The 56,949-nt window shown below is 72.5% G+C and carries 52 protein-coding genes (2 of these 52 only partly in view); 40 read left to right on the top strand and 12 right to left on the bottom strand.

Annotation, left to right across the window (positions count from 1 at the left end):
* Window positions 1-411: the final stretch of a thiamine-phosphate kinase gene (locus ACZ7N4_RS19920; protein WP_471359632.1), read on the top strand. The gene continues 555 nt to the left of window position 1, outside the view; the window shows 411 of its 966 coding nt (coding positions 556-966); its start codon lies beyond the left edge, outside the window; the stop codon is at window positions 409-411.
* Window positions 408-1,217, top strand: a complete 810-nt coding sequence (gene thiD, locus ACZ7N4_RS19925) for a bifunctional hydroxymethylpyrimidine kinase/phosphomethylpyrimidine kinase (protein WP_471359633.1) — start codon at window positions 408-410, stop codon at window positions 1,215-1,217. The genes ACZ7N4_RS19920 and thiD overlap by 4 nt, the downstream gene beginning before the upstream one ends.
* 164 nt (window positions 1,218-1,381) lie before the next feature.
* On the opposite strand, the gene ACZ7N4_RS19930 is transcribed toward thiD, so the two are convergent.
* Window positions 1,382-1,603, bottom strand: a complete 222-nt coding sequence (locus ACZ7N4_RS19930; RefSeq protein WP_471359634.1) for a hypothetical protein — start codon at window positions 1,601-1,603, stop codon at window positions 1,382-1,384.
* A gap of 617 nt (window positions 1,604-2,220) precedes the next feature.
* Window positions 2,221-2,406: a 50S ribosomal protein L28 gene (gene rpmB, locus ACZ7N4_RS19935; RefSeq protein WP_003993230.1), complete on the bottom strand. Its 186-nt coding sequence runs from the start codon at window positions 2,404-2,406 to the stop codon at window positions 2,221-2,223.
* Window positions 2,407-2,663: 257 nt separating this feature from the next.
* On the opposite strand from rpmB, the gene ACZ7N4_RS19940 reads away from it, so the two are divergent.
* The gene (locus tag ACZ7N4_RS19940; protein WP_471359635.1) at window positions 2,664-4,439 is read left to right on the top strand and encodes a DAK2 domain-containing protein; all 1,776 of its coding nucleotides are present in this window, start codon (window positions 2,664-2,666) and stop codon (window positions 4,437-4,439) included.
* 14 nt (window positions 4,440-4,453) lie between these two features.
* Here the strand turns inward: ACZ7N4_RS19940 and ACZ7N4_RS19945 are convergent, their stop codons facing one another.
* Window positions 4,454-7,408: a tetratricopeptide repeat protein gene (locus tag ACZ7N4_RS19945; protein ID WP_471359636.1), complete on the bottom strand. Its 2,955-nt coding sequence runs from the start codon at window positions 7,406-7,408 to the stop codon at window positions 4,454-4,456.
* Entirely contained in the window at window positions 7,405-9,246 is a 1,842-nt protein-coding gene (locus tag ACZ7N4_RS19950) for an HSP90 family protein (protein ID WP_471359637.1), read from the bottom strand. Before ACZ7N4_RS19950 ends, ACZ7N4_RS19945 begins: the two co-directional genes overlap by 4 nt.
* A gap of 198 nt (window positions 9,247-9,444) precedes the next feature.
* On the opposite strand from ACZ7N4_RS19950, the gene recG reads away from it, so the two are divergent.
* The 7 genes from recG (at window position 9,445) to rnc (ending at window position 15,818) form a co-directional block, all read left to right on the top strand.
* Window positions 9,445-11,667 carry an ATP-dependent DNA helicase RecG gene (gene recG / locus ACZ7N4_RS19955; protein WP_471359638.1) on the top strand — a complete coding sequence of 741 codons (2,223 nt, stop codon included), beginning with the start codon at window positions 9,445-9,447 and terminating at the stop codon, window positions 11,665-11,667.
* Window positions 11,668-11,753: 86 nt separating this feature from the next.
* Window positions 11,754-12,341 (top strand): 16S rRNA (guanine(966)-N(2))-methyltransferase RsmD, encoded by a 588-nt coding sequence (gene rsmD, locus ACZ7N4_RS19960; RefSeq protein WP_471359639.1) that lies wholly within the window; start codon window positions 11,754-11,756, stop codon window positions 12,339-12,341.
* Window positions 12,342-12,367: 26 nt separating this feature from the next.
* On the top strand, window positions 12,368-12,847 hold the full coding sequence (gene coaD, locus ACZ7N4_RS19965) for a pantetheine-phosphate adenylyltransferase (protein ID WP_471359738.1): 480 nt from the start codon (window positions 12,368-12,370) through the stop codon (window positions 12,845-12,847).
* A 57-nt stretch (window positions 12,848-12,904) separates the two neighbouring features.
* Window positions 12,905-14,026 carry an ATP synthase F0 subunit B gene (locus ACZ7N4_RS19970; RefSeq protein WP_471359640.1) on the top strand — a complete coding sequence of 374 codons (1,122 nt, stop codon included), beginning with the start codon at window positions 12,905-12,907 and terminating at the stop codon, window positions 14,024-14,026.
* A 130-nt stretch (window positions 14,027-14,156) separates the two neighbouring features.
* Window positions 14,157-14,801: a YceD family protein gene (locus tag ACZ7N4_RS19975; protein ID WP_471359641.1), complete on the top strand. Its 645-nt coding sequence runs from the start codon at window positions 14,157-14,159 to the stop codon at window positions 14,799-14,801.
* 2 nt (window positions 14,802-14,803) lie between these two features.
* Window positions 14,804-14,977, top strand: a complete 174-nt coding sequence (rpmF, locus tag ACZ7N4_RS19980; protein ID WP_003951102.1) for a 50S ribosomal protein L32 — start codon at window positions 14,804-14,806, stop codon at window positions 14,975-14,977.
* 19 nt (window positions 14,978-14,996) lie between these two features.
* Complete coding sequence (gene rnc, locus ACZ7N4_RS19985; RefSeq protein ID WP_471359642.1) at window positions 14,997-15,818, top strand: ribonuclease III; 822 nt, start codon at window positions 14,997-14,999, stop codon at window positions 15,816-15,818.
* An 80-nt stretch (window positions 15,819-15,898) separates the two neighbouring features.
* On the opposite strand, the gene ACZ7N4_RS19990 is transcribed toward rnc, so the two are convergent.
* Window positions 15,899-16,027, bottom strand: coding sequence for a hypothetical protein (locus tag ACZ7N4_RS19990; protein WP_471359643.1), 129 nt, complete (start codon window positions 16,025-16,027; stop codon window positions 15,899-15,901).
* Window positions 16,028-16,113: 86 nt separating this feature from the next.
* Between ACZ7N4_RS19990 and mutM the strand changes: the two genes are divergently transcribed.
* A complete protein-coding gene (gene mutM, locus ACZ7N4_RS19995) occupies window positions 16,114-16,974 on the top strand; it encodes a bifunctional DNA-formamidopyrimidine glycosylase/DNA-(apurinic or apyrimidinic site) lyase (protein WP_471359644.1) in 861 nt (286 codons plus the stop codon).
* On the opposite strand, the gene ACZ7N4_RS20000 is transcribed toward mutM, so the two are convergent.
* A complete protein-coding gene (locus ACZ7N4_RS20000) occupies window positions 16,947-17,342 on the bottom strand; it encodes a winged helix-turn-helix transcriptional regulator (RefSeq protein WP_471359645.1) in 396 nt (131 codons plus the stop codon). The two genes, mutM and ACZ7N4_RS20000, sit on opposite strands and share 28 nt — an antisense overlap.
* A 134-nt stretch (window positions 17,343-17,476) precedes the next feature.
* On the opposite strand from ACZ7N4_RS20000, the gene ACZ7N4_RS20005 reads away from it, so the two are divergent.
* Window positions 17,477-18,061, top strand: coding sequence for a flavodoxin family protein (locus ACZ7N4_RS20005; RefSeq protein WP_471359646.1), 585 nt, complete (start codon window positions 17,477-17,479; stop codon window positions 18,059-18,061).
* Window positions 18,062-18,123: 62 nt separating this feature from the next.
* On the opposite strand, the gene ACZ7N4_RS20010 is transcribed toward ACZ7N4_RS20005, so the two are convergent.
* Together ACZ7N4_RS20010 and ACZ7N4_RS20015 are read right to left on the bottom strand one after the other, a co-directional pair.
* A complete protein-coding gene (locus tag ACZ7N4_RS20010; protein WP_471359647.1) occupies window positions 18,124-18,591 on the bottom strand; it encodes a hypothetical protein in 468 nt (155 codons plus the stop codon).
* A gap of 278 nt (window positions 18,592-18,869) precedes the next feature.
* Complete coding sequence (locus tag ACZ7N4_RS20015; protein ID WP_471359648.1) at window positions 18,870-20,177, bottom strand: CAP domain-containing protein; 1,308 nt, start codon at window positions 20,175-20,177, stop codon at window positions 18,870-18,872.
* Between the two features lie 223 nt (window positions 20,178-20,400).
* Here ACZ7N4_RS20015 and ACZ7N4_RS20020 point away from each other — a divergent pair, with 223 nt between their 5' ends.
* The 4 genes from ACZ7N4_RS20020 to ACZ7N4_RS20035 all read left to right on the top strand — a co-directional run bounded on the left by ACZ7N4_RS20020 (window position 20,401) and on the right by ACZ7N4_RS20035 (window position 26,904).
* Window positions 20,401-20,682 (top strand): acylphosphatase, encoded by a 282-nt coding sequence (locus tag ACZ7N4_RS20020; protein WP_471359649.1) that lies wholly within the window; start codon window positions 20,401-20,403, stop codon window positions 20,680-20,682.
* 380 nt (window positions 20,683-21,062) lie between these two features.
* Window positions 21,063-21,266: a hypothetical protein gene (locus tag ACZ7N4_RS20025; RefSeq protein ID WP_023546484.1), complete on the top strand. Its 204-nt coding sequence runs from the start codon at window positions 21,063-21,065 to the stop codon at window positions 21,264-21,266.
* 246 nt (window positions 21,267-21,512) lie between these two features.
* Entirely contained in the window at window positions 21,513-25,286 is a 3,774-nt protein-coding gene (locus ACZ7N4_RS20030; protein ID WP_471359650.1) for an AAA family ATPase, read from the top strand.
* 199 nt (window positions 25,287-25,485) lie between these two features.
* Window positions 25,486-26,904: a sugar porter family MFS transporter gene (locus tag ACZ7N4_RS20035; RefSeq protein ID WP_471359651.1), complete on the top strand. Its 1,419-nt coding sequence runs from the start codon at window positions 25,486-25,488 to the stop codon at window positions 26,902-26,904.
* A 1,035-nt stretch (window positions 26,905-27,939) separates the two neighbouring features.
* Here the strand turns inward: ACZ7N4_RS20035 and ACZ7N4_RS20040 are convergent.
* Complete coding sequence (locus ACZ7N4_RS20040) at window positions 27,940-28,923, bottom strand: LLM class flavin-dependent oxidoreductase (protein ID WP_471359652.1); 984 nt, start codon at window positions 28,921-28,923, stop codon at window positions 27,940-27,942.
* Window positions 28,924-28,977: 54 nt separating this feature from the next.
* Entirely contained in the window at window positions 28,978-30,426 is a 1,449-nt protein-coding gene (locus ACZ7N4_RS20045) for a cytosine permease (RefSeq protein ID WP_471359739.1), read from the bottom strand.
* A 170-nt stretch (window positions 30,427-30,596) separates the two neighbouring features.
* Between ACZ7N4_RS20045 and ftsY the strand changes: the two genes are divergently transcribed.
* Complete coding sequence (ftsY, locus tag ACZ7N4_RS20050) at window positions 30,597-31,799, top strand: signal recognition particle-docking protein FtsY (protein ID WP_471359653.1); 1,203 nt, start codon at window positions 30,597-30,599, stop codon at window positions 31,797-31,799.
* Window positions 31,800-31,932: 133 nt separating this feature from the next.
* On the opposite strand, the gene ACZ7N4_RS20055 is transcribed toward ftsY, so the two are convergent.
* A complete protein-coding gene (locus ACZ7N4_RS20055; RefSeq protein ID WP_471359654.1) occupies window positions 31,933-32,589 on the bottom strand; it encodes a bifunctional DNA primase/polymerase in 657 nt (218 codons plus the stop codon).
* Window positions 32,590-33,063: 474 nt separating this feature from the next.
* Here ACZ7N4_RS20055 and nsdA point away from each other — a divergent pair, with 474 nt between their 5' ends.
* From nsdA to ftsH, 6 genes are all read left to right on the top strand, one after another.
* Complete coding sequence (nsdA, locus tag ACZ7N4_RS20060; protein ID WP_471359655.1) at window positions 33,064-34,533, top strand: transcriptional repressor NsdA; 1,470 nt, start codon at window positions 33,064-33,066, stop codon at window positions 34,531-34,533.
* A gap of 388 nt (window positions 34,534-34,921) precedes the next feature.
* On the top strand, window positions 34,922-36,259 hold the full coding sequence (locus ACZ7N4_RS20065; protein ID WP_471359656.1) for an ammonium transporter: 1,338 nt from the start codon (window positions 34,922-34,924) through the stop codon (window positions 36,257-36,259).
* Window positions 36,256-36,594, top strand: coding sequence for a P-II family nitrogen regulator (locus tag ACZ7N4_RS20070; RefSeq protein WP_171152440.1), 339 nt, complete (start codon window positions 36,256-36,258; stop codon window positions 36,592-36,594). The genes ACZ7N4_RS20065 and ACZ7N4_RS20070 overlap by 4 nt, the downstream gene beginning before the upstream one ends.
* Before the next feature lie 52 nt (window positions 36,595-36,646).
* Window positions 36,647-39,154, top strand: coding sequence for a [protein-PII] uridylyltransferase (locus tag ACZ7N4_RS20075; protein ID WP_471359657.1), 2,508 nt, complete (start codon window positions 36,647-36,649; stop codon window positions 39,152-39,154).
* An 84-nt stretch (window positions 39,155-39,238) separates the two neighbouring features.
* Window positions 39,239-40,786: a signal recognition particle protein gene (gene ffh / locus ACZ7N4_RS20080; protein ID WP_471359658.1), complete on the top strand. Its 1,548-nt coding sequence runs from the start codon at window positions 39,239-39,241 to the stop codon at window positions 40,784-40,786.
* A gap of 232 nt (window positions 40,787-41,018) precedes the next feature.
* Window positions 41,019-42,953, top strand: coding sequence for an ATP-dependent zinc metalloprotease FtsH (gene ftsH / locus ACZ7N4_RS20085; protein ID WP_471359659.1), 1,935 nt, complete (start codon window positions 41,019-41,021; stop codon window positions 42,951-42,953).
* A 3-nt stretch (window positions 42,954-42,956) separates the two neighbouring features.
* On the opposite strand, the gene ACZ7N4_RS20090 is transcribed toward ftsH, so the two are convergent.
* Entirely contained in the window at window positions 42,957-43,868 is a 912-nt protein-coding gene (locus ACZ7N4_RS20090; protein WP_471359660.1) for a class I SAM-dependent methyltransferase, read from the bottom strand.
* A 545-nt stretch (window positions 43,869-44,413) separates the two neighbouring features.
* On the opposite strand from ACZ7N4_RS20090, the gene ACZ7N4_RS20095 reads away from it, so the two are divergent.
* The 17 genes from ACZ7N4_RS20095 to ACZ7N4_RS20175 form a co-directional block, all read left to right on the top strand.
* Window positions 44,414-45,010 (top strand): hypothetical protein, encoded by a 597-nt coding sequence (locus ACZ7N4_RS20095; RefSeq protein ID WP_467930503.1) that lies wholly within the window; start codon window positions 44,414-44,416, stop codon window positions 45,008-45,010.
* A 305-nt stretch (window positions 45,011-45,315) separates the two neighbouring features.
* Complete coding sequence (gene rpsP / locus ACZ7N4_RS20100; RefSeq protein WP_189981066.1) at window positions 45,316-45,735, top strand: 30S ribosomal protein S16; 420 nt, start codon at window positions 45,316-45,318, stop codon at window positions 45,733-45,735.
* A 5-nt stretch (window positions 45,736-45,740) separates the two neighbouring features.
* Entirely contained in the window at window positions 45,741-45,980 is a 240-nt protein-coding gene (locus ACZ7N4_RS20105) for an RNA-binding protein (RefSeq protein ID WP_005479813.1), read from the top strand.
* A 103-nt stretch (window positions 45,981-46,083) separates the two neighbouring features.
* Window positions 46,084-46,626 carry a ribosome maturation factor RimM gene (gene rimM, locus ACZ7N4_RS20110; protein WP_471359661.1) on the top strand — a complete coding sequence of 181 codons (543 nt, stop codon included), beginning with the start codon at window positions 46,084-46,086 and terminating at the stop codon, window positions 46,624-46,626.
* Window positions 46,627-46,629: 3 nt separating this feature from the next.
* Entirely contained in the window at window positions 46,630-47,463 is an 834-nt protein-coding gene (trmD, locus tag ACZ7N4_RS20115) for a tRNA (guanosine(37)-N1)-methyltransferase TrmD (RefSeq protein WP_471359662.1), read from the top strand.
* Window positions 47,464-47,599: 136 nt separating this feature from the next.
* Window positions 47,600-47,950: a 50S ribosomal protein L19 gene (gene rplS / locus ACZ7N4_RS20120; RefSeq protein WP_039656468.1), complete on the top strand. Its 351-nt coding sequence runs from the start codon at window positions 47,600-47,602 to the stop codon at window positions 47,948-47,950.
* A 45-nt stretch (window positions 47,951-47,995) separates the two neighbouring features.
* Entirely contained in the window at window positions 47,996-48,697 is a 702-nt protein-coding gene (lepB, locus tag ACZ7N4_RS20125) for a signal peptidase I (RefSeq protein WP_471359663.1), read from the top strand.
* Window positions 48,690-49,781: a signal peptidase I gene (lepB, locus tag ACZ7N4_RS20130; protein ID WP_471359664.1), complete on the top strand. Its 1,092-nt coding sequence runs from the start codon at window positions 48,690-48,692 to the stop codon at window positions 49,779-49,781. The genes lepB (ACZ7N4_RS20125) and lepB (ACZ7N4_RS20130) overlap by 8 nt, the downstream gene beginning before the upstream one ends.
* Entirely contained in the window at window positions 49,669-50,646 is a 978-nt protein-coding gene (gene lepB, locus ACZ7N4_RS20135; RefSeq protein ID WP_471359665.1) for a signal peptidase I, read from the top strand. Before lepB (ACZ7N4_RS20130) ends, lepB (ACZ7N4_RS20135) begins: the two co-directional genes overlap by 113 nt.
* A gap of 65 nt (window positions 50,647-50,711) precedes the next feature.
* Window positions 50,712-51,497 carry a signal peptidase I gene (gene lepB, locus ACZ7N4_RS20140; protein ID WP_471359666.1) on the top strand — a complete coding sequence of 262 codons (786 nt, stop codon included), beginning with the start codon at window positions 50,712-50,714 and terminating at the stop codon, window positions 51,495-51,497.
* On the top strand, window positions 51,487-51,993 hold the full coding sequence (locus ACZ7N4_RS20145; RefSeq protein ID WP_471359667.1) for an NUDIX hydrolase: 507 nt from the start codon (window positions 51,487-51,489) through the stop codon (window positions 51,991-51,993). Before lepB (ACZ7N4_RS20140) ends, ACZ7N4_RS20145 begins: the two co-directional genes overlap by 11 nt.
* Window positions 51,994-52,049: 56 nt before the next feature.
* Complete coding sequence (locus ACZ7N4_RS20150; RefSeq protein WP_014675276.1) at window positions 52,050-52,358, top strand: DUF2469 domain-containing protein; 309 nt, start codon at window positions 52,050-52,052, stop codon at window positions 52,356-52,358.
* A gap of 106 nt (window positions 52,359-52,464) precedes the next feature.
* On the top strand, window positions 52,465-52,827 hold the full coding sequence (locus tag ACZ7N4_RS20155) for a YraN family protein (RefSeq protein WP_471359668.1): 363 nt from the start codon (window positions 52,465-52,467) through the stop codon (window positions 52,825-52,827).
* Entirely contained in the window at window positions 52,828-54,450 is a 1,623-nt protein-coding gene (locus tag ACZ7N4_RS20160; protein WP_471359669.1) for a YifB family Mg chelatase-like AAA ATPase, read from the top strand.
* Window positions 54,447-55,607: a DNA-processing protein DprA gene (gene dprA, locus ACZ7N4_RS20165; RefSeq protein WP_471359670.1), complete on the top strand. Its 1,161-nt coding sequence runs from the start codon at window positions 54,447-54,449 to the stop codon at window positions 55,605-55,607. Before ACZ7N4_RS20160 ends, dprA begins: the two co-directional genes overlap by 4 nt.
* A 361-nt stretch (window positions 55,608-55,968) precedes the next feature.
* Window positions 55,969-56,811 (top strand): RNA polymerase sigma factor WhiG, encoded by an 843-nt coding sequence (gene whiG / locus ACZ7N4_RS20170; protein ID WP_225823156.1) that lies wholly within the window; start codon window positions 55,969-55,971, stop codon window positions 56,809-56,811.
* Between the two features lie 64 nt (window positions 56,812-56,875).
* Window positions 56,876-56,949, top strand: partial view of a TetR/AcrR family transcriptional regulator gene (locus tag ACZ7N4_RS20175; protein ID WP_471359740.1) — the 5' end (the start) only. Its footprint extends 484 nt past the window's final position; the window shows 74 of its 558 coding nt (coding positions 1-74); it begins with the start codon at window positions 56,876-56,878; its stop codon lies beyond the right edge, outside the window.

Here is a 56,949-nt window from a genome sequence, read left to right on the forward strand (position 1 = left end):
GCCTTCGTGGAGGCCCACCGGCGCCCCGAGCCGCCGTACCACGCGGGCCCGGCCGCCGCCGCGCTCGGTGCCACCGCGATGTGCGACGTCAGCGACGGCCTGATCGCCGACCTGGGGCACATCGCCGAGGCCAGCAAGGTCCGCATCGACATCCGCTCCGGCGCGATCGACATCCCCACGCAGATGCACGACATCGGGCAGGCCGTCGGCGTCGACCCGCTCCAGTGGGTGCTGAGCGGGGGAGAGGACCACGCGATCGTGGCCACCTTCCCGCCGGACGTCAAGCTCCCGGCCCGCTGGAAGGTCATCGGCGAGGTCCTCCACCCCTCCGCGCTGCCCCAGGTGACCGTCGACGGGGCGCCCTGGACCAGCAAGGGCGGCTGGGACCACTTCGGGGACATCGAGTCATGAGCGCCTCCGCGGCGCCGCCCAGGGTGCTCACGGTGGCCGGCTCGGACTCAGGCGGCGGCGCCGGCATCCAGGCCGACCTGAAGACGATGCTCGCACTCGGCGTGCACGGCATGAGCGTGCTCACCGCGGTGACCGCGCAGAACTCCCTGGGCGTGCAGGGCGCCTGGGAGCTGCCGGTGGAGGCGGTGCGGGCGCAGTACCGCAGCGTCGTGGACGACATCGGCGTCCAGGCCGTGAAGACCGGCATGCTGGCCTCCGCCGAACTGGTCGAGGCGGTCGCCGAGTTGATCTCCGGCACGGACGCGCCGGCCGTGGTCGACCCGGTCGGCGTCTCCAAGCACGGCGACCCGCTGCTGGCCGCCTCCGCGCTGGACTCCGTACGCGCGAAACTGCTCCCGGCCGCCACCGTCGCCACCCCGAACCTGGACGAGGTCGCCCAACTCACCGGCGTCCGCGTCCAGTCGGAGGACGATCTACGACGGGCCGCCGCGGCCGTGCTGGAGTTCGGGCCGCGGTGGGTCCTGATCAAGGGCGGTCACCTGGCGGGCGACGCCGTGGACCTGCTCACCGACGGCACCGAGGAACACGTGCTCCGGGCGCCCCGCCACGACAACCGGCACACCCACGGCACCGGCTGCACCCTCGCCTCCGCGATCGCCTGTGGCCTGGCCGGGGGACGGTCGGTGCCGGAGGCGGTCACGGCGGCCAAGGAGTACGTCACCGGGGCCATCGCCGCCGGGTTCGCCCTCGGCACGGGGATCGGTCCCGTGGACCACGGCTGGGGGCTGGGGCGGGACGTTCCCTGAGGGGTGCCGGGGGCTTTCTGCGGCTTGTGGACGGGGCGGGGCTCTCGTCCGGCTCGGGAGGCCGGGCGGGTGAGGCCCTGCTCCGGCCCGGGGGCGGTTGAGGCCCTTCTGGTCGGGAGGTCGGTTGGGGCCTTTCTCCGGTCCGGGGGTCAGGCGCCCGCGTGTCAGGGGGATCCTCCCCGAGGACGATGGCGTTCGCCGTCTTCCCCCGTCAGCCGCTTGAAGAACCCGGCCGGCAGCCGCGAGCCGAGCAGCCGGTACATCCGGTCCCGGCCGCGGATGCGCCGCTCGATGGCCGGCGCGAAGAACGGCCCCGCGTTGCCGGAGATCTTGTGGCAGCCCTTGGCGAAGTCCCGGATCCGGCTCTCGTGGGCCGCCGGTGCCACCCGGTGGTCTGTGCCCGCCAGGGCCGGCTCACCGGCGAGGACACGGGCGGCGACGATCGCCGCACCCGTGCCCGTGACCGCGCCTCCCGTCGTCGCCCGTACCCGGCGTCCCCGAGCAGTGCCACCGGCCCCAGCACGGCCGCCGCCCGAGGGTGGTCGCCGGCGGTGAGCGCCGTACGGCCCTCGGTGGCCGCCGGGCGAACCGGTGGGCGTCGACCGCGTCCGGGGCGACGGCGAGCGCGTACCCGGCGGGCGGCGTCGATGCCGGGGTGCGGTGCGAGCCGCCGGCGCAGGCGGGAGATCGGGGACTGGAGCGCGCTCACGGCCCCGGCGGGCGGCTCGGCGCCGGACAGGCCGTCCGGGAGCCGTTCACGGGCACCGGGCGGCCGGCGTCGAGCAGCAGCGGTGTGAGCGGGGGCGGGGCCGGGGGCGCCGGGGTCGGGCGGGGTGCCGTCGTCGGTGTGGATCTCGACCGGGCCCGGGAGGCCGCAACGCATCCCGTGGATTCTGGCAGGTCACGGCCCGTTCACGGGTACGGCAAAAAGCCGGCCCACCCGGAGGTGGACCGGCTCAGTGCAGCGAACCAGCAGGCAGTGGCCGCGCGCTCAGCTGAAGCGTCAGCGCGAGACCTTGCCGGCCTTGATGCACGAGGTGCAAGCGTTCACGCGCTTCGGCGTCCCGCCGACCACGGTACGCACACGCTGGATGTTCGGGTTCCAGCGACGGGACGTACGGCGGTGCGAGTGCGAGATGTTGTTGCCGAAGCCCGGCCCCTTGCCGCAGACGTCGCAGTTGGCAGCCACGGGTCACTCCAAAGACTTCAGATGCACTTACGGTTGATCCCGGCATGCCGGGATCGAGATCCTAAGACCTGAGATCTTGAGTGGCGTTGCCAGGGGAATGGCCCGATCGGATCGGGCAACCGGAGCAGCATACAACGACTGCGTCCGTACAACGAAACTACCATGGCAGCTCAGGCCCCCGCCCCCGCCCTCTTCCGGAGTGCACCGGTCCGGGGTCTACGCTGCGTCCCACGTACGGCCGGCTCAGGGAGGCGCAGGTGGCGCAGGTGCCGCAGACATTCTTCGATGCTCTCGCGGTGCGCACCTGGTGCGGTCTGGCGCTCCGGGCACTGGGCCGGGCCCGTGAGGAGATCGACGCGATCAACGTCTATCCGGTGGCCGACGGGGACACCGGGACCAATCTCTATCTGACAGTGGAGTCGGCGGCGACGGCCGTGGAGGCGGTGTTCACCGGGCACGGCACCGGTGCCGGAGAGCCCGCGCTGGCCGACGCCGTAAGGGCCATGGCCCACGGGGCGCTCATCGGGGCCCGGGGCAACTCCGGGACGATCCTCGCCCAACTGCTGCGCGGCATGGCCCAGGTGCTCGCGGACGCCGGTGACTCCCCTCACACCGACGGCTCGGCGCTGCGACTGGCCCTGCGCCGGGCCGCGGACTCCGCCCGGCAGGCCGTGGCCCACCCCGTCGAGGGCACGGTGCTCACGGTCGCCTCGGCCGCCGCCGACGCCGCCGAAGGGGCCGAGGGCGACTGCGGGACGGTCGCCCGGGCCGCCTACGAGGGCGCGCGGGCGGCGCTGGCCGCGACCCCGGGCCAGCTGGCCGTGCTGGAACGGGCCGGCGTCGTCGACGCGGGCGGCCGGGGGCTGGTGGCGGTGCTGGGGGCGCTGGTGGAGGCGTTCACGGGGGAGGCGGCGCGTGAGGCTCCGCCGCGTGACCTCCACGCGCGCGTGGAGGCGCCCGCCGCGCACGCGCGCGAAGGGACGGGTGAAGGGGCGCGGCACGGGGCGGGGAGAGGAACGGTCGGAGGGACGGGTACGGGCACGGAGCCGGCCGAAGCCGCGGGCACGGACCCGGCCGTGGAGACGGCCCCGGAGTGCCCGTCCGACACCGGCGGCCCCGCCTTCGAGGTGATCTATCTCCTGGAGGCCGACGACGCGGCCGTGGCCCGGCTGCGGACGCGGCTCGACGCGCTCGGGGACTCCCTGGTCGTGGTCGGCGGCGACGGGCTGTGGAACGTCCATGTGCACGTGGACGACGCGGGCGCCGCCGTGGAGGCCGGCGTGGAGGCCGGGCGGCCGTACCGGATCCGGATCACCCACTTCGGGCTCGGCGACGTGCGCACCGGACGCGAGCGCCCGCCGCGCGAGCGGGCCCAGCGCGCGGTCGTCGCCGTCGTACCGGGCGAGGGACTGGCCGGGCTGTACACCGAGGCGGGCGCGACCACCGTCCTCGCGCGCCCGGGGGAGCCGCCCGCCAGCGGGGAGCTGGTGCAGGCGGTACGGCGTGCCCACGCGCGCGAGGTCGTCCTGCTGCCCAACGACGCCGACCTGCGCCACACGGCCGCCGCCGCGGCCGAGCAGGCCCGCACCGAGGGCATCCGCGTCGCGCTGATCCCGACCCGCTCGGCGGTCCAGGGCATCGCCGCGCTCGCGGTGCACGAGCCGGAGCGCCGGTTCGACGAGGACGTGGTCCAGATGACCTCGGCGGCGGGCGCCACCCGCTACGCCGAGGTCGTCGTCGCCGAGCACGAGTCCTGGACCACGGCCGGCATCTGCCAGGCCGGGGACGTGCTCGGCCTGATCGACGGCGACGTCGCGGTGATCGGCGCGGACGTCACCGCCACCGCCCGGACCGTCCTGGACCGCATGCTCCAGGCCGGCGGCGAACTGGTCACGCTCGTCGTCGGCGACGAGGCGCCCGCGACCGTCACCGGGCACCTGGAGGCCCACGTACGGGAGTCCTACCTGGCGGTGGACACGGTCGCCTACCGCGGGGGGAGGCAGGGAGCGCTGCTGCTCATCGGCGTCGAGTGACGCGCCCCCGCCGCTCAGCCCCGCTCGGCAGCCTCCCCTTCCCGCGCGGCCTCCAGCATCTGCGCGGCCTCCTCCCGGCGGGCCAGCACGGTCTCGTCGCCGTCGTCCGCTCCCGCGTAGGCCGCGAGCACCGCACGCGCGCGTGCCGCCGCCCCCGCCGGACGGCCCAGGTCGGCCTCCAGCCAGCCCGCGCCCAGTTCGGCGCCGGTACGGCTGTGCAGCCCCGCCGTGCCGAGCCCGGCGAACACCGCCACGGCCCGGTTCATCTGCTCCAGCGCCGCCTCGAACGCGGCCCGGATCGCCGTGTCCTCGGCCTCCTCGGACGCCGAGCGGGCCAGCAGCTCCGCGCACTGCCGGTGGGTGCCGCCGAGTTCCGCGGCCAGCTCCTCCCGGTCCGCCCCCTCGGCCGCCGCCAGCGCCGTCTCGCACTCCCGTACCGCCTCCGCCATCAGCGCCCGGGCGTCCGCCGCACCGGACTCCCGGCCCAGCGCCAGCCAGGCCCGCGCGCGCAGCGAGCGGACCAGGAACGGGGCGTTGCCGAGCGCCCGCCACAGCTCGCCCGCGCGCGCGTAGGCCCGCTCCGCCTCCGTCGCCAGCCCCGCGTTGCCCAGCGACTCGGCGGCGAGGTGGGCGAGCGTGGCGTGGTCCTGCTGCTCGGGCCAGTGCCGGGCCAGGTCGGCCGCCTTGAGCCGCTCCTCGGCGGCGGCCCGGTGCTCGCCCAGCTCGCCCAGGCAGTCCCCGAGCCACCAGTGCGCCTGCACGACCACCCCGTCCCCGTGCGCCTCGGCGCTCAGGTCGGCCAGTGCGGACTCCAGCACCTCGGCGGCCTCCGCGTACCGGCCCCGGCGCAGCAGGAAGCCGCCCAGCTGCTGCCGTGCCCAGGCGCCCAGCGTGGCGCTCTCACCGGCCTCGTCGGCCCAGTGCGCGGCCTGGAGCGCGTGCTCGGCCGCCTCGCCGGGCGCGTCCCGGCCGCCGAGCACCTCCGCGAGCTGGAGGTGCAGCTGGGCCCGCCCCACCGGTTCCACGTACGGGCCGCCGTGCTCCAGGGCCGCCCGCAGCGCGTGCTCGGCCCCGGCCAGGTCACCGGCCTGGTGGGCCAGGGCGGCGACCTGCACCTCGTACTCCACCGCGAACCAGGGCAGCCCGGCGGCCACGTACGCGTCGGCGGAGCGCCGGAACAGCTCCGCCGCCCGCTCCGCGTCCCCGGTGAGCGCGGCCAGTTCGGCGAGCATCGCCCGGGCCTCGGCGGCCCGCGCCGCCAGCCGTACGTCGTCCCCGCCGCACCCCTCGACGAGCGCGGGCACCTCCCGCACGGCCGCCTCGGCCTCGGCGACGGCCCGCACGGCGTCGGAGCCGCCGCCCGCGGCGGCCTCGTGCACCCGTCGCATCAGCACCCGCGCCCGGCTCATCACCACCGACGCCGTCTGCCGCACCCCGGTGCCCTCGTCGGCGTACAGCGCGAGCACCTGGTCGTACAGCTCCGTGACCGCGGCGAGGGCCGCGTCCACCTCGCCCGCCAGGGCGCGGATGTACGCCGCACGCGCGCGTGCGGCCAGCGCCTCGCCGGGGTCGCCGGCCTCCGCGTACAGGGCCGCCGCGCGCTCGAACAGGGGGAGGCCCTCGGGACCGCGGGCCATCGCCTCGTGGTCGGCGAGCTCCGCGCGGTCGCGCGGCTCCAGGCCGGCGCCGTCCCCGGCGGCCCGCGCGACCGCCGCCCACGCCTGCAGGGCGTGCGGCCGCAGGGTCTCCGACATCCGCCGCGCCTCCGCGAGCAGGGCGGGCAGGTCGGGTCCGCCCGGGACGTCCGCCGCCGGGGCCGCCGCCGCGGCCGGTGGTGCGGGCACCGGCGCGGGGCGCACCGTACGCACGCCCAACGGCAGCCGCTCCTCCAGCGGGCGCTGGGCCATCCGCGCCCGGATCCGGTCGCCCACGGCGGACGTGCCGTTGCGGCGGTCGAACCGCTCGGCCAGGTCCGTCGCCTCCGCGCGCGCGTGCGCGGCGAGTTCCCGCGCGGTCCAGGTCCGCCCGGCCGGCCCCGGCACCCGCTGCGCGCCGAGGCCCAGCTCGGTCAGCCGGTCCATGAGCAGCGCCACCACGGCCATGAAGTCCAGCCGGCTGCGCGGATGCCCGGTGTCCGTGAAGTACGCCGGCCGCTCGGCCAGCAGCTCCAGACCGCGCGCCTCGTTCCCGGTCAGCGCGCAGAACTCCACGTGGTCGGCGTACGCGCCCCGCATGCTCTCCATCGGCCGCACCAGCCGGAAACCGCGCAGGTGGTGGGCCCGTGCCTCCTCCAGGCGGCCGAGGCGCAGCAGCGGGGCCAGCGAGGAGGCGAGCACCGTGTGCGGTTCGTGGGCGCAGGCGAACTCGCCCTCCAGCACCGGCCGCCACAGCCGGAGCGCCTCCGCGTCCCGCCCGCACCGCACCTGCCAGACGCCCTGCCCGTGCAGCTCGCAGGCGTGGCAGTCGGCCATCGTGTCCCGGTCGGCGGCCAGCCAGGCGGCGTACGCCCGCTCCGCCCGCGCGAGGTCCCCGATGTGTGCGGCCACGGTGAACTCCGCGCTGCGCACGGCCCGTTCCGAGTGGCCGGCGAGCCGGTAGCGGTGCTCCATCTCGCCGAGCCACTTCTCGATCGAGGCGAGCGGGATGTGCGGCTGGTCCAGCATGCCCGCCGACATCCACTTGAAGACCCAGTGCAGCGAGTGCGTCTCGTACTCGTCGAAGTCCTCCGGCCGTTCGTCCCACATGCGCAGCAGCCGCGCGAACGGGACGAACATCCTGTCCTTCTCGGAGCTGTAGTTGTAGACCTTCAGCTGGTGCCCGAGCGCCTCGATCACGGCCAGCGGGACGTTCAGTTTCTCGGCCTCGGCGAGCAGCTGCTCCGCGCGCGCGTTGCGGGCCGGCCCCTCCGGTTCCTCGGCGTTCTCCGCCAGCGCCCGGCGCAGCGCGTCGAAGTCGGTGATCTCGCTCATCGTCCGTCCCCCTCCCCGTGGGTCGCCCATGTGAGCAGCCCGATGAACGCCCGGTTGAGCAGCGCCGAGTCGGCCGGGCGCAGCGGGCGCTGCGCCATCAGCAGGGCCTGCCCGTACAGCGACTCGGTCGCGGTGCCGATCAGCTCCGGATCGCGGAGCGCGCCGATCCGCCGGACCAGCGGATTGAGGTGGTTGAGCACCAGACGCGCGCGCGGGGCGCTGCCGCGCAGCGAGCCCAGGATGCCCGCCCACAGGTCGTCGGCCTGCTCCTCGGCCTCCGCCCGGGCCTGCTCGTGCCGGGCGGCCCGGTCGTCCAGGTGCAGCGCGGGCACGGACAGCGGGTGGAAGGCCCGCAGGACGACGTCGCAGCCCAGCGGGTCGAGGCGGTCCCGCGCGGCGGCCAGGAAACCGGCCAGGGCCAGCTCCTCGCCCGGGTCGACCGCGTCCAGGTGCGCGGTCACGGTGTCGGCGTCCAGTTCGGCCACGACCGTGCCCGGCCGCACGCGCGGCAGTGCCTCGACCAGCTCGCTGTCGTAGGTGTAGCCGCCGTTGACCACGCCGACGCCCTGCGCGGAGGCGATCGGCGCGACCTGCCGGTACTCCTCGACGGTGCGCGTGAAGTGCACCACGGGGTGCCGCCGCGCGAACTCCTCCAGGGACAGCTGCCCGTCGGTCGTCTCGAACGGCAGCCACGGCAGCATCGTGCGCAGCATCTCCGCGTCGTGCCGGGCCAGGGACTTCACGCCCAGGTGGTGCACGGCGAGGAAGGCCGACAGGCGCTCCGGGTCGCCGGCCGCGAGCCCGGTCAGCCAGGACCGGATCCTTGCGCCGAGGGCGTCCCGTACGGCGGCGAGGGTCTCGTCCTCGTACAGCGCCTCGCGCGAGGCGGTGGGCCGCAGGCTGTCGGTGTCCAGGACGCAGCGGACGAAGAACGCCCAGTCCGGCAGCAGCTGTTCGGCCCGCTCGGTGAGCAGCATGCCCTTCAGGTGCACCCGGTGCGTCGCCCGCTGTGCCGGGCTGACCGCCGACGGCAGCACGTACGCCACCCCGCGGACCCCGGCCAGCGGCACGTCCAGGTCGATCGAGTCCAGCGGGGCGAAACCGAACAGCTCCTGGCAGTGCCGGGCCAGCGCCACGCGCCGGCCGGCGGGACTCGGGTGGGCGCGGTCCCAGGGCGCGGGCAGGTCGGTGACCGGCTCGCCGCCGACCCGGACGTCGTACGGCAGCAGCGAGCCGAAGTCCCGGGCCAGCTCGCGGACCCGCTCGGGCGCCAGCCACTCGGCCGCACCGGCCCGCGCCGTCAGGTACACGGTCGTCCCCGGCTCGGGCCGCTCGGCGTCGGGGAGCGTGCGCACGGTGTACGAGCCGTCGTCGCGTGCCGTCCACTCCACCGGAGGGGCCTTCGGCGTACGGGCGCTGCGGCTGACCACCCGGATCCGCTCGGCGACCACGAAGCAGGCCAGCAGTCCGATGCCGAACTGGCCGAGGAAGTCCGCCCGGGCCTCCTGCAGGCCCTCGGCCCGCTTGGAGCTGCGGCCGATGGTCGCCAGCAGGCTGTGCACGTCCGGTTCGGTGAGCCCGATGCCGGTGTCCTCCACCCGCAGCGCGCCGTCCGCCGCGTGCAGCCGGATCCGCGCCGGGGCGTCCGGTTCGGCGGCCCGCCGTGCGGTGACGGCGTCCACGGCGTTCTGCAGCAGCTCGCGCAGGTAGACCCGGGGACTGGAGTAGAGGTGATGGGAGAGCAGGTCCACCAGACCGCGCAGGTCGACCTGGAAACTGTGAGGTGGGTGGGGTGACCGGGGTGCCTGGGATGCCTGAGAGGTCTGGGAGGAGTCCATCGTCACTGCGCCGGAGGGGGGAGTGCGCGGCGCGGGGTCGGGCGGTCCCGGCGGGGCGGTGACCGCGAAGGATGGCCGGAGCGGGCCATCCTAGGCCCGGAACAGCCCGTCTGACCAGGGGTTTCCCTGATGTTTACGGCGTCCGGCCCGGAACCTTCCAGGGCGGGGTCTACGGCATTGTCAGTGCCGTGGTGTGCAATGGATCTCGTGCCCGCACTGCAAGAACCGCTCAAGAAGGTGCTCGGCCCCGCCACCGCGAAGGTGATGGCCGAGCACCTCGGCCTGCACACCGTCGGCGACCTGCTGCACCACTACCCCCGCAGATACGAGGAACGCGGGCAGCTCACCCACCTCGCCGACCTCCCGATGGACGAGCACGTCACGGTGGTCGCCCAGGTCGCCGACGCCCGCCTGCACACCTTCGCCTCGGCCAAGGCCCCGCGCGGCAAGGGCCAGCGCCTCGAGGTCACCATCACCGACGGCAGCGGCCGGCTCCAGCTCGTCTTCTTCGGCGCCGGCGTCCACAAACCCCACAAGGAACTGCTGCCGGGCACCCGCGCGATGTTCGCCGGCAAGGTCTCCGTCTTCAACCGCCGCCTCCAACTCGCCCACCCGGCCTACGAACTGCTCCGGGGCGAGGGCGAGGAGGCGGTCGAGAGCTGGGCCGGTGCGCTGATCCCCCTGTACCCGGCCACCGCCAAACTAGAGTCCTGGAAGATCGGCAAGGCGGTGCAGACGGTCCTCCCGAGCGTCCAGGAAGCCCTCGACCCGCTGCCCGAGACCCTTCGCGAGGGCCGTGGCCTGCTCCCCCTCCCCGAGGCCCTGCTCAAGATCCACCGCCCGCACACCAAGGCCGACATCGCCGACGCCCGCGCCCGCCTGAAGTGGGACGAGGCCTTCGTCCTCCAGGTCGCCCTGGCCCGCCGCCGGCACGCCGACACCCAGCTCGCCGCCGTCCCGCGCGTCCCCCGGCCGGACGGCCTCCTCGCCGCCTTCGACGACCGCCTCCCCTTCACGCTCACCGAGGGCCAGCAGAAGGTCTCCCAGGAGATCTTCGCCGACCTGGCCACCGCGCACCCCATGCACCGCCTCCTCCAGGGCGAGGTCGGATCCGGCAAGACGATGGTCGCCCTGCGCGCCATGCTCGCCGTGGTCGACGCGGGCGGCCAGGCGGCCATGCTCGCGCCCACCGAGGTCCTGGCCCAGCAGCACCACCGCTCGATCACCGAGATGATGGGCGAGCTGGCCGAACACGGCATGCTGGGCGGCGCCGAGCACGCCACGAAGGTCGTCCTGCTCACCGGCTCCATGGGCGCGGCGGCCCGCCGCCGGGCCCTGCTCGACCTGGCCACCGGCGAGGCGGGCGTCGTCATCGGCACCCACGCCCTCATCGAGGACACGGTCCGGTTCCACGACCTGGGCCTGGTCGTGGTGGACGAACAGCACCGCTTCGGTGTGGAACAGCGCGACGCCCTGCGCGGCAAGGCGCACTCCCAGGGGGAGAAGCGGTCCCCGCACCTCCTCGTCATGACGGCCACCCCCATCCCGCGCACGGTCGCCATGACCGTCTTCGGCGACCTGGAGACCTCGGTCCTCGACCAGCTCCCGGCCGGCCGCTCCCCGATCGCCAGCCATGTCGTCCCGGCCGCCGACAAACCCCACTTCCTGGCCCGCGCCTGGGAACGCGTCCGCGAGGAGGTCGAGGCCGGCCACCAGGCGTACGTCGTCTGCCCCCGCATCGGGGACGAGGAGGACGACCCCAGGAAGGCGGGCAGGAAGAAGTCCGGCGAGGACGAGGGGGAGAAGCGCCCCCCGCTGGCCGTCCTCGACGTCGCCGACCAGCTCGCCCGGGGCCCCCTGAAGGGCCTCCGGGTGGAGGTGCTGCACGGCCGGATGCACCCCGACGACAAGGACGCCGTGATGCGCCGCTTCGCCGCCGGCGAGACGGACGTCCTGGTCGCCACCACCGTCATCGAGGTCGGCGTCAACGTCCCCAACGCCACGGCCATGGTCATCATGGACGCCGACCGCTTCGGCGTCTCCCAGCTCCACCAGCTGCGCGGCCGCGTCGGCCGGGGTTCCGCCCCCGGCCTGTGCCTCCTGGTCACCGAGATGCCCGAGGCCAGCCCCGCCCGTCAGCGCCTGGCCGCCGTCGCCTCCACGCTCGACGGCTTCGAGTTGTCCCGCATCGACCTCGAACAGCGGCGCGAGGGCGACGTCCTCGGCCAGGCCCAGTCCGGTGCCCGCTCCAGCCTGCGGGTCCTGGCGGTCATCGAGGACGAGGAGGTCATCGCGGAGGCGAGGGAGGAAGCGGCGGCGGTGGTGGCGGCCGACCCGGAGCTGACCGGCCTGCCGGCCCTGCGGACGGCCCTGGACGCCCTCCTGGACGAGGAGAGGGAGCAGTACCTGGACAAGGGGTGAGACGGCCCCCCTCCCGGGGGCGGCGCGAAGAAGCGCGCGACCGGCCACAATGAACCCGTACAGCCGCCCAGCGAGAAGGACCCCACATGACCCGCGTGATCGCCGGCCGGGCCGGCGGACGGCGCCTGGCAGTGCCCCCCGGCACCGGCACCCGCCCCACCTCGGACCGCGCGCGCGAGGGCCTCTTCTCCACCTGGCAGTCCCTCCTCGGGGGCCCGCTGGACGGCGAACGGGTCCTGGACCTCTACGCCGGCTCGGGCGCCGTGGGTCTGGAGGCCCTGTCCCGGGGCGCGAGCCACACCCTGCTGGTCGAGGCGGACGCCCGGGCCGCGCGGACCGTCCGCGAGAACGTGAAGAACCTGGGCCTTCCCGGCGCCGAGGTCAGAACGGGCAAAGCGGAGCAGATCATCAGGCAGCCGGCCCCCGAAGAGCCGTACGACCTGGTCTTCCTCGATCCCCCGTACGCCGTCTCGGACGACGATCTTCGGGAGATCCTGCTCACACTCCGCTCGGAACGCTGGCTCGCTGAGCAAGCGCTCGTCACCGTGGAGCGCAGCACCAGAGGCGGCGAATTCCACTGGCCGGACGGCTTCGAGGCGATCCGGTCCCGTCGCTACGGCGAGGGAACGTTTTGGTACGGTCGCGCCGCCTCTACGTGCGAAGACGCACGATGACCGGACCGGAGAGCGAGGGATCACAAGTGCGCCGCGCCGTCTGTCCCGGGTCGTTCGACCCGATCACCAACGGACATCTCGACATCATCGCCCGAGCCTCCCGTCTCTACGACGAGGTCTACGTCGCGGTGATGATCAACCAGGCCAAGAAGGGCCTGTTCGAGATCGAGGAGCGGATCGACCTGATCCGCCGGGTCACCGCCGAGTACGCCAACGTCCGCGTGGAGGCGTTCCACGGCCTCCTCGTCGACTTCTGCAAGCAGCGTGACATCCCGGCCATCGTCAAGGGCCTGCGCGCCGTCAGCGACTTCGACTACGAGCTCCAGATGGCCCAGATGAACAACGGCCTCACCGGCGTCGAAACCCTGTTCGTGCCCACCAACCCCACCTACAGCTTCCTCTCCTCCTCCCTCGTCAAGGAGGTCGCGGCCTGGGGCGGCGACGTCTCCCACCTGGTGCCGGCCGAGGTCCTGGAGGCGCTCAACGAACGCCTCGCCCAGGGCTGATGGGGCTACAGTCGTCCCGTCCGTCTCCAACCCGGCTGTAGAGAGTGGCGAGCACAGGTGGACGTGCAGAAGAAGCTCGACGAGATCGTCTCCACGGTCTCCGGTGCCCGGTCCATGCCCATGTCGGCATCGTGCGTGGTCAACCGCGCCGAGCTGCTCGCGATGCTCGAAGAGGTGCGTCAGGCGCTGCCCGGCTCCCTCGCCCAGGCGCAGGAGCTGATCGGCGACCGTGAGCAGATGGTCGAGCAGGCCCGGCTGGAGGCCGAGCGGATCATCGAGCACGCCCACGCCGAGCGCGGCTCGCTGATCTCCGACACCGAGATCGCCCGCCGCTCCCAGGCCGAGGCCGACCGGATCCTCGCCGAGGCCCGTCAGGAGGCCGAGGAGATCCGCGCCGAGGCCGACGACTACGTCGACTCCAAGCTCGCCAACTTCGAGGTCGTCCTCACCAAGACCCTCGGCTCGGTCGGCCGGGGCCGCGAGAAGCTCCTCGGCACCGGGCCCGGCCTGGACGAGCACGGCTACGAGGACGAGGACGCCCCCGAGCGCAGCCAGGACCCGGCGACCCTGCGCCACAACGCCGACGCCTACGTCGACGCCAAGCTCGGCGCCTTCGAGGCGGTCCTCGCCAAGACCCTGGAGGCCGTCGGCCGGGGCCGGCAGAAGCTGCACGGCCGGATCGCCACCGACGACCTCGGCGCCCTCGCCGACGACACCACGACCTTCCAGCACTCCAGCGACGCCGACTACCTCGCCGACCTCGCGGCCCTCGCGGACGGCGACCGCGCGGACCGGCGGCAGCCCGAGCCCCAGGAGCAGCCGCAGCCGCCGCAGCCGTCGTACGAACCGCAGCCCGCCTACTCGCCCGGCTCCGGCTACGTCCCGGCGGGAAGCGCCCCCCTCCAGCAGGAGGACCCCTACACGGGCTTCCCGCAGCAGCCCGGCTACGCGCCGCAGCAGGACCCGTACGGCTACCAGCAGGCCGACCCCTACGCCTACCAGGGCTACGACGCCCAGCAGGGCGGCTACGACCCCCGGCAGCCCCAGCACCAGCCGCAGCAGCACCAGCCCGAGTCCCAGGGGCAGCAGGGCTACGCCCTGGACGAGACCAGCCTCTTCGACACCGGCATGATCAGCGCGGAGCAGCTGAGGGCGTACGAGCAGGGCCGGGGCCTGTAGGCGCACCGGATTGGGCGCAGAGCGAAAGGTCCAGTATCCTGGCTCTTCGGTCGCGCGTATGTCCGCGATCACCGCTGCCCCGGAACACCGACGGGCGGCGTCCCTCCGAGTTCGCAGATCGAAAGCAGGAATGGCCTCCAACGCCCGCCTCGACCACCGCAACCCCCTCGTGTTCGACACGCACGAGCTGGGTCGGCGTCCAGGCGCGCTTCAGCGCCTGACCCGCACGATCGACGCTCCCGCCGATCTCGGCATCCAGGGGGTCATCGGAGTGCCGGAAGGCGCCCCGGTCGAACTCGAACTCCGGCTGGAGTCGGTCTTGGAAGGGGTGCTTGTCACAGGCACCGCCCGTGCACAGGCCGAGGGGGAGTGCGTAAGGTGTCTGGAGCCGGTCGGGCTGGAGCTCGAAGCGGACTTCCAGGAACTGTTCTCGTACCCTGACGCCGACGACCGGGGCCGCGTGATCGCGGAACCGGGCGACGACGCCGAGGACGACGAGGACAGGTTCTTCCTCGAGGACGGACTCTTCGACCTCGAACCTCTGCTGCGCGATGCGGTGGTGCTCGCACTGCCGATGCAGCCGGTGTGCCAGGAAGACTGCCCGGGCCTGTGCTCCGAGTGCGGAGCGCGGCTCGCGGACGACCCGGGCCACCACCATGACGCCGTCGACATCCGTTGGGCGGCTTTGCAGGGACTCGCCGGTTCGATGACGGACGGCGAGAAGGACGAGATGAGCGGCGCCGAAGCGGGCGTCGACGAGAAGCAGGAGAAGTAGCCGTGGCTGTTCCGAAGCGGAAGATGTCGCGCAGCAACACGCGCCACCGCCGGTCGCAGTGGAAGGCTGCGGTCCCCACCCTGGTTGCGTGCGAGCGCTGCCACGAGCCCAAGCAGCAGCACATCGCGTGCCCGTCGTGCGGCACCTACAACAAGCGCCAGGTCCTCGAAGTCTGAGTGGCTGGTGAGAGGCCCGATGACAGACGCGAAAGCAGCTGGTCCCCGCCAGCGCGGGGGTAGTCCGCAGGCCTCGTCCCACACGCTTCTGGAAGGGCGGCTCGGCTACCAGGTCGAGTCCGCCCTTCTGGTGCGTGCGCTGACCCACCGTTCCTACGCGTACGAGAACGGCGGTCTGCCGACGAACGAGCGGCTGGAGTTCCTGGGGGACTCCGTGCTCGGCCTCGTCGTCACGGACACGCTGTACCGCACCCACCCCGACCTGCCCGAAGGCCAGCTGGCCAAGCTGCGGGCCGCGGTGGTCAACTCTCGTGCGCTGGCGGAGGTCAGCCGTGGCCTGGACCTGGGCGCCTTCATCCGGCTCGGCCGTGGTGAAGAGGGCACGGGCGGCCGGGACAAGGCATCCATCCTCGCCGACACCCTGGAAGCGGTGATCGGCGCGGTCTATCTCGACCAGGGCCTCGACGCGGCCTCCGAACTGGTACACCGCCTGTTCGACCCGCTGATCGAGAAGTCCTCCAACCTCGGTGCCGGCCTGGACTGGAAGACGTCCCTCCAGGAGCTGACCGCGATCGAGGGGCTCGGCGTGCCCGAGTACCTGGTCACGGAGACCGGCCCCGACCACGAGAAGACCTTCACTGCTGCCGCCCGCGTCGGAGGCGTCTCGTACGGCACCGGCACCGGCCGCAGCAAGAAGGAGGCGGAGCAGCAGGCCGCCGAGTCCGCCTGGCGTTCCATCCGCGCGGCCGCGGACGAGCGCGCCAAGGTGGCCAAGGAGCCTGTGAGGGAGACGGCCGACGAGGCCGTCAAGGACGGCGACACGTCGTCCGCCACCGCCTGACCGGAAACAGCACCACCTGAGCGCCCGTCCCGCCCCCGGCGGAGGCGGGCGCTCGCTCCGTTCCCGGGCCGCCCACGGGGTCACGCCCTCGCGTCCGGCCCAGGGGGTACGCCGTCGTAGTCGGCCCGGTCGGCCCGGTCGGCCCGGTCGGCCCGGTCGGCCCGGTCGGCCCGGTCGGCCCGGTCGGCCCGGTCGGCCCGGTCGGCCAAGTGGGCCCCGGTCGGCCGAGTGGGCTCCGGGATACCCTGCCCTCAGCTTTCCGCAGCCGTCCTCCGCAGTCGCCCGAAGGAGTACCGTGCCCGAGTTGCCCGAGGTCGAGGTCGTCCGGCGGGGCCTGGAGCGCTGGGTCGCCCACCGGACCGTCGCCGAGACCGAGGTGCTGCACCCGCGTGCCGTGCGCCGGCACGTCGCCGGGCCCGACGACTTCGCGCACCGGCTCAAGGGCCACCACATCGGCACGCCCCGCCGGCGCGGCAAGTACCTGTGGCTGCCGCTGGAGGAGACCAACCAGTCCGTCCTCGCCCACCTCGGGATGAGCGGGCAACTGCTGGTCCAGCCGCAGGACGCGCCGGACGAGAGGCACCTGCGCATCCGCGTCCGGTTCGCCGACGGCCTCGGCACCGAACTCCGCTTCGTGGACCAGCGCACCTTCGGCGGCCTGTCGCTGCACGACAACACTCCTGGCGGCCTGCCCGACGTCATCGCGCACATCGCGCGCGACCCGCTGGACCCGCTCTTCGACGACGACGCCTTCCACCGTGCGCTGCGCCGCAAGCGCACCACCATCAAGCGGGCCCTGCTGGACCAGTCGCTGATCAGCGGGGTCGGCAACATCTACGCGGACGAGGCCTTGTGGCGCACCCGCGTCCACTACGAGCGCCCGACGGCCAACTTCACCCGCCCGGTCACGGCGGAACTCCTCGGCCACATCCGGGACGTGATGAACGACGCCCTGGCCGTCGGCGGCACCAGCTTCGACAGCCTGTACGTCAACGTCAACGGCGAGTCCGGCTACTTCGACCGCTCGCTGGACGCGTACGGCCGCGAGGGCCTGCCCTGCAAGCGCTGCGGCACCCCCATGCGCCGCCGCCCCTGGATGAACCGGTCCAGCTACTTCTGCCCGAAGTGTCAGAGGGCGCCGCGCGTCTCGTCGTAACGCGCGCGGGCGGCGAGGACGTCGTCCATCGCGCCCTCCACACAGTGGATGAGCGCCAGCAGCCGCTCGGCGACCTGCCGGCCCAGCGGCGTCAGCTCGTAGTCCACGCGGGGCGGGTTCGTCGGCTGGGCCTCGCGGAACACCAGGCCGTCTCGCTCCAGCGCGTGCAACGTCTGGGACAGCATCTTCTCGCTCACCCCGTCCACGCGGCGGCGCAGCTCGTTGAAGCGCAGCGAGCCCTCGTACAGCGCGCCGAGCGTCAGCCCGCCCCAGCGGCCCGTGACGTGCTCCAGCGTGCCGCGCGACGGGCAGGCCTTGGCGAAGACGTTGTACGCGAGGTCGTCGTGGTCCTGGGCGGTGGCGGTCATGGCGCAAGGGTACGCCCGGACAGCGCTCACTGCCAGGTTGCACTAACCAGAAGTTAGTGCTTTCCTTTGGTAACTGCTTTCGAGCTGCTCTCCAGTCGAGCTGCCGCTTCCCGCTGCCCTTTCCAGGAGTACGCATGACCACGCCCGTCGTTTCCATCGCCTACCACTCCGGCTACGGCCACACCGCCGTCCTCGCCGAGGCCGTCCGCGCCGGTGCCCTGGACGCGGGCGCCGAGGTCCACCTGATCAAGGTGGACGAGATCACCGACGAGCAGTGGGAGACGCTGGACCGCTCCGACGCGATCGTCTTCGGCTCGCCCACCTACATGGGCACCGCCTCCGGCGCCTTCCACGCCTTCGCCGAGGCCTCCTCCAAGCGCTGGTTCGGCCAGGACTGGAAGAACAAGCTGGCCGCCGGCTTCACCAACTCCGCCTCCAAGAGCGGCGACAAGCTGCACACCCTGCAGTTCTTCCAGACGCTCGCCGCCCAGCACGGCATGCACTGGGTCAACCTCGGCCTGCTCCCCGGCTGGAACAGCAGCACCGCCTCCGAGAACGACCTCAACCGCCTCGGCTTCTTCGCCGGCGCCGCCGCCCAGAGCAACAACGACCAGGGCCCCGAGGGTGTCCACAAGGCCGACATGGCCACCGCCGAGCACCTGGGCCGCCGGGTGGCCGAGACGGCGAAGACCTTCCGCCGCGGCCGCACCGCCGCGTGAAGCCGCCCGTCGGCCGCCGTCCCGGGCGGCGGCCGATCGGCGTTGGGCTTACTTACCGAGCCTTACTGAGTACCGTTGACGCAGACCGCCTCGACGTGCATGGAAACGCTTGTCGAGCTTTCGTTGGTGCCGCCGGCGACCCAGGAGTCGGGAGGTCCCGATGGCGTGGAGAGGGGGAAGGACTCCTCGGTCCGAAAGCCCGGCCCGAACGAGACGGGGCCTCCCCCCGTGGCGATCTTCCCGGCGGGGCAGACGACGGTGGACTCACCGGACCCGCCCGGGGGAATCACCACGGTCGGGCCGGACACCCGCTGGGCACCCGTCACACCCCCCGCACCGTCAGCCGGGGGCGTCACCTGGGCGTTCGAGCTGCAACTGACGTCCTGAAACCCGGTGTTGACGTTGCCCTGTCCGACCTGCCCCATGGGGTAGCAGACCTGGATCAGCGGTGAACCGCCCAGAAGTGACAGGAGGCCCCCGTCGCCTTGGGCGTGGGCGCCTCCCGCGCCGAGGAGCAGCATCGCCGTCACGGCGCCGCTGATCGTGGCGAGGCGTCTGGTGAACTTCACTCGACCGGCCTTTCATCCCATTCGACAGCCTGCAGATCGACGTACAGCCTGCCGACGGCGGTCCTCCGACATGCGCAGGGCACGCTGGGACGTGCGGCCATTCCCCCGTACGGCGCCGGTCGGCCGGCAGGCCTACGCCTCCGGGCATTCCGGTGATGCCAGTGCCGGCATCAGCGCCGTCCGGAACCGTGACTCCCGGCCGTGAGGCATCTCCGCGCGGGGGACTGCCCGCGGATGTCTCAGTACCCGAAGTCCTGCGTCCACCAAGGCCCGCCCGGGCCGAGGTGGACGCCGACGCCGAGGGTCTTGAAGCCGGGATTCAGGATGTTGGCGCGGTGGCCGGGGCTGCTCATCCAGGCCCGCAGCACGGCCGCCGCGTCGGCCTGGCCGCGGGCGATGTTCTCGCCGCCCAGGTCGGTGACACCGGCCGCCGCGGCCCGGTCCCACGGTGACCTGCCCTCCGGGTCGGTGTGGTCGAAGAAGTTCCGCGCGGCCATGTCGTCGCTGAACTTCTCCGCCAGCTTCGTGAGCGAGGAGTTCGCCGCCAGCGGGCTGACGCCGGCCTTCGTCCGCTCCTCGTTGACGAGTTTCAGCACCTCGGCCTCGACGGCGGCCTCGCGCGACACCGCCACGGGCGTGGTGGCCGGCGCCGGTGCCTTGGTGGCCGCCGGTGCCTTGGTGGCCGTGCGGGACGGGGTGCCCTTCGGCCTCGGAGTCGCGGAAGGCTTCGCCGGGGTGGCCCTGGGGGTGGTCCTCGGCGCCGGCTTCCTCGCAAGCGTCTTCGGCGTGGTACGGGTCGGGGACGCCGGCTTCGAGGCGGCAGCCGAGGGGGAGCGGGAGGCCGAGGGGGAGCGGGAAGCGGAGGGGGACGGGGGACGGGGAGAGGCCGACGGGGAGGCGGAGGCCGACGGACTCGGGGAGCCGGCGCGGCCGGCGGTTCCGGCGGTGGGCGTCGCGGCGGGGCCGTCGACGCTGCCCGAGGTGCCGCCCTGCTCGCCGACCGTGTTGCCGGGAGCGGCCGCGGACTGCACCCGGTCCCCGCCGGCGGTGTGCGTGCTGCCACCGAACCGGTAGTGGTCCAGGCCCGGCACCACGCCCGTGGTCACCGCGACCGTGCCGAGCGCTACGGCCGCGGACACCCCGAGCAGACCCGCACGCACCGGCCGTCCGGCCCCGCCGCGCCGGCGACGCTCACGGGACGGCCCGCCGGCCGGGGCGGAAGCACCGGAGCCGGCGGAGGACGCCGGGCCGGACGGGGACGCCGGGCCGGGCGGCGACGGGAAGGCCGAGCCGGTGTCGTCCGTGGCGAAAAGATAGGCCTGCGCCTTGGCGGTCGCCTCGGCGTAGGCCTCGGGGTTCAGATAGGGCGCTATGCCCATGGGTATCCGGCGTTCGTCCCGGGACGAGTGCCGGGCGTCCCCACTCCCGGAGCCGGAGCCGGAGCCGGAGCCGGAGCCGGAGCCGGAGCCGGAGCGCTGCGTGTGCGTGACCCCCGTGGCGCGGCCCGTGGCGGCGCGGCCGGCGGCGGAGCGTCGGTGGCGTCCCATGTCCTTGCCCTCTTCCTCGTGCTCGCGGCCGACCGGTACCCGCGCGGGGGGCGACTCCCGGTGAGCGACGCGCGGCGGGCGACGCGGAGTGAGTGACTCCGTCCGGTCAACCCGACTCACTCGATCGAGTGAGTTTCAGATGGGATTCATTGGGTCCGGACGGTACCCCATGGCGATCGGGGACGATGTGTCCCGCATGACACCGGCCGGTTAGGTTGCACCCATGAGCGAGGACGTACGACTGATCGCCTGGGTGCGTGGACACGTGCAGGGCGTGGGTTTCCGCTGGTTCACGCGGGCCAAGGCGCTGGAGATCGGCGGGCTGAGTGGTTTTGCTCTCAATTTGGCCGACGGCCGGGTGCAGGTGGTCGCGGAGGGGCCACGTGAGGGGTGCGAGGGGCTGCTGGGCTGGCTCCAGGGCAGCGACACGCCCGGGCGCGTGGACGGCGTCACCGAGATCTGGGACACACCGCGCGGCGGGTACGACAGCTTCGCCATCCGCTGATCCCGAGCCCCGAAGCCCCTTGTCCCGGCGCGGGGCAAGCTGCCGGGGGCATGTGCGGAAGCGGAAACGCCCTGGTGGTTGCCAAGACGGGCGCGACATGGCAGGCTCCGCAGGTACTGCTGGTCGCCACGCCCTGAGGGCCCGGAGGAGTCCCAGCGCCGCCGAGTTTCCGGCCGCGCACCCCGGTTCGCCCCCCAATACAGGGCGTGATCGTGTTGACCGTCAAACTTTTTGGTGAGACGCTGAAAGCCCCGCGCACCTTAGCTGTTTGGCATGGAGCAACAGCAGAGCAACACCCCGATGTGCCAAGCACCGCGGGTGCGAATCCCTCACGACCCACACCGCATCGGTCGGTCACTCATTGTGGAGGACCATCCATCATGGCAAAGGCGCTTCTCGGTTACGTCGGCGGCTCCGACCCTCGACTCCTCGCCGAGATGCGACGGCTGCAGCAGCGTGTTCAGGACCTGGAGTCCGAGCTCGTACGGATCCAGGCGGAGAACGACGCGCTGACGGCTGCCGCCTCTCAGGACAGGATCATGGAGAGCATCGACGCACACCAGGCGGAGCCTGCGCTCACCTGATCGTTGCAACGCTCCACGACAGCAGCCACAGCGATCAGGCCGCCCGTATCAACCGCTCAAGTTGATCGAACGACTGAGATCCAGTCGTCAGATTTGCAAGGGACGCTTCGGCGTCCCTTCCTTCTTTCCCCCGCACATCCTTTCACTCTCTTCACCATCTGGTGTGCCCTCTCCGTTCAATGACGAAACCGCGCGGTTGCGAGGGTTCATGGAGTGAGATGGCGGCGCCGGGTAGAGTCCGGCGGCGTGCACCTCAAGGCCCTGACCCTCCGCGGGTTCAAGTCGTTCGCCTCCGCGACCACGCTCCGGTTCGAACCCGGCATCACGTGCGTCGTCGGCCCGAACGGCTCGGGCAAGTCCAACGTCGTGGACGCGCTCAGCTGGGTCATGGGCGAACAGGGCGCCAAGTCGCTGCGCGGCGGCAAGATGGAGGACGTCATCTTCGCCGGCACCACCGGCCGCCCGCCGCTCGGCCGCGCCGAGGTGTCCCTGACCATCGACAACTCCGACGGCGCGCTGCCCATCGAGTACGCCGAGGTCACCATCACGCGGATCATGTTCCGCAACGGCGGCAGCGAGTACCAGATCAACGGTGACACCTGCCGCCTGCTGGACATCCAGGAGCTCCTCTCCGACTCCGGCATCGGCCGCGAGATGCACGTCATCGTCGGCCAGGGACAGCTCGACTCCGTCCTGCACGCCGACCCCATGGGCCGCCGCGCCTTCATCGAGGAGGCGGCCGGCGTCCTCAAGCACCGCAAGCGCAAGGAGAAGGCGCTCCGCAAGCTGGACGCGATGCGGGCCAACCTCGCGCGCGTGCAGGACCTCACCGACGAGCTGCGGCGCCAGCTCAAGCCCCTCGGCCGGCAGGCCGCCGTCGCCCGCCGGGCCGCCGTCATCCAGGCCGACCTCCGTGACGCCCGCCTGCGGCTCCTCGCCGACGACCTCGTACGCCTGCGGGAAGCCCTCCGGGCCGAGATCGCCGACGAGGCCGCGCTGAAGGAACGCAAGGAGACCGCGGAACAGGAGCTGAAGAAGGCCCTCCACCGCGAGGCCCTGCTGGAGGACGAGGTCCGCCGGCTCGCCCCGCGCCTCCAGCGCGCCCAGCAGAGCTGGTACGAGCTGTCCCAGCTGGCCGAGCGGGTGCGCGGCACCGTCTCGCTGGCCGACGCCCGGGTCAAGAGCGCCACCTCCGCCCCGCCGGAGGAGCGGCGCGGCCGGGACCCGGAGGAGCTGGAGCGCGAGGCCGCCCGCGTCCGGGAGCAGGAGGCCGAGCTGGAGGCGGCCCTGGAGGCGGCCCAGCGGGCACTGGACGACACGGTCGCCCACCGCGCCGAACTGGAGCGCGAGCTGGCGGCCGAGGAGCGCCGGCTCAAGGACGTCGCCCGCGCCATCGCCGACCGCCGCGAGGGCCTGGCCCGCCTGTCCGGGCAGGTCAACGCGGCCCGCTCGCGCGCCGCCTCCGCACAGGCCGAGATCGACCGGCTGGCCACGGCCCGTGACGAGGCACAGGAACGCGCGGTCCGTGCCCAGGAGGAGTACGAGGCCCTCCAGGCCGAGGTCGACGGCCTCGACGCCGGCGACGCGGACCTGGCCGAGCGGCACGAGGCGGCCAAGCGCCGGCTGACCGAGGCGGAAGCGGCCCTGGGCGCGGCCCGCGAGGCACTCACCACCGCCGAGCGCGGCCGCGCCGCGACCCAGGCCCGCCACGAGGCCCTGGCCCTGGGTCTGCGCCGTAAGGACGGCACCGGCATACTGCTCGGCGCCCGCGACCGCCTCACCGGAGTCCTGGGCCCCGCGGCGGAACTGCTCAGGATCACCCCGGGCTACGAGATCCCCCTGGCGGCGGCGTTCGGCGCGGCGGCAGACGCCATCGCCGTGACGACCCCCGCGGCGGCGGCCGAGGCGATCACCCTGCTCCGCAAACAGGACGGGGGCAGGGCGGCCCTGATCCTTACGGGAGCGCCGGAGGAGGCGCCCCACAGGAGCACGGGGGACGGCGCGCTCGGTCACGACGTACCGGCAGTCGGCGATGGTGGGCCGGCGTCCCGTGGGGGCGCGGGGGACGGGGCGCTCCACCACGGCGTACCGGCGGCCGGCGACGACGGGTCGGCGCCCCGCGCGGCCGCCGCCCCCGCCACCGAAAGCCTCCCCGGCACGCCCCTCCCCGGCACCGGCACCCCCCAGCCCGGCACAGCACCAGCCGCCCTCCCCGGCACCCCTCTCCCCGCCGCCGGTCTCGTCCGCGGGCCCGCCGAGCTGATGCCCGCCGTCCGCCGCCTCCTGCGCGGAATCGTCGTGGTGGAGACCCTGGACGACGCCGAGGCCGTCGTCTACTCGCGCCCCGAGCTGACCGCCGTCACCGCCGAGGGCGATCTCCTCGGCGCCCACTTCGCGCACGGCGGCTCGGCCGGCGCGCCCAGCCTGCTGGAGGTGCAGGCCTCCGTCGACGAGGCCGCGGCCGAACTGGCCGACCTGGAGGTGCGCTGCGCGGAACTGGCCGAGGCCCAGCAGGCCGCGGCCGAGCACCGCAAGCAGGCCGCCGCCCTCGTGGAGGAACTCGGAGAGCGCCGCCGGGCCGCCGACCGCGAGAAGTCGTCCGTGGCCCAGCAGCTCGGCCGGCTCGCCGGACAGGCGCGCGGCGCCGCCGGGGAGGCCGAGCGGTCGGCCGCGGCGGCGGCTCGTGCGCAGGAGGCGCTGGAGAAGGCCGTACAGGAGGCCGAGGAGCTGGCCGAGCGGCTGGCCGTGGCCGAGGAGATGCCGGTGGAGGAGGAGCCGGACACCTCGGTGCGGGACCGGCTCGCGGCCGACGGGGCCAACGCCCGGCAGACCGAGATGGAGGCCCGCCTCCAGGTCCGTACGCACGAGGAGCGGGTCAAGGGGCTCGCCGGCCGCGCCGACTCACTCGACCGGGCGGCCCGCGCCGAACGCGAGGCACGCGCGCGTGCCGAGCAGCGCCGGGCCCGGCTGCGGCACGAAGCGGCGGTCGCTGAAGCCGTCGCCTCCGGTGCCCGGCAGCTGCTCGCGCACGTGGAGGTGTCCCTCGCGCGGGCGGAGCAGGAGCGGTCCGCCGCCGAGGCCGCCAAGGCCCGGGGCGAGCAGGAACTGGCCGCCGCCCGTACGGCGGGCCGTGAACTGAAGGCGGAGCTCGACAAGTTGACGGATTCGGTCCACCGGGGCGAGGTACTCGGTGCCGAGAAGCGGCTGCGCATCGAGCAGCTGGAGGCCAGGGCGCTGGAGGAGCTGGGTGTCGAACCGGAGGGACTGGTGGCGGAGTACGGCCCGCACCAGCCCGTGCCGCCCTCGCCCCCCGCCGACGGCGAGCGGCTGCCCGAGGACCCGGACCACCCGCGCAACCAGCCGCGCCCTTTCGCACGCGCCGAGCAGGAGAAACGGCTCAAGGCCGCCGAGCGGGCGTACCAGCAGCTGGGCAAGGTCAACCCCCTGGCGTTGGAGGAGTTCGCGGCGCTGGAGGAGCGGCACAAGTTCCTCAGCGAGCAGCTGGAGGACCTGAAGAAGACCCGCGCCGACCTGCTCCAGGTGGTGAAGGAGGTCGACGAGCGCGTCGAGCAGGTCTTCACCGAGGCCTACCGGGACACGGCCCGGGAGTTCGAGGGTGTCTTCAGCCGGCTGTTCCCGGGCGGTGAGGGCCGTCTGGTGCTGACCGACCCCGACAACATGCTCACCACGGGCGTGGACGTCGAGGCACGGCCGCCGGGCAAGAAGGTCAAGCGTCTCTCCCTGCTCTCGGGCGGTGAGCGCTCGCTGACGGCGGTCGCGCTGCTGGTGTCGATCTTCAAGGCCCGGCCGAGCCCCTTCTACGTCATGGACGAGGTCGAGGCCGCGCTGGACGACACCAACCTCCAGCGGCTGATCCGGATCATGCAGGAGCTGCAGGAGGCCTCGCAGCTCATCGTGATCACGCATCAGAAGCGCACGATGGAGGTCGCCGACGCGCTTTACGGCGTGTCCATGCAGGGCGACGGCGTGTCCAAGGTCATCTCCCAGCGACTGCGGTAGCGGTTCTCAAGATCGACTCACTCTGTGTTCAAAAAGTGAACACAGAGTGCGCTGGCATATCTAAAAACTCACAGCCGTTGAAGTATTGACTTCGAAACTTGAAGGCATAGTCTCTGCAACGTTGCTTTTACCTTCAGGTGTCGCCACCTGAGAGGGCTCACCCCACACGGCAGCGTTGCCGTGGCCCGAGGAGATACACGTGACCAGCACAGCGCAGGCACCTCAGTCAGGAGCCAGGACGGCTCACCCCGAACATCTCGGGCACGTCATCTTCATCGCAGCGGCTGCCGCGATGGGCGGCTTCCTCTTCGGCTACGACAGTTCCGTCATCAACGGGGCCGTCGAGGCCATCCGTGACCGCTACGACATCGGATCCGCCGCACTCGCCCAGGTCATCGCGATCGCACTGATCGGCTGTGCCATCGGCGCCGCCACCGCCGGCCGCATCGCCGACCGGATCGGCCGCATCCGCTGCATGCAGATCGCCGCGGTCCTGTTCACCATCAGCGCCGTCGGCTCCGCGCTGCCCTTCGCGCTGTGGGACCTCGCCCTCTGGCGCATCGTCGGTGGTTTCGCCATCGGCATGGCCTCCGTCATCGGCCCGGCGTACATCGCCGAGGTCGCCCCGCCCGCCTACCGCGGCCGGCTCGGCTCCTTCCAGCAGGCCGCGATCGTCGTCGGCATCGCCATCTCCCAGCTCGTGAACTGGGGCCTGCTCAACGCCTCCGGCGGCGACCAGCGCGGCAAGCTGATGGGCCTGGAGGCCTGGCAGGTCATGCTGGGCGTGATGGTCGTCCCGGCCGTGCTCTACGGCCTGCTGTCCTTCGCGATCCCCGAGTCCCCGCGCTTCCTGCTCTCCGTCGGCAAGCGTGAGCGCGCCCGCGAGATCCTCGCCGAGGTCGAGGGCACGGAGATCGACCTGGACGCCCGCGTCGCCGAGATCGAGCTGGCGATGAAGAGCGAGCACAAGTCCTCCTTCAAGGACCTGCTCGGCGGCTCCTTCTTCTTCAAGCCGATCGTCTGGATCGGTATCGGTCTGTCGGTCTTCCAGCAGTTCGTCGGCATCAACGTCGCGTTCTACTACTCCTCGACGCTGTGGCAGTCGGTCGGTGTCGACCCGACGGACTCCTTCTTCTACTCCTTCACGACGTCGATCATCAACATCGTCGGCACCGTGATCGCGATGATCTTCGTGGACCGCGTCGGCCGCAGGCCGCTGGCCCTCATCGGTTCCGTCGGCATGGCCGTCGGCCTCGCCCTGGAGGCCTGGGCGTTCAGCTACGACCTGGTCGGCGGCAAGCTGCCGAGCGCCCAGGGCTGGACCGCCCTGATCGCCGCCCACGTGTTCGTCCTCTTCTTCGCCCTGTCCTGGGGTGTGGTCGTCTGGGTCATGCTCGGCGAGATGTTCCCGAACCGGCTGCGGGCCGCCGCGCTGGGCGTGGCCGCCGCCGCGCAGTGGATCGCCAACTGGGCCATCACCGCGAGCTTCCCGTCGCTGGCCGACTGGAACCTCTCCGGCACCTACGTGATCTACACCGTCTTCGCCGCGCTCTCCATCCCGTTCGTCCTGAGGTTCGTCAAGGAGACGAAGGGCAAGTCGCTGGAGGAGATGGGCTGAGCCTCGTGACGAGGCGCCCCGAACTCGGGGGGAAGGGCCAAGTCCCCGCTGCCCCTCCCCTCGAACCGTCCGCCGCCCCCGGCCCGGCCACTGCCCGGACCGGGGGCGGCGGTGTCGTACGGCCCCACACCCATGACCCGCCCTGGCCCCCGGCCGTGCCGGTGTCCTGGACGCGGGCTCAGCCGCTGTGGGCCCCGCCCGCTCGGGTGTCTTGGTCCCGGGCCCAGCCGCTGAACCCCCTTGCCGCCGGGGTGGCTTGGATCCGGGCCCAGCCGCCCGGAGGTCCTGGACGCCGGCCCAGCCACTGTGGCCGCCGGCCGCGCAGGTGTCCTGGCCCCGGCCCAGCCACCCTGGCCCCAGCCGCCCCGGTGCCCAGGACCCGCACCGGCCCCCGGCCGTCCTGGTGCCCAGCCGTCCCGTTCCCGCCGGCAGACCCGCCAGGCCCAGCAGCCCCAGTAGCCCGGCTGCCCCGGCAGCCCCAGTAGACCGCCACCCCCGACCTCCTGGCAGCCTCGCAGCCCCGGTCTCGCCGGCAGCCCAGTAGCCCGGCACCCCCGACCTCCCGGCAGTCCCGAAGCCCCGGCACCCCGGCCTCCCCAGTGGCCCGGTAGCCGCCGGTATCCACAACCGCCGCTCCTCCGCAAGCCGTGCGCGCACCCCGCCCCCTATCGAGGGCAGCCGGACGAGATCATGCCGCCTTTGCCGGGGTGCCCGCCTTGCCGGGCTGCCGCCTGTGCCGGGCTGCTGCCTTTGCCCGGGCTGTCGCCCCTGCCGGGCTGTCGCCCTTGCCCGAACTGCCGCCCCTGCCGGGGCTGCCGAACTGCCGCCCCTGCCGGGGCTGCCGAACTGCCGCCCCTGCCGGGGCTGCCGAACTGCCGCCCCTGCCGGGACCGCCGAACTGCCGCCCCTGCCGGGACCGCCGGACCGCCGCTCCTGCCGGGACCGCCGGACTGCCGCCCCTGCCGGGGCCGCCGGACTGCCGCCCCTGCCGGGACCGCCGGACCGCCGCCCTGCCAAACCGTCTCCGCGGCAGCGTCACGACCCGCGGCGGTCCGCCAGTGCCGGAAGGACCCGTTCCGCGAACAGTCCGAGGCTGCGCCAGCCCTCCTCCACCGGCATCCCGCCCGCCAGCGGATGCAGCACCAGGCTGTCCAGGCCCTGCGCCACGCACTGCTCCGGGGTGAGGATCCGGTACACGCCCTCCGCGCGCAGCTCCGCCACGGTCGTGGCCGCCGACCGCACCGCCGAGCGGATCCGGCCCGACTGCCAGGAGGCGTAGGTCCGGGCCTCGTGCAGGAAGTGCCCGCCGTACTCGGCCCACGCCCGGTCCGGGTCGTCGGCGAGGTGGAGGAGCGGGGTCTCGGCGGCCGGCATCATCGTCCAGCCCTCGGTGCCGTACTCGGTCAGTTTCTCCTTGTAGTACGCCTCCAGCTCCGGCAGGTGCGCGCTCGGGAAGAAGGGCAGGCCGAACCGGGCGGCCCGGCGGGCGGCGGCCCTGGAGGAGCCGCCGACCAGCAGCAGCGGATGCGGATCGGTGTACGGCCGCGGGGTGAGCCGCACCCTGCGGCCCCGGTACGTGAACTCCTCGCCGGTCCAGGCGTCGAGCAGCGTCGAAAGCAGCTCGTCCTGGATCCGGCCCCGGCGCTCCCAGTCCACGCCGAACAGGTCGTACTCCTCCGGCCGGTACCCGATCCCGGCCACGGTCACCAGCCGGCCGCCGCTCAGCAGGTCCAGGACGGCGATCTCCTCGGCCAGCCGCAGCGGATCGTGCAGCGGGCCGATCATCGCCGACACCGTCACCGCGATCCGGCGGGTCGCGCCGAACACCGCGCCCGCGAAGGCGAACGGCGAGGGCAGCCAGTTGTCGTCGGCGCCGTGGTGCTCCTCGGTCTGCACGGTGCTGATCCCGTGCTCGTCCGCGTACGCGGCCATCTCCAGGGCGGCCCGGTAGCGGGCGGAGAGGGCGGCGGGAGGGGCGCCGGGAGCGACGAGGTTGAAACGTACGACGGTGACGGGCATGCGAAGTCCCCCTCCGGTAGGACTCGGTGGAGGGGGACGTTAGCTGACACAGCGTCAGACGGCCAGGGTCTCGGGCTCCTCGGCGGGGGCGCCGGCCGCCGGGCGCTCGACCGCCGGCTTCGGCAGCACCAGGTACAGCGCGCCCGAGATCACGATCGTGGCGACCCAGCCGAGGCCGTACTCGCCGATCACGTTGTTCGCCGCGAGCGGGCCGGTGAACCAGTCCGAGGTGGTGAACATCAGGCCCGACAGCAGGCCCACCGCCCAGGCGGCCACGGCCGCGGGGGAGAAGCCGCCCCGGTACCAGTAGGCGCTGGTGCGGGTGGTGTCGGCCATCGCCCGGCCGTCGTACTCCGTGCGCCGGAACATGTCCGCCCCGAACACGCCGACCCAGGCGGAGAAGGCGACCGCCAGCAGCGAGAGGAAGGCGATGAACGAGCCCATGAAGCTCGTCGCGACCAGCATCAGCACCCCGCCGAAGATCAGCGAGATCACGGCGTTCACCGAGACCGCCCAGTGCCGGGGCACCTTGAAGCCCAGGGTCTGCGCGGTGAACCCAGCCGAGTACATCGACATCGAGTTGATCAGCAGCATGCCGATCAGCGCGATGAACAGGTACGGCACGGCGATCCAGGTCGGCAGGATCTCGCCCAGGAAGGACACCGGGTCGCTCGCCGAGGCCAGGTCCGGCGTGGACACCGCCATCACCGCGCCCATCAGAACCATGGGCAGCACGACGACTCCGGCGCCGCCCACCGCCGTACCCACGATCGCCTTGGAGGAGGCCGTGCGCGGCAGGTAGCGGGTGAAGTCCGGGGCGGACGGGATCCAGCTGACACCGCCCGCGGCGATCATGCCGATACCGGTGATGACCGCGGCCGTGGAGCCGGCGCTGTGGTCCATCACCTTCCGCCAGTCGGTGTTCGCCACCAGATAGGCCAGGACGAGCACCGAGAAGACACCGAAGAAATAGGTCGCGTACTTGTTGCACTTCTGGACGGCGTTGATGCCGAGTCCGGAGATCGCGAAGGTCGAGACGACGAACGCCAGCAGCGTCACCATGTCCAGCACGCTGTTCGCCTTGATGCCGAACAGGATGTCCAGGATGGTGAGCATCGCGTACGCGCCGGTCACCGCGTTGATGGTCTCCCAGCCCCAGCGCGCGACCCAGATCAGCGAACCGGGCAGCAGGTTGCCGCGCTGACCGAAGACGGCCCGCGACAGCGCCATGCCGGGCGCGCCGCCCCGCTTGCCCGCGATGCCGATCAGACCCACCAGGCCGTACGACACGAGCGGCGCGGCGATCGCGACGACCAGCGCCTGCCAGATGTTCAGGTGGTACGCCACGACCAGGCTCGCGCCCATGGTCAGAAGCAGCACGCTGATGTTGGCGCCGACCCAGGTGGGGAACAGCTCCCGGGTCTTCGCGGTGCGCTCGTGGTCGGGGACCTGCTCGATCCCGCGGGTTTCGAGAGCGCCTTCGGTCTCGACGGATTTGCTCATGAGAGAGGTGCCAGACATGGGGGGACAGGGTGACGTGGGGACTCTACGCGCGTGGATCGCGTGGCCACCATCGTACTTTGCTCCGACTCCGCGTGCTAAGTGGCCTTTGTCTCTCGGACGAAGCCACAAACGGGGTTCTGGCGCACCCCATGTCCGATACTGGTCGGGTTATGGAAACCGTCATCCTTGCTGTAGTCATCGCCGTGGTCGTGCTCGGCGCGCTCGGCGGGCTGATCGTGGGCAGCCGGCGCCGGAAGCCGCTGCCCCCGCCGCCCCCCCGCACGCCCGACATCACCGCGCCCCCGGCCGAGCCGCACGTCGGCGACGAGGCCGAGACGCCACGCGACGAACCGCGCCGCACGATCGAGGAGGTGGATCTCCCCGGCGGCCCCGCACCGGTCGTCGTGGAGGAGCCTCCCACCGTCGAGGCTCCCGAGATCGAGATCCCGGAGCCCACCGCGGGCCGGCTGGTCCGCCTGAGGGCCCGCCTGTCCCGCTCCCAGAACGCCCTGGGGCAGGGCCTGCTCACGCTGCTCTCCCGCGAGCACCTGGACGAGGACACCTGGGAGGAGATCGAGGACACGCTGCTCACGGCCGACGTCGGCGTGCAGCCCACCCAGGAACTCGTCGAGCGGCTGCGTGAACGGGTGAAGGTCCTCGGCACCCGCACCCCCGAAGAGCTGCGCGGTCTGCTCCGCGAGGAGCTGCTGAAGCTGATCGGCACCGATGTCGACCGCACCGTGAAGACCGAGCCGGAGGACCGCAAGCCCGGCATCGTGATGGTCGTCGGCGTCAACGGCACCGGCAAGACCACCACCACCGGCAAGCTCGCCCGTGTGCTCGTCGCCGACGGCCGCAGCGTCGTCCTCGGCGCCGCCGACACCTTCCGGGCCGCCGCCGCCGACCAGCTCCAGACCTGGGGCGAGCGCGTCGGCGCCTACACCGTGCGCGGACCCGAGGCCGGCGACCCCGCCTCCGTCGCGTTCGACGCGGTGAAGGAGGGCAAGGAGATGGGTGTCGACGTCGTCCTCATCGACACCGCCGGGCGCCTGCACACCAAGACCGGCCTCATGGACGAGCTGGGCAAGGTGAAGCGCGTGGTCGAGAAGCACGCGCCGCTGGACGAGGTGCTGCTCGTCCTGGACGCCACCACCGGCCAGAACGGCCTGGTGCAGGCCCGTGTGTTCGCCGAGGTCGTGGACATCACCGGCATCGTGCTGACCAAGCTGGACGGTACGGCCAAGGGCGGCATCGTGATCGCGGTCCAGCGTGAGCTGGGCGTGCCGGTCAAGCTGGTCGGGCTCGGCGAGGGCGCGGACGATCTCGCGCCGTTCGAGCCGGAGGCGTTCGTGGACGCGCTCATCGGCGACTGAGTGGCCGGCGGACTCGCCGTCGCACACTCTTGATCACCCAAGGACGTTCCGGGGTGGTCGAGCGGGTGAGAAGCCCCGCCCCCGAGGTGCAGTCGGGGACGGGGCTTCGCCATGTGTGCCGCGGGTGCGGCCGTCAGGCCCGCGACCGGTGCGCCACGTACGCCAGTGTGCCCAGCAGCAGCCGAGCCGACGGCGGCCTCGTGGCCGAGTCCAGCGCGGGCGGGCGCAGCCAGCGCACCGGGCCCAGGCCGCCCCGGTCGGAGGGCGGCGCGGTGATGTGCGCGCCGGGGCCGAGGCCGCGCAGGTCCAGCGCGGCCGGGTCGTCCCAGCCCAGTCGGTACAGCAGCCGGGGGAGGTCGGCGGCGGCACCGGGCGCGACGAGGAAACGGGCGCGGCCGTCCGGTCCCGCGGTCACCGGACCGAGGGGGAGGCCCATGCGCTCCAGACGGACCAGGGCGCGGCGGCCGGCCGGTTCCGAGACCTCGATGACATCGAACGCCTGGCCGACCGGCAGCATCACCGAGGCGCCCGGGAACTCCGACCACGCCTTGCTCACCTCGTCCAGCGTGGCCCCGGCCGGCACCACGGGGGCGAAGTCCAGCGGATGCGCGCCCGGCGCCGGGCAGTCGGACCGCCCGCAGGAGCAGGCACCCGCGGCGGCGCGTGCCCCCGGCACCACGTCCCAGCCCCACAGCCCGGTGAACTCGGCCACGGCGGTGCACTCCGCCGAGCGGCCGCGCCGACGCGTGCCGGAGCGGATCTCGCGGATGCCGCCGATCGTGAAGCCCATGCCCCCTCCAACGGGTCCGGCGCGCCGGTGGTTACGACACGGAACGAGACGGAAGCGGAACGTAACGCTACGGCTTCGCCTCCCCGTGTCGGCGCGGAGCCAGGGCGGCGCCTTGGGGCACGGTGGGTGGCACACCGGGCGATACGCGCCCCGGCGCGCTTCACAGCGCCCACTTCCGGCCGTCCTGTGTCAAGTGAATCGCGCGCAGCCGATCGTGAGTTCATTCGAAGGGGTGGCGAATGGTGGCGTTTTTGGGATCCCCGTGGCTGGACGGGTGATCGTAGGATTACTGTGAGTGTGCGAGTCCCGGGGGCACATGCACTCGTGGGTATGCCGGAGGCAAGTCGTCAACTCGTTCGAAGGGTGAGAACCAGCGGACGGGAGGCCGTGTCCACCGGCATTCTGATAGGGCTTGGCGCACCAGGGGACAAGTGGTCTCAGGGGACAAGCGGTCTCAGGGATGGGGGCTTTCCAGTGGGCGGCAACGGCGGTAGCGGGGCACACGCTGACAAGCGGCCCAACGAGCTGCTCGGCTCGTGGTTCGTGCGCAGCGGCTGGTCCAAGGGCGAGCTCGCCCGCCAGGTGAACCGCAGGGCACGCCAGCTGGGTGCCAACCACATCTCCACCGACACCTCGCGGGTGCGCCGCTGGCTGGACGGGGAGAACCCGCGCGAACCGATCCCGCGCATCCTCTCGGAGCTGTTCTCCGAGCGCTTCGGCTGCGTGGTCTCCATCGAGGACCTCGGCCTGCGCGCCGCCCGCCAGTCACCCGCGGCCTCCGGCGTCGACCTGCCCTGGACGGGCCCGCAGACGGTCGCCCTGCTCGGCGAGTTCTCCCGCAGCGACCTGATGCTCGCCCGGCGCGGCTTCCTCGGCACCTCCCTCGCCCTGTCCGCCGGTCCCTCGCTCATCGAGCCGATGCAGCGCTGGCTCGTGCCCTCCCCGGCCTCCTCCGAGCCCCGGACCGCCCTGGACCCGCGCCGCCACGGCCGGCTCTCGCGGCCCGAGCTGGACCTGCTGGAGTCCACCACCCGGATGTTCCGCCAGTGGGACGCCCAGTGCGGCGGCGGCCTGCGCCGCAAGGCCGTCGTCGGCCAGCTGCACGAGGTCACCGACCTGCTCCAGGAACCCCAGCCCGAGGCCACCACCCGCAAGCTCTTCCAGGTCGCCGCCGAGCTGGCCGAACTGGCCGGCTGGATGTCGTACGACGTCGGCCTCCAGCCCACCGCGCAGAAGTACTTCGTGCTCGCCCTGCACGCCGCCAAAGAAGCCGGTGACAAACCGCTCGGCTCCTACATCCTCTCCAGCATGAGCCGCCAGATGATCCATCTCGGCCGGCCCGAGGACGCCCTGGAGCTGATCCACCTCGCCCAGTACGGCAGCCGCGACTGCGCGAGCCCGCGCACCCAGTCCATGCTGTATGCGATGGAGGCACGCGCCTACGCCAACATGGGCCAGCCGGGGAAGACCAAGCGCGCCGTCCGCATGGCCGAGGACACCTTCGCCGAGGCCGACGAGTGGGACGAGCCGGACCCCGACTGGATCCGCTTCTTCTCCGAGGCCGAGCTGTACGGCGAGAACTCCCACTCCTTCCGCGACCTCGCCTACGTCGCCGGACGCAGCCCCACCTACGCCTCCCTCGCCGAACCGCTGATGCGCCGGGCCGTGGAGCTGTTCGCCAAGGACTCCGAGCACCAGCGGTCGTACGCGCTCAACCTCGTCGGCATGGCCACCGTGCACCTGCTCCAGCGCGAGCCCGAGGAGAGCACGGCCTATGCCGCGCGGGCCATGGACATCGCCAAGAAGGTGCGCTCCGAGCGGGTGAACACCCGGATCCGGAAGACGGTCGACACGGCCGTCCGCGACCACGGCGACCTCGCCGCCGTGGTCGACCTCTCCGACAAACTCGCCGTCGACCTGCCCGAGAACGCCGAAGCCGTCTGACCACCGCACACCCCCGAACCCCGGCCGCGGCCGGTCCTCCCGAACTGCCCGACTCGGCTCCCCCATGCCAGGTCATCGGAAGGCCCGCCGCGGCCGGTCCGCGTCTCTCCCGGCGCCCGCCCGGAGCTTCCTCCGCGTCCGATCCGAGTCGTTCCACGGCCGCTCCGCCGCAAGGTTGCGCCACGATAACGATCGGCGGGCCCGGATTCCGGCGCTTCATCCAGGCGTAACACGCAGGGCGCCCTTGTCACCCCGGCGAAACAACGAGGGGCTTCCGCCGAAACCGCGCTGCGCCAGTCTCATGGCGCATAACCGGCCCACCCCTCACCCGACCGGACCGCTCAGGCACCGCCCGCACGGGGCCGTACCAACCGACGAGGAGACGCCGATGGCACCAGCCATCATGCTTGCGGCGGACACGAAACTGTCGTCCGCCAACACGGGCTTCATGCTCATCTGTTCCGCCCTGGTGATGCTCATGACCCCGGGACTGGCCTTCTTCTACGGAGGCATGGTCCGCGTCAAGAGCACCCTGAACATGCTCATGATGAGCTTCATCAGCCTCGGGATCGTCACCATCCTGTGGGTGCTCTACGGCTTCTCCCTCGCCTTCGGCACCGGCAACGGCCTCCTCGGCTGGAACGCCGACTGGATCGGCCTCAGCAACATCGGCCTCACCGAACTCTGGGACGGCTACACCATCCCGGTCTTCGTGTTCATGGTCTTCCAGCTGATGTTCGCGGTCATCACGCCGGCCCTGATAAGCGGCGCCCTGGCCGACCGGGTCAAGTTCTCCGCCTGGACCCTCTTCGTCACCCTGTGGGCCACGATCGTCTACGTCCCGGTCGCCCACTGGGTCTGGGGCGCCGACGGCTGGGCCTACAAGCTCGGCGTCATCGACTTCGCGGGCGGTACGGCGGTCCACATCAACGCGGGTGCGGCCGCGCTCGGCGTCATCCTCGTCATCGGCAAGCGCGTCGGCTTCAAGCGTGACCCGATGCGCCCGCACAGCCTCCCGCTGGTCATGCTCGGCGCCGGCCTGCTCTGGTTCGGCTGGTTCGGCTTCAACGCCGGCTCCTGGCTCGGCAACGACGACGGCGTGGGCGCGCTGATGTTCGTCAACACCCAGGTCGCCACCGCCGCCGCCATGCTCGCCTGGCTCGCCTACGAGAAGGTCCGGCACGGCGCGTGCACCACCCTCGGCGCCGCCTCCGGCGCGGTCGCCGGCCTGGTCGCCATCACCCCGTCCGGCGGCGCCGTCTCCCCGCTCGGCGCGATCGCCGTCGGCGCCGTCGCCGGTGTCGCCTGCGCCGCGGCCGTCGGCCTCAAGTTCAAGCTCGGCTACGACGACTCCCTCGACGTCGTCGGTGTCCACATGGTCGGCGGCATCATCGGCTCCCTGCTGATCGGCTTCTTCGCCACCGGCAAGGGCCAGTCCACCGCCACCGGCGTCTTCTACGGCGACCACACCTTCACCCAGCTGTGGAAGCAGTGCGCCGGCGTCGGTGCGGTCCTCGCCTACTCCCTGGCCGTCTCCGCCGTCCTCGCCTTCCTCCTCGACAGGACCCTCGGCATGCGGGTCACCGAGGACGAGGAGGTCTCCGGCATCGACCAGGCCGAGCACGCCGAGACCGCATACGACTTCAGCGGCGCCGGCGGCGGCGTCACCGGGACCCTCGCCGCCCCGGCCCCGGCCGCCGCGCAGACCAGGAAGGTGGACGCATGAAGCTCATCACCGCCGTCGTGAAGCCCCACCGGCTCGACGAGATCAAGGAAGCCCTCCAGGCCTTCGGCGTCCACGGACTCACGGTCACCGAGGCCAGCGGCTACGGCCGGCAGCGCGGCCACACCGAGGTCTACCGCGGCGCCGAGTACACCGTCGACCTCGTCCCCAAGATCCGCGTCGAGGTCCTCGCCGAGGACGACGACGCCGAACAGCTGATCGAGGTCATCGTCAAGGCGGCCCGCACCGGCAAGATCGGGGACGGCAAGGTCTGGTCCCTGCCCGTCGAGACCGCCGTACGGGTCCGCACGGGCGAGCGCGGGCCGGACGCGCTCTGACGCGTCAGAATCCGAGTCAGGACACACGGGGAAACGGAACAGGAGTCGCTGGGTGACCGGAGCGGACGTGCGCGAAGAGACGGAAGACCCGGGACCCGGCGGCTACGCGGCGGCCCGGCTGCGCCTCCTCACCGAGGGGGAGCGGTCCGGGCCGCCGCGCCGTGGCGCCCTCGCCGGACTGACCGACGACTGGCTGGCCGGACTGTTCACCGCCGCGGCGGCCGGAACCGAGGGCGTGTCGCTGGTCGCCGTCGGCGGCTACGGCCGCGGGGAACTCTCCCCGCGCAGCGACCTCGACCTCGTCCTGCTGCACGACGGCTCCGACCCCGGCGCGGTCGCCGCCCTCGCCGACCGGCTCTGGTACCCCGTCTGGGACCTCGGCCTCTCCCTCGACCACTCCGTGCGCACCCCCGCCGAGGCCCGCAGGACCGCCGGCGAGGACCTCAAGGTCCACCTCGGCCTGCTGGACGCCCGCCACCTCGCCGGCGACCCCGACCTCACCGCCGGACTGCGTACCACCGCCCTCGCCGACTGGCGCAACCAGGCCCCCAGACGCCTCCCCGAGCTCCAGGAACTGTGCGCCGACCGCGCCGCACGCCAGGGCGAACTCCAGTACCTGCTGGAACCCGATCTCAAGGAGGCCCGCGGCGGCCTGCGCGACGCCACCGCCCTGCGCGCCGTCGCCGCCTCCTGGCTCGCCGACGCCCCGCGCGAAGGCCTCGCCGACGCCCGCCGCCGCCTCCTCGACGTCCGTGACGCCCTCCACCTGGCCACCGGCCGCGCCACCGACCGGCTCGCCCTCCAGGAGCAGGACCAGGTCGCCGCCGAGCTGGACCTGCTCGACGCCGACACCCTGCTGCGGCAGGTCTACGAAGCGGCCCGCGTGATCGCGTACGCCGGCGACGTCACCTGGCGCGAAGTGGGGCGCGTGCTGCGCTCGCGCGCCGTCCGGCCCCGGCTGCGCACACTGGCGAGGGAGCGGAGCGACTTCCTCAGAAGGGCGGTGGTGGGCGACGGGAGGGCGCTCGGGGGCGGCAAACCGGTCACCGAACGGTCCCCCCTGGCCGAAGGCGTCGTGGAGCAGGACGGCGAGGTGGTGCTGGCCCGCACCGCGCGCCCCGAACGCGACCCCGTGCTCCCGCTGCGTGCCGCGGCCGCCGCCGCCCAGGCCGGCCTCCCGCTCTCCCTGCACGCCGTACGGCGCCTGGCCGCCACAGCGCGCCCCCTGCCCACGCCCTGGCCCGCCGAGGCCCGCGAACAGCTGGTCACCCTCCTCGGCTCCGGCCGCCCCACCGTCGAGGTCTGGGAGGCACTGGAGGCCGAGGGCCTGATCAGCCGCCTGCTCCCGGACTGGGAGCGGGTCCGCTGCCGGCCGCAGCGCAACGCCGTACACGTGTGGACGGTCGACCGCCACCTGATCGAGACGGCGGTCCGGGCCTCCGAGTTCACCCGCCGCGTCAGCCGCCCCGACCTGCTCCTGGTCGCCGCCCTGCTGCACGACATCGGCAAGGGCTGGCCCGGCGACCACTCGGTGGCCGGCGAGATCATCGCGAAGGACGTCGCCGCACGCATCGGCTTCGACCGCTCGGACGTCGCCGTCCTGTCCCTCCTGGTCCGCCACCACCTGCTGCTCATCGAGACGGCCACCCGCCGCGACCTGGACGATCCCGCCACCGTCCGCTCGGTCGCCGAGGCCGTCGGCACCCAGAGCACCCTGGAACTGCTGCACGCCCTCACCGAGGCCGACGCCCTCGCCACCGGCCCGGCCGCCTGGTCCTCCTGGCGCGGCTCCCTCGTCGCCGACCTCGTGCGCCGCGTCTCCGCCGTGCTCGCCGGGGACGTCCCCGAGGAGCCCGAGCCGGCCGCGCCCACCGCCGAGCAGGAACGCCTCGCCGTCGAGGCCTTCCGCACCGGCGGCCCGGTCCTCGCCCTGTGCGCCCAGACCGAACCGGTCACCGGCGAGGAGCCGTCCGGCGACCCGGAACCCCTCGGCGTCGAACTCCTCATCGCCGTACCCGACCAGCCCGGTGTCCTCCCCGCGGTCGCCGGCGTCCTCGCCGTGCACCGGCTCACCGTCCGCACGGCGGAGCTGCGCGCCCTGGGCCTGCCGCACGACGTGGACGACGACGGCGCGGTCCTCCTCCTCAACTGGCGGGTCGCCGCCGAGTACGGCTCCCTGCCCCAGGCGGCCCGGCTGCGCACCGACCTCGTCCGCGCCCTGGACGGCAGCCTCGACATCGCCGGCCGACTCGCCGAACGCGACGCGGCCTATCCCCGCCGCCGAGGCTGGGCGGCCCCGCCCGCGCGGGTCACGGTCGCCCCGGCCGCCTCCCACCACGCCACGGTCATCGAGGTCCGAGCCCAGGACGCCCCGGGCCTGCTGCACCGCATCGGCACGGCCCTGGAGAAGGCGGGCGTACGGGTGCGGAGCATGCACGTGTCGACGCTGGGCGCGAACGCCGTGGACGCGTTCTACGTCACGACGGGCACGGGCGCACCGCTGCCCGCCGGGGACGCCGCGTCACTGGCGGGGGCGCTGGAGGAGACGCTTCGCGGATGACCCTGCCCCGGTGCCTCCGGCGCCGGGATACCCTGGAGGGCGATTCCTTCAAGACCGTCACCGACCCCGAGGACCGCGAGCGCCGTGTTCGACACTCTCTCCGATCGCCTGTCAGCGACTTTCAAGAACCTGCGCGGCAAGGGACGGCTCTCCGAGGCGGACATCGACGCCACGGCGCGCGAGATCCGCATCGCGCTGCTCGAAGCGGACGTGGCGCTGCCGGTCGTCCGCACGTTCATCAAGAACGTCAAGGAGCGCGCGCTCGGGGCCGAGGTCTCCAAGGCGCTGAACCCCGCCCAGCAGGTCCTCAAGATCGTCAACGACGAACTGATCACCATCCTGGGCGGCGAGACCCGTCGGCTCCGCTTCGCCAAGCAGCCGCCCACCGTGATCATGCTGGCCGGTCTCCAGGGCGCCGGTAAGACCACCCTCGCGGGCAAGCTCGGCCGGTGGCTGAAGGAGCAGGGCCACTCCCCGCTGCTGGTCGCCGCCGACCTCCAGCGCCCCAACGCCGTGAACCAGCTGAGCGTCGTCGCCGAGCGCGCCGGTGTGGCCGTGTACGCGCCGGAGCCGGGCAACGGCGTGGGCGACCCGGTGAAGGTCGCCAAGGACTCCATCGAGTTCGCGAAGTCCAAGGTCCACGACATCGTGATCGTGGACACCGCCGGCCGCCTCGGTATCGACGCCGAGATGATGCAGCAGGCCGCGGACATCCGGGACGCGGTCAGCCCCGACGAGATCCTCTTCGTCGTCGACGCCATGATCGGTCAGGACGCCGTCAACACCGCCGAGGCCTTCCGGGACGGCGTCGGCTTCGACGGTGTGGTCCTGTCCAAGCTCGACGGCGACGCCCGCGGTGGTGCCGCGCTGTCGATCCGGCAGATCACCGGCAAGCCGATCATGTTCGCGTCGAACGGCGAGAAGCTGGACGACTTCGACGCGTTCCACCCGGACCGGATGGCCTCCCGCATCCTCGACATGGGTGACCTGCTCACCCTGATCGAGCAGGCGGAGAAGACGTTCAGCCAGGAAGAGGCCCAGAAGATGGCCTCGAAGCTGGCGTCCAAGAAGGGCCAGGACTTCACCCTGGACGACTTCCTGTCCCAGATGGAGCAGGTCAGGAAGATGGGCAGCATCAGCAAGCTGCTCGGCATGCTCCCGGGCATGGGCCAGATCAAGGACCAGATCGCCAACCTGGACGAGCGGGACGTCGACCGCACCGCCGCGATCATCAAGTCGATGACCCCGGCCGAGCGCCAGGACCCGACGATCATCAACGGCTCCCGCCGCGCCCGTATCGCCCGGGGTTCCGGTGTCGACGTCAGCGCGGTGAAGGGCCTGGTCGAGCGGTTCTTCGAGGCTCGCAAGATGATGTCGCGCATGGCCCAGGGCGGTATGCCCGGCATGCCGGGGCTCCCGGGCATGGGCGGCGGCCCCGGCCGGCAGAAGAAGCAGCAGAAGAAGGCCAAGGGCAAGCAGCGCTCCGGCAACCCGATGAAGCGCAAGCAGCAGGAGCTGGAGGAGGCGCAGCGCCGCGAGGCCGCCGCGCAGGGCGGCGCGCTCGGCCTGCCGGGCCAGCAGGGCGGCCAGGACTTCGAGCTGCCGGACGAGTTCAAGAAGTTCATGGGCTGAGTTCCGGAAGGTCATGGACCGAGGCCCGGATGATCGCGGGCTGAGGCCCGCTCGTACGACGCCGGGGGCGCTCCCTTCCTCAGGGCGCGCCCCTTAGCGTGTGCCGGCTTTCGCGTGTGCCGGTCCCCGCGTGCGCCGGGCCTCGCGTGCGCCGGGCCTCGCGTGCGCCCGGCCTCGCATGCACCGGGTTCTTGCGTGTGCCGAGGTCCGCCATGTGCCGTAACGTCCAGATATGAGCAATGCGGCGCCACCCCGCAAGGCCCCTGATCAGCCGTGGCGCGCCGAGGGCACCCCGGACGAACCGCCCCGGCGCGGCGGGGGGCTCAGCGGCGGGAAATGGTGGGGCCTGCTCGCCACCGCGGTGATCGTCTTCGTGCTGGCGTACCTCGGGCTGCACTACCTCGGCCAGGGCAACGAGCCGACGATCTCCTACACGCAGTTCAGCAGGGAGGTCACGGACGGCAACGTCGCCAAGATCTACTCCAAGGGCGACGCGATCCAGGGCCAGCTGAGGAGTCCCCGCCACAATCCGGAGGGCGGTGGCGAGTACACCAAGTTCAAGACGCAGCGGCCGGCCTTCGCGGACGACAGGCTGTGGCAGAACCTGAGCAGCCACGGTGTCACGGTGACCGCGCGGCCGGTGGTGCAGGAACGCAGCCTGCTGTCCAATGTGCTGATCTCACTGATCCCGATCGCGGTCCTGGTCGTGGTGTGGATCCTCGTGCAACGCCGGCTCGGCGGGATGCTGCCCGGTGCGGGCGGTCTGTTCGGCCGCCGGTCGCCGCCCAGGCCGGTGGGGCTGCTGCCGGACACCGAGCGCACGACCTTCGCCGACGTGGCCGGCATCGACGAGGTCAAGGGCGAGCTGGACGACGTCGTGGACTTCCTGGAGCACCCCGACGTCTACCGCAGGATGGGCGCGAAGCTGCCGCGCGGGGTGCTGCTGGCCGGACCGCCCGGCACCGGCAAGACGCTGCTCGCACGGGCGGTCGCGGGTGAGGCCGGGGTGCCGTTCTTCTCGGCCTCGGCGTCCGAGTTCATCGAGATGATCGTGGGCGTGGGCGCCTCCCGGGTCCGGGAGCTGTTCGCCGAGGCCCGCAAGGTGGCGCCGTCGATCATCTTCATCGACGAGATCGACACCATCGGCCGCGCGCGGGGCGGGAGCGCGTCGATGAGCGGTCACGACGAGCGTGAGCAGACGCTGAACCAGATCCTCACGGAGATGGACGGCTTCTCGGGGTCCGAGGGGGTGATCGTCATCGCGGCCACCAACCGGGCGGACATCCTGGACCCGGCGCTGACCCGCCCCGGCCGTTTCGACCGGGTGGTCACCGTGTCCCCGCCGGACCGGGCCGGCCGTGAGTCGATCCTGCGGATCCACACCCGGCGGATCCCGCTCGCGCCCGACGTGGACCTCGCCCGGATGGCGCGGGTGACCCCGGGCATGACCGGTGCGGATCTGGCCAATCTCGCCAACGAGGCCGCCCTGCTCGCGGTCAAACGCAAGCAGCAGGAGGTGACCGGCGCCGATCTGTCGGAAGCGCTGGAGAAGGTGCAGCTGGGCGCCGAGCGGACCCTGGTCATGCCCGAGGACGACCGTCGCCGTACCGCGTACCACGAGAGCGGCCACGCCCTGCTGGGCATGCTGCAGCCGGGCGCCGACCCGGTCCGCAAGATCACGATCGTGCCGCGCGGCCGGGCGCTCGGGGTGACCATGTCCACGCCGGAGGTGGAGCGGTACGCGCACTCCGAGGTGTACCTTCGCGGGCGGATCATCGGCGCCCTGGGCGGAATGGCGGCGGAGGACGTCGTCTACGGGGTCGTGACGACGGGTGCGGAGAACGACCTGGAGCAGGTCACCAACATCGCGCGCGGGATGGTGGCCCGCTGGGGCATGAGCGAACGGGTGGGCCGGCTCTCCGCCCTGCCGAGCGACGCCCAGCAGGCCTACGGACTGTCGGCCGCGCCGCAGACGCTGGACGTGATCGACGCGGAGATGCGGCGGATCGTGGACGACTGCTACGAGGAGGCGTGCCGCAAGCTCCGCGACCACCGGGACCAGCTGGACGCGCTGGCACTGGCACTGCTGGACCGGGAGACGCTGGAGGAGGCGGACGCGTACCGGATCGCCGGCATCCCCCGCCTGGCCAAGGAGCCGGAGCCCTAGGCCTCAGGGAACGCGGGCGACGAGGTAGCGGAAGACGTTCGGCATCCACACGGTGCCGTCCGGGCGCCGGTGCGGATGGAGGGCCTCCGCGAGCTCCTTGTCCACCTGTTTGGCGTCCGTCGCCGTGATCGCGGCGTCGAACAGGCCGGTGGACAGCAGCCCGCGGACGGCGCTGTCGAGGCCGGCGTACCCGAAGGGGCAGGCGACCCGGCCCGAACCGTCCGGTTTCAGCCCCGCACGGGCGGCGACCTCCTCCAGGTCGTCGCGCCGGGCGGGCCGCCAGGTGCGCGCGCCGCACACGGGATCGGCCAGTTTGGTGACTGCGCGCAACACCGAGGAGGTGGCGCAGCGCTCCGGCGGCCCCCAGCCGGCCAGCACCACCGTGGCCCCGCGTCCGGCCAGCGGCAGCGCGTCGGCGAGGAGGTCGCCGAGCCCCTCGGAGTCGCCGGCGAGGCCGCCGATCGGTTCGAAGACGGTCACCAGGGTGTACCCGGACCCGGCTGATCCGGTGGACCCGGCGGGTTCCGGGCCGGCAGCGTCCGCGGGGGGCCCGGCGACGAGCCTCGCCGCCGTACGCGCGCGCGTGCCGCCGCCACCGCGGCTCCCGGCCCGGCCGGGCGGGGTGTCCGGCAGCAGCCGCTCGCGGGCGAGGGCGAGCCGCTCGGGTGAGGCGGAGTCGACACCGGTGACCGCGGCGCCTCTCAGGGCCGCCATCAGCAGAGCGAGTCCGGAACCGCAGCGCAGGCCCAGCAGCCGGGTGGCGGGGCCCACGTCGAGTCGGTCGTACACGGTTTCGTAGAGCGGTACGAGCATCCGCTCCTGGATCTCGGACCAGTCACGCGCGCGTGCGCCCAGGTCCACGCGGGACGTGGAGTCCGCGTGAGACGTGTGCTGCCGCACGAGCGTAGGTGTCATAGGTATGCGCCCCAATCCGCCGACAGTTCGCCGCTGCGCCCGGTTGCGTGGCCCCCGTGCCGTGCGCGCGCACTTCCCACGTATGCCACCTAACTCCCGGCTCGCGGTGCCGTCCAGGGGTCGTGGGGCCCGGCTTGGGCACGGGGCGCCGGTGTGGCGAGATTTCACGTGCCCGCAATCCGGACGGCCCTACGGTGTCCGTTCCAGGGGCGGGGACCCACCGACGGGCCCGGACGGGCCGGTGCCGGGGGGCACAGCGGTACGCGGTAACGTCACGACGGCCGCGGACGCTGTCCGGGGTGAGGGCCGCGCGCGGATCGCGGCCGAAACACCTCTTGCGCGACGGCCGGCCGTCGTCGCACCAGGGCTCCGGGGCGAGGCGTAGCGCGGACTACGCACCAGCTTGGTAGGAGCTGTGACGCTTCTCCGCAGATCAGCGCACCCGCCCTCGTCTCCACGCATCAGCGGCAACTGACGGGTACGTGCAAATTATTTGGGATGCCCCGGAATAGGAACACAGCGGCACCCCCGCTCGTTGTCATTACGTGAGCACGACACAGACACCACCTGTTCTCGCCGCAGAGCTGGCGCAGGCGTGGGCCGACATTCAGCGGTACCACCCCGAGCTGCCCGACCTTGCCGCGCCAGAGTCCCTGATCGGAGAGTCGTCGTCCGCGTGCGGTCACGAGCTCTCCTTCGAACGGCTGCTCCATGAGGCAGTCCACGGCATCGCCGCCGCCCGCGGCGTCCGGGACACCTCCCGGGCCGGCCGCTACCACAACCGTCGTTTCCTCGCGATCGCCGAGGAGCTGGGCCTGGACCACCCCGAGGAGCCGCACCCGAGCAGTGGTTTCTCGCTGGTCACGCTCAACGCCGAGGCGAAGCGGCGCTACCGCCCGACCATCGAGCGGCTGCAGCGCGCGCTGAAGGCCCACACGGCGGCCACCTCGGCCGACACCTCCCGCACCTTCCGCGGCCCCGCCGCCCGGCACGGCTCCTCCGGCGGCGGTGTCCGCGTCAAGGCGGTGTGCGACTGCGGCCGCAACGTCCGGGTGGTCCCCTCGGTCCTGGCCCAGGCCCCCATCGTCTGCGGCGGCTGCGGCAAGCCGTTCCGGATCCCGGAGGTCATGGGCGCGGCATAGGCGCGGCGGGCGCGTACCGGCATCTCGTGGGTGCCGGGCTGCCGCCGGCGACTCCACCGCACCGGGCAGGCACCCGACGTGAGCTCACCTCCACGCCGGGTGCCGCCGGAACCTGCCCCGCCGCAGCTCACGCACCCTGGGCCGGAAGTGCCCCGCGGGGTGTGGCACAATGGCTAGCTGTACTCGACAGCCGCACAGGACCCCTCTCTCCTCCGGCTGACGCGTCCATCGGGCACTCGGGTACCGCAACCCCACGCGGCGTCTCGCCGTGCCCAACCACGTCAAATCCAGGAGAACCCACTCCCGTGGCAGTCAAGATCAAGCTGAAGCGTCTGGGCAAGATCCGTTCGCCTCACTACCGCATCGTCGTCGCCGACTCCCGTACCCGCCGTGACGGCCGGGCCATCGAGGAGATCGGCAAGTACCACCCGACCTACAACCCGTCGGTCATCGAGGTGGACGCCGAGCGTGTGGCGTACTGGCTCGGTGTCGGCGCCCAGCCGACCGAGCCCGTGCTCGCCATCCTGAAGAAGACGGGCGACTGGCAGAAGTTCAAGGGCGAGCCGGCTCCCGCGCCGCTGCTCGTCGCCGAGCCGAAGCCGGCCCGTCCGTCGTTCGAGGCCTTCACCGGTGAGGACGAGGGCAAGGGTGAGGCGATCACCCAGAAGAAGAAGGCTGAGAAGAAGGACGAGGCGGCTGCCGAGTCCGCGTCGACCGAGGCCTGAGCAGCATGCTCGAAGAGGCGCTTGAGCACCTCGTGAAGGGCATCGTCGACAACCCTGACGATGTGCAGGTCGCCTCGCGCGACCTGCGTCGCGGGCGCGTGCTCGAGGTCCGGGTGCATCCGGACGACCTCGGCAAGGTGATCGGCCGCAACGGCCGCACCGCGCGTGCCCTGCGCACCGTCGTGGGCGCCATCGGCGGCCGCGGTGTCCGTGTCGACCTCGTCGACGTGGACCACGTCCGCTGACGCTTCATCGCAACCGGCTCGGGCCGGGGAGGGCCACTGGCCGTCCCCGGCCCGCAGTCGTATGAGCAGGACGCCGGCAGGAGATGACAGGAGAATTGGACACGTGCAGCTGGTAGTCGCACGGATCGGCCGTGCCCACGGAGTCAAGGGCGAGGTCACCGTCGAGGTACGTACCGACGAGCCGGAGCTGAGGCTCGCGCCCGGCGCGGTGCTCGCCACGGATCCCGTCTCCGCGGGACCGCTGACCATCGAGACGGGGCGGGTGCACAGCGGTCGCCTCCTGCTGCGCTTCGAGGGCGTCACCGACCGCAACGCCGCCGAGGCCCTGCGCAACACCCTGCTCATCGCCGAGGTGGACCCGGAGGAACTGCCCGAGGAAGAGGACGAGTACTACGACCACCAGCTGATCGACCTCGACGTGGTCACCGAGGACGGCACGGAGGTCGGCCGGATCACCGAGATCTCGCACCTGCCCTCGCAGGACCTGTTCATCGTGGAGCGGCCGGACGGCAGCGAGGTGATGATCCCCTTCGTGGAGGAGATCGTCACCGAGATCGACCTCGCCGAGCAGAAGGCCGTCATCACGCCCCCGCCGGGCCTGATCGACGACCGCGCCGAGATCGCCTCGTCGAGGGATGAGGATTGACGCATGAGGCTCGATGTCGTCACGATCTTCCCGGAGTACCTGGAGCCCCTGAACGTCTCCCTCGTCGGCAAGGCACGCGCGCGTGGGCAGCTGAACGTCCATGTGCACGACCTGCGCGCGTGGACGTACGACCGGCACAACACGGTGGACGACACCCCGTACGGCGGCGGCCCCGGCATGGTCATGAAGACCGACCCCTGGGGTGACGCCCTGGACACCGTCCTCGCCGACGGCTACGAGACGGGTGCCCACGCCCCCGCGCTCATCGTCCCCACCCCGAGCGGCCGGCCCTTCACCCAGGAGCTGGCCGTCGAGCTGTCCGAACGGCCCTGGCTGATCTTCACACCGGCCCGCTACGAGGGCATCGACCGGCGGGTCATGGACGAGTACGCCACCCGCATGCCGGTGTACGAGGTGTCCATCGGCGACTACGTCCTCGCCGGCGGCGAGGCGGCCGTCCTCGTCGTCACCGAGGCCGTGGCCCGGCTGCTGCCCGGCGTCCTCGGCAACGCCGAGTCCCACCGCGACGACTCCTTCGCGCCCGGCGCGATGGCCAACCTCCTCGAAGGCCCGGTCTACACCAAGCCGCCCGTCTGGCGTGGCCGGGACATCCCCGAGGTGCTGCTCAGCGGCCACCACGGCAGGATCGCCCGCTGGCGCCGGGACGAGGCCCTCAGGCGTACGACCGTCAACCGGCCCGACCTGATCGAGCGCTGCGACCCCAAGGCCTTCGACAAGAAGGACCGCGAGATGCTCTCCGTCCTGGGCTGGGAACCGGACCCGGCGGGGGAGCCGTACGGCCGATTTTGGCGCCGGGCCGAGGGCGTGGAAGAATAGACCGCTGTTGTGCGTCCGTCCGGCGTGCGCCCCTGCCACAGGGGGACACGACGCCCGCCCCGACCCGCACGGCAGTCCTCCTGGAACCCCTAGTTTCCGTTGATGACCTGTGGCATCAGCGAAGAAAGCAGACGAAATGTCTCACCTGCTCGACTCCGTCGACGTCGCGTCGCTGCGCAGCGACATCCCGGCCTTCCGCCCGGGTGACACCGTCAACGTCCACGTCCGCGTCATCGAGGGCAACCGCTCCCGTGTGCAGCAGTTCAAGGGCGTTGTGATCCGTCGCCAGGGCTCCGGTGTCCGCGAGACCTTCACGGTCCGCAAGGTCTCGTTCTCCGTCGGCGTCGAGCGCACCTTCCCGGTGCACACCCCGATCGTCGAGAAGATCGAGCTGGTCACCCGTGGTGACGTGCGCCGCGCCAAGCTGTACTACCTCCGTGAGCTGCGCGGCAAGGCCGCGAAGATCAAGGAGAAGCGCGAGAGCTGAGCGCTTCCCCGGAGTCACAGCGGAGCCGGATAGCATCTGGCTCCGATGGACACCGAAGCACAGCAGACGGAACGCGACCGCTCCTCCCACCCCGGTACTCCGGGGGCGGAGGGCCGGTCGCGTTTCGCGTTGCTGTCGCGGGTCGCCGACTGGCTCCCGGGCGGCCGGATCACCCTCACCCTCCTCGCCGGTCTGGCGTTCCTGCTGCTCCTCAACGCCTTCGTGATGCAGCCGTTCGAGATTCCGAGCGGATCCATGGAGCGCGGATTGAGGATCGGGGACCGCGTCCTCGTAAACAAGTTGGCGTACCGTTTCGGTGCCCAGCCCGGCCGCGGCGACGTGGTTGTGTTCGACGGCACCGGGTATTTCGGGGACGCCGACTACATCAAGCGGGTGGTCGGTGTGGGGGGAGACCATGTGGTCTGCTGCGACAAGAACGGGAGGATCGAGGTGAACGGCCGGTCCGTCGACGAGACGGCGTTCCTCTATCCCGGGGACAGCGCCTCCAGCGTGCCCTTCGACATCGTCGTGCCCCCGGGCCGCCTCTTCGTCCTCGGTGACCACCGCAGCGACTCCAGCGACTCCCGCGACCACCTCGGCTCGCCCGGCGGCGGCATGATCCCCGTCGGCGAGGTCATCGGCCGGGCCGACTGGATCATGTGGCCCTACCGCCACTGGACGCGCCTGACCCGCCCCGCCGCCTACGCGCGCGTGCCCGCCGCCCCGGCGGGGGCCGCCCATGGGTAACCGCGGCAAACCACGCGGGGTGCCCGCCACGCCCGCCGACAACCTGCTGCCCACCGGGGCCCGCCGTACCTCCGCGCCCGGCGGCGGCCGCACGCGCGCGGAGCGGCGCAAACTGCAGCGCAAGGTCAAGCGCAAGCGCAGGCGGTCGGCCGTCCGGGAGATCCCGCTGCTGATCGGGGTCGCCGTGCTCATCGCCCTCGTCCTGAAGACCTTCCTCGTCCAGGCCTTCGTGATCCCCTCCGGCTCCATGGAGCAGACGATCCGCATCGGCGACCGGGTCCTGGTCGACAAGTTCACGCCGTGGTTCGGCTCCGAGCCGCAGCGCGGGGACGTCGTCGTCTTCCACGACCCGGGCGGCTGGCTCCAGGACGAGCAGACCACCCAGAAGAACGACCCCGTCGTCGTCAAGCAGCTCAAGGAAGGCCTCACCTTCATCGGGCTGCTGCCGTCCGATAACGAGAAGGACCTGATCAAGCGGGTCATCGGGGTCGGCGGCGACCACGTCAAGTGCTGTGACGCGCAGGGCCGCGTCACCGTCAACGGCGTCCCGCTCACCGAGGGCGACTACCTCTATCCGGGGGACGCGCCCTCCACCATGTCCTTCGACATCACCGTCCCCAAGGGCCGGCTGTGGGTGATGGGCGACCACCGGGGCAACTCCGCGGACTCCCGCTCCCACCAGAACACGTCCTACGGCGGCACGGTCTCCGTGGACTCGGTGGTCGGCCGGGCCATGGTCATCGGCTGGCCGGTCGGCCACTGGACGCGCCTGGAAGAACCTAAAACCTTCGCAAGCGTCACCGACTCCGTGTCGGGGGCGGCCGTTGCTCCCCGGGCGTCGCATAGGGTTGCCCCCGAGAACCGGAACGGAATGACCCAGCTCCCGACCCCTGCGGAACTCCCGCTCGTTATGGGAGTGGTGGGCCTGCACCGTGTACGGGGCAGGCGGCGGCACAGAGTGAGGAGTTGGCGTGGGGGATGTGGCGGTTGGCGCACGGTCGGGACACGACGGCGAGGAGAACCGCGGGCACCCCGTGGAACCGGACGTTCCTGTACCGGACGGCGCCATGACCTCCGGGAATGACGAGGCCGCGGGCGACGAGGGCGAGCAGCAGCCCCGTACCGCGAGCGCGGCCGCGGACGGTACGGCAGCCCGGCCGAGGAAGCCGCGCTCCTTCTGGAAGGAGCTGCCGATCCTGATCGGCATCGCGCTCGTCCTGGCGCTGCTGATCAAGACCTTCCTGGTGCAGGCGTTCTCGATCCCGTCGGATTCGATGCAGAACACCCTCCAGCAGGGCGACCGTGTGCTGGTCGACAAGCTGACCCCGTGGTTCGGCTCCAAGCCCGAGCGCGGTGAGGTCGTCGTCTTCCACGACCCGGACAACTGGCTGGCCGGCGAGCCGACGCCCACCCCGAACCCGGTGCAGAAGGTCCTCAGCTGGATCGGCCTGATGCCGTCGGCGGAGGAGAAGGACCTGATCAAGCGGGTGATCGGGGTCGGCGGTGACACGATCGAGTGCAAGGGCAGCGGCCCGCTGAAGGTCAACGGCAAGGCGCTGAACGAGCCGTACGTCTACCCCGGCAACACGCCGTGCAGCGTGGACGACCAGGGCGGCCAGTTCAAGGTCAAGGTCCCCAAGGGCTACATCTGGGTGATGGGCGACCACCGCCAGAACTCCCGTGACTCCCGGTACAACCAGTCCGACAAGAACCACGGCATGGTTCCCGTCGACAAGGTCGTCGGCCGCGCGATCGTCAAGGCCTGGCCGATCAACCGCTGGGGCACCCTGCCGATCCCGGACACCTTCGACCAGCCCGGCCTCGACCAGCAGTCCTCCGCGGCGGCGCCGCTGACGGCGGCCCCGCAGGGCATCGCCGTGGCGGCGGTCCTCCCGGTGGCGGTGTGGCGGCGCCGGCGCACGCACCGGTCGGCGGCCGAGACCAGGTAAGAGCCTGCCGGGCGGCGAAAGAAGGGGCTGCCCCTGTCCGGTACCGCCGGGTAGGGTGCGGACCCATGGGTGGCGAGAGCATGACGCGTACGGCCCCGCAGGGCGGCGGCACCGGCACGGCGCAGGCGGGCGGCAGCCGGCTCGGACAGCGGCTGTCCGGACTGGCCATGGGGCTGGGTCTGATGCTGTTCCTCGGCGGTTTCGCCTGGGGAGCGCTGGTCTACCGGCCGTACACCGTGCCCACCAGCTCCATGACCCCCACCATCGACGCCGGTGACCGGGTGCTCGCCCAGCGCGTCGACGGCGACGAGGTGCGCCGCGGTGACGTGGTCGTCTTCGAGGACAAGAGCTGGGTCAGCGACGCCAAGGTGGTCAAGCGCGTGGTCGCCGTGGGCGGCGACACCGTCTCCTGCTGCACGAACGGCAAGCTGACCGTCAACGGCAAGCAGATCGACGAGCCGTACCTGCCCGAGGGCAGCCTGGCCGAGATCAAGAACTTCGGCACGGTGACGGTCCCCGAGGGCCGGCTGTTCCTGCTCGGTGACGAACGCCAGGGCTCCCTGGACTCCACCGCCCACCTCACCGACGCTGCCCGGGGCACCGTCTCGCGCAGTGCCGTGTCCGCCCGCGTGGAGGCCGTCGTCTGGCCATGGAAGGGCACGCTCAAGCGCCCCACCGGCTTCGAGACGCTCGGCGCCCTCTCCCGGCCCGGTCCGCTGCGCACGATCGAGCTGATGGCCGTGGCCGGCGCGGTCCTGGTCCTCGGCGGCGGCGCCTATGGCCCCGTCGCCAGCCGCCTGAACCGCTCCCGCACCCGCACCGCCCGCCCGGAGACGGCCGGTGCCCGCTGAGGACGGGGGCGAGGCCGGGCCCCGGAAGGTGGCCCGGGTGGTGCTGCTGGACCCGCAGGACCGCATCCTGCTCCTGCACGGCCACGAGCCGGGCGACCCGGCCGACGACTGGTGGTTCACCCCGGGCGGCGGCCTGGAGGGCACCGAGACGCGCGAGGAGGCCGCACTGCGGGAACTCGCCGAGGAGACCGGCATCACCGACGTCGAACTGGGCCCGGTGCTCTGGCGGCGGCGGTGCTCGTTCCCGTTCGCGGGCCGCCGCTGGGACCAGGACGAGTGGTACTACCTGGCCCGTACGACCCAGACGGCCACGTCGGCGACGGGGCTGACGGAGCTGGAGCGGCGCAGCGTCGCCGGAGCGCGATGGTGGACGTGTCAGGAACTGACCCGGGCACATGAGACGGTGTATCCGACCAGACTCGCCGAGCTGCTGAGCACGCTGCTCGTCGAAGGTCCCCCGGCCAGGCCCACGACCCTCGACACGGAAATCGTCTGAGAGCACCCGGGACTGGCGCACAATGGGGGGATCGCACGGCTGAAGGGGAACATGCCATGAGCGCCGAGGACCTCGAAAAGTACGAGACCGAGATGGAGCTGAAGCTCTACCGGGAGTACCGAGATGTCGTCGGTCTGTTCAAATACGTGATCGAGACCGAGCGACGGTTCTACCTCACCAACGACTACGAGATGCAGGTGCACTCGGTGCAGGGTGAGGTGTTCTTCGAGGTCACCATGGCCGATGCCTGGGTCTGGGACATGTACCGCCCGGCCCGTTTCGTCAAGCAGGTGCGGGTCCTGACGTTCAAGGACGTGAACATCGAGGAGCTGAACAAGAGCGACCTGGAGCTGCCGGGCGGATGAGGTCACCCTCTCGGGTGAGGGAGTTCTCCACAACCGACGAGTAGTTCACCAAGATCAACATCTTGGGGCGGAATGCGTGACGGTTGGCGCCGGAGGTGGTGCCGACATGAACGCACGAGAAGCAATCGGCAAGTACGGCGAGGACCTGGCCGCCCGGCGGCTCGCCGAGGCCGGCATGACGATCCTGGAGCGCAACTGGCGCTGCGGACGGACCGGCGAGATCGACATCGTCGCCCGGGACGGGGACGCGCTCGTCGTCTGCGAGGTCAAGACCCGCCGGGGCGGTGGCTACGAACACCCGATGGCCGCGGTGACCCCCGAGAAGGCCGCCCGGCTCCGGGCCCTCGCCGCGCACTGGGTCCAGGCCCACGGAGGAGCGCCACCGGGCGGCGTCCGCATCGACCTCGTCGGCGTCCTCCTGCCCCGCCGGGGCGCCCCGGCCGTCGAGCACGCGCGGGGGGTGGCCTGAATGGCGTTCGCCCGCACCTGCTCCGTGGCCCTGGTCGGCGTCGAGGGCGTGGTCGTCGAGGTCCAGGCCGACCTCGAACCCGGCGTCGCGGCCTTCACCCTGGTGGGCCTGCCGGACAAGAGCCTGACGGAGAGCCGGGACCGGGTACGGGCGGCGGTGGTGAACTCGGGCGGTGAGTGGCCGCAGAAGAAGCTCACCGTCGGCCTCAGCCCGGCCTCCGTGCCCAAGGCCGGCTCGGGGTTCGACCTGGCCGTCGCCTGCGCGGTGCTCGGAGCAGCCGAGCGCATCGACCCACGGGTCCTCGCCGACATCGTCATGATCGGGGAACTGGGCCTGGACGGCCGGGTGCGCCCGGTCCGCGGCATCCTGCCGGCCGTGCTCGCGGCGGCCGACGCGGGATACGAGCAGGTGGTCGTGCCCGAGTGCGCCGCCGCCGAGGCCTCGCTGGTCCCCGGGGTGTCCGTCCTCGGGGTCCGCAGCCTGCGGCAGCTCATCGCGGTCCTGGCCGAGGAACCCGTCCCCGACGAGGCACCGGACGAACTGGGCCGGCCCGATCCCCTCCTCGCCGGCCTGCGGGTTCCCGGCACGGGTGCCGCCACCGGTATGCACAGCATGGGCGCCGCCCAGCACGACGATCACGACCTGGCCGACGTCGTGGGGCAGACCTCCGCCCGAACGGCCGTCGAGGTGGCCGCGGCCGGCGGGCACCACCTGTTCCTGGAGGGTCCGCCCGGCGCGGGCAAGACCATGCTCGCCGAACGTCTCCCCGCCGTTCTCCCCCGGCTCACCCGGGAGGAGTCGCTCGAAGTGACGGCCGTCCACTCGGTCGCCGGGCTGCTGCCCCCCGGCAAGCCGCTCATCGACGTCGCCCCCTACTGCGCCCCGCACCACTCGGCCACGATGCAGTCCCTGGTCGGCGGCGGTCCGGGGGTCGCCCGCCCGGGCGCGGTGTCCCTCGCCCATCGGGGCGTGCTCTTCCTGGACGAGGCGCCCGAGTTCCACGGCCAGACCCTGGACGCCCTGCGACAGCCCCTGGAGTCCGGGCACGTCGTCATCGCACGCAGCGCCGGCGTGGTCCGGTTCCCGGCGCGGTTCCTGATGGTCCTGGCCGCCAACCCCTGTCCCTGCGGACGGTTCTCCCTGCGCGACTCGCTGTGCGAGTGCCCGCCGTCCGCGATCCGCCGCTACCAGTCCCGGCTGTCCGGCCCGCTGCTGGACCGGGTGGACCTGCGCGTCGAGATCGACCCGGTCACCCGGGCCCAGCTCACCGAGCCCGGCGCCCGCGGGGAGTCCACGGCGACCGTGGCCGACCGGGTACGGCACGCCCGCGAACGGGCGGCGGCCCGGCTCACCGGCACCCCCTGGCGCACCAACAGCGAAGTGCCCGGCCGCGAACTGCGCAGCCGGTACCAGGCCGTCACCGGGGCGATGGCCGAGGCGGAACGCAGTCTGGAACGCGGCGTGCTCACCGCCCGCGGCATCGACCGGGTCCTGCGCGTCGCCTGGACCGTCGCCGACCTCGTCGGACACGACCGCCCGGACGCGACCGACGTCGCCCTGGCCCTGCAACTGCGCACCGGCGTCCCCCGAGGCGTACCGATGGCCATCGGAGCCCTGACGTGACCGGCGGGGACGCCCCCGGCGCCGACCTGCTCGACCGCGTGTTCCTCGGGCGGGTGATCGAGCCGGGGGACGAGGCCGGGGGGCGGTGGGTGCGGGAGTACGGGGTGGGGGAGGTGGTGCGGCGGCTGCGGTGTGGCCGGGAGGCGCTGCCCGGGGTGAGCGGGACCCGGTGGGCGGGGCTCGTCGCGCGGGCCCGGCGGGCCGAGCCGGAGCGGGATCTGGAGGCGGCCAGGGCCGCGGGGGCGCGGTTCGTCCGTCCGGGGGACGGTGAGTGGCCGGGCCAGCTGGACGACCTCGGGGACGGACGGCCCCTCGGGCTGTGGGTGCGGGGCCCAGCCCATTTGCGGATGTGGGCGCTCCGCTCCGTGGCCGTCGTCGGCGCCCGCGCCTGCACCGAGTACGGCACCCACGCGGCCGCCACCCTCGCCTCCGGACTCGCCGAGCGAGGATGGGTCGTCGTGTCGGGCGGCGCCTACGGCATCGACGGCGCCGCCCACCGCGGCACCCTCGCCGCCCGCGGCGCCACCATCGCCGTCCTGGCCTGCGGCGTCGACCAGCCCTACCCCCGCGGTCACTCCGCCCTGATCGGCCGGATCGCGGACCAGGGACTGGTCGTGGGTGAGCTGCCGCCGGGGGAGCACCCCACCCCCAGCCGGTTCATCCTCCGCAACCGGGTCATCGCCGCCCTGACCAGGGGAACCGTCGTCGTGGAGGCGGCCTGCCGCAGCGGCTCGCTCTCCACCGCGCGGGCCGCGGGGCGCCTCGGCCGCTTCACCATGGGCGTCCCCGGCCCGGTCACCAGCTCACTCTCCGCCGGCGTGCACGAACTGCTGCGCGGAGAGGCCACCCTGGTCACCGACGCCACCGAGGTCATCGAACTCGTGGGCGACATGGGTGATCTCGCGCCGTCCCGCCGCGGCCCGGTCCTCCAGCGTGACCTGCTGGAACCGGCCGCCCGAAGCGTCCTCGCCGCCCTGCCCGGCAACCGCCCCGCCCCCGCCGACGAGATCGCGCTCGGCGCGCGCACCACGCGGGACGAGGCGATCGCGAGACTGTACGAACTCCGAGCACTTGGTTACGTCGAACGACACGGCGATGGCTGGAAGTTGACACGCCAGGCGATGATCTCGGTCCGCGCCGGTCGCCCGCCATGCTGACCGACCGTGTTCGGCCGTCCGGGGGAACCCCCGACGCCCTTGGAGTTTCCCGGAGTTGGCGCCTCGCGCCGGTCACGGAGAGCGAGCCGTGGCCAGCGGTCACCCACCCGGCGCGAGCGCCCCGCGCGCGGGTGGAGCCTCGGTGTTCGCACACCGCGACTCCGCAGTCACGCTACGCTCACAAAGGCGGCGGCGCAGATGGCGCCAACCCGACATCCGACGTCACCTCACCCAGGCAGCCCACTTCCCCGCATCCCCGCACGAACCCCACCCCGCCCACCACGTCCACCAAGCCACTCCACCCCCCACCCACTCCGCAGCACTTCACGGCACTTCACGGCAGAACGGCACAAGGCGACGAATGCCCCAGCACACCTCCGGGTCCGACCGGGCGGCGATCCCCCCAGCCGCCCGCGACGGCGGCAGCGTGCGACCCCCCGCACCCTCGACGCTCGACGAGCTGTGGCGGTCGTACAAGGCGACGGGGGACGACCGGCTGCGGGAGCAGCTGATCCTGCACTACTCGCCGCTGGTCAAGTACGTGGCGGGCCGGGTGAGCGTCGGGCTGCCGCCCAACGTGGAGCAGGCCGACTTCGTCTCCTCCGGGGTCTTCGGGCTGATCGACGCGATCGAGAAGTTCGACATCGACCGGGAGATCAAGTTCGAGACGTACGCGATCACCCGGATCCGCGGCGCGATGATCGACGAGCTGCGGGCGCTGGACTGGATCCCCCGCTCGGTCCGGCAGAAGGCGCGGAACGTCGAGCGCGCCTACGCCACCCTGGAGGCGCGGCTGCGTCGGACACCCACGGAGGGGGAGGTGGCCACCGAGCTGGGCATGGAGGTGGACGAACTCCACGCGGTCTTCAGCCAGTTGTCGCTGGCCAACGTGGTCGCCCTGGAGGAGCTGCTGCACGTCGGCGGCGAGGGCGGGGACCGGCTCAGCCTGATGGACACGCTCGAGGACACCGCCGCCGACAACCCCGTGGAGGTGGCCGAGGACCGCGAGCTGAGGCGGTTCCTGGCACGGGCGATCAACACGCTGCCCGAGCGGGAGAAGACCGTGGTCACCCTGTACTACTACGAGGGCCTGACCCTCGCCGAGATCGGCAACGTGCTCGGCGTCACCGAGAGCCGGGTCAGCCAGATCCACACCAAGTCGGTGCTCCAGCTGCGGGCCAAGCTGGCGAGCTTCGGGCGCTGACTCCCCCCTTCCGGGACGGTGCCTCCGTACAGTGGTCGGCGTGCCAAGGATTCGAGCGGCCTCCGTGGCCGAACACCGGTCGATGCAGCGAGCCGCCCTGCTGGACGCGGCTCGGTCCCTGCTCGCCGAGGGCGGGAC

The organism is Streptomyces sp. NPDC107654 (assembly GCF_055639035.1).

What these genes read in the sequence shown, in the direction of transcription:
- ftsY (WP_471359653.1), top strand. Translation starts at nt 30,597, where the DNA reads ATGGAAACCGTCATCCTTGCTGTAGTCATCGCCGTGGTCGTGCTCGGC.
- lepB (WP_471359663.1), top strand. Translation starts at nt 47,996, where the DNA reads ATGGACACCGAAGCACAGCAGACGGAACGCGACCGCTCCTCCCACCCC.
- thiD (WP_471359633.1), top strand. Translation starts at nt 408, where the DNA reads ATGAGCGCCTCCGCGGCGCCGCCCAGGGTGCTCACGGTGGCCGGCTCG.
- recG (WP_471359638.1), top strand. Translation starts at nt 9,445, where the DNA reads ATGGATCTCGTGCCCGCACTGCAAGAACCGCTCAAGAAGGTGCTCGGC.
- rsmD (WP_471359639.1), top strand. Translation starts at nt 11,754, where the DNA reads ATGACCCGCGTGATCGCCGGCCGGGCCGGCGGACGGCGCCTGGCAGTG.
- ACZ7N4_RS19950 (WP_471359637.1), bottom strand. Translation starts at nt 9,246, where the DNA reads ATGGACTCCTCCCAGACCTCTCAGGCATCCCAGGCACCCCGGTCACCC.
- ACZ7N4_RS20025 (WP_023546484.1), top strand. Translation starts at nt 21,063, where the DNA reads ATGGCAAAGGCGCTTCTCGGTTACGTCGGCGGCTCCGACCCTCGACTC.
- ACZ7N4_RS20090 (WP_471359660.1), bottom strand. Translation starts at nt 43,868, where the DNA reads ATGACACCTACGCTCGTGCGGCAGCACACGTCTCACGCGGACTCCACG.
- ACZ7N4_RS20055 (WP_471359654.1), bottom strand. Translation starts at nt 32,589, where the DNA reads ATGGGCTTCACGATCGGCGGCATCCGCGAGATCCGCTCCGGCACGCGT.
- rnc (WP_471359642.1), top strand. Translation starts at nt 14,997, where the DNA reads ATGACAGACGCGAAAGCAGCTGGTCCCCGCCAGCGCGGGGGTAGTCCG.
- ACZ7N4_RS20155 (WP_471359668.1), top strand. Translation starts at nt 52,465, where the DNA reads ATGAACGCACGAGAAGCAATCGGCAAGTACGGCGAGGACCTGGCCGCC.
- ACZ7N4_RS20005 (WP_471359646.1), top strand. Translation starts at nt 17,477, where the DNA reads ATGACCACGCCCGTCGTTTCCATCGCCTACCACTCCGGCTACGGCCAC.
- ACZ7N4_RS20070 (WP_171152440.1), top strand. Translation starts at nt 36,256, where the DNA reads ATGAAGCTCATCACCGCCGTCGTGAAGCCCCACCGGCTCGACGAGATC.
- ACZ7N4_RS20065 (WP_471359656.1), top strand. Translation starts at nt 34,922, where the DNA reads ATGGCACCAGCCATCATGCTTGCGGCGGACACGAAACTGTCGTCCGCC.
- lepB (WP_471359666.1), top strand. Translation starts at nt 50,712, where the DNA reads ATGGGTGGCGAGAGCATGACGCGTACGGCCCCGCAGGGCGGCGGCACC.
- ACZ7N4_RS20020 (WP_471359649.1), top strand. Translation starts at nt 20,401, where the DNA reads ATGAGCGAGGACGTACGACTGATCGCCTGGGTGCGTGGACACGTGCAG.
- ACZ7N4_RS20040 (WP_471359652.1), bottom strand. Translation starts at nt 28,923, where the DNA reads ATGCCCGTCACCGTCGTACGTTTCAACCTCGTCGCTCCCGGCGCCCCT.
- ACZ7N4_RS19945 (WP_471359636.1), bottom strand. Translation starts at nt 7,408, where the DNA reads ATGAGCGAGATCACCGACTTCGACGCGCTGCGCCGGGCGCTGGCGGAG.
- ACZ7N4_RS20105 (WP_005479813.1), top strand. Translation starts at nt 45,741, where the DNA reads ATGCTCGAAGAGGCGCTTGAGCACCTCGTGAAGGGCATCGTCGACAAC.
- trmD (WP_471359662.1), top strand. Translation starts at nt 46,630, where the DNA reads ATGAGGCTCGATGTCGTCACGATCTTCCCGGAGTACCTGGAGCCCCTG.
- ACZ7N4_RS20045 (WP_471359739.1), bottom strand. Translation starts at nt 30,426, where the DNA reads ATGAGCAAATCCGTCGAGACCGAAGGCGCTCTCGAAACCCGCGGGATC.
- lepB (WP_471359664.1), top strand. Translation starts at nt 48,690, where the DNA reads ATGGGTAACCGCGGCAAACCACGCGGGGTGCCCGCCACGCCCGCCGAC.
- ACZ7N4_RS20000 (WP_471359645.1), bottom strand. Translation starts at nt 17,342, where the DNA reads ATGACCGCCACCGCCCAGGACCACGACGACCTCGCGTACAACGTCTTC.
- ftsH (WP_471359659.1), top strand. Translation starts at nt 41,019, where the DNA reads ATGAGCAATGCGGCGCCACCCCGCAAGGCCCCTGATCAGCCGTGGCGC.
- ACZ7N4_RS20150 (WP_014675276.1), top strand. Translation starts at nt 52,050, where the DNA reads ATGAGCGCCGAGGACCTCGAAAAGTACGAGACCGAGATGGAGCTGAAG.
- ACZ7N4_RS19975 (WP_471359641.1), top strand. Translation starts at nt 14,157, where the DNA reads ATGGCCTCCAACGCCCGCCTCGACCACCGCAACCCCCTCGTGTTCGAC.
- ACZ7N4_RS20160 (WP_471359669.1), top strand. Translation starts at nt 52,828, where the DNA reads ATGGCGTTCGCCCGCACCTGCTCCGTGGCCCTGGTCGGCGTCGAGGGC.
- whiG (WP_225823156.1), top strand. Translation starts at nt 55,969, where the DNA reads ATGCCCCAGCACACCTCCGGGTCCGACCGGGCGGCGATCCCCCCAGCC.
- rplS (WP_039656468.1), top strand. Translation starts at nt 47,600, where the DNA reads ATGTCTCACCTGCTCGACTCCGTCGACGTCGCGTCGCTGCGCAGCGAC.
- ACZ7N4_RS20015 (WP_471359648.1), bottom strand. Translation starts at nt 20,177, where the DNA reads ATGGGACGCCACCGACGCTCCGCCGCCGGCCGCGCCGCCACGGGCCGC.